This is a genomic window from Rhizobium sp. CF122 (assembly GCF_000282035.1).
Lineage (GTDB): Bacteria > Pseudomonadota > Alphaproteobacteria > Rhizobiales > Rhizobiaceae > Rhizobium.
On sequence record NZ_AKKA01000080.1, the window covers coordinates 56312 to 111955 of the forward strand.

Genomic DNA, 55644 nt, shown 5'->3' on the forward strand with positions numbered 1-55644 from the left:
CCCGGCGATCTCGTCATCCTGACCGCCGATCACGGCTGCGATCCGACGTGGCGTGGCACGGATCACACGCGCGAACGGGTGCCGATCATTGCCTATGGACCGGGGCTTCGTTCTCGCGATATCGGCATACGCGCCACCTATGCTGATATCGGCGAGACGATCGCCCGGCATCTGCGCATTCCGCCGGGCGCGCACGGGAGAAGTTTTCTATGACATCGCATTTGAAGAAGGTCGAGCTGCACTGCCATCTGGAAGGTGCGGCACCGCCAACGCTTACCTTGGCGCAGGCTCGCAAGTACAACATCGACATCAGCAGCTACCTGGCCGATGGCGCCTATGTCTGGCATGACTTCGCAAGCTTTCTGCAATGCTACGATAAGGTCTCCGAAGTCTACAAGACCGAGGAAGACTACGCGCTGCTGACCGAAACCTATCTTGAGGAACTCGCCGCTATAGGCACGATCTACAGCGAGCTAATCGTGTCTCCCGATCATGGCAAGCGGATCGGGCTTGGCGCGGACGCTTACATCGAGGGCGTGTGCGAGGGAATTCGTCGTGCGAAGGCGAGAAGCGGTATCGAGGCACGTCTGATTGTCACGGGGGAGCGTCATTTCGGTCCTGAGAGTGTCATTGGCGCCGCCGAATATGCTGCCAAGGCAAAGAATCCGCTTGTCACTGGTTTCAATCTTGCCGGTGAGGAGCGGATGGGTCGGGTCGCCGATTATGCGCGTGCCTTCGATATTGCGCGTGATGCGGGGCTTGGCCTCACCATTCACGCGGGTGAAGTGTGCGGTGCCTTTAGCGTTGCCGATGCGCTTGACGTTGTCAGGCCCTCGCGCGTTGGGCATGGCGTGCGCGCGGTCGAGGACAAGGATCTCGTGAAGCGGCTCGCCGATCTCGGAACGGTGCTGGAAGTGTGTCCCGGCTCCAATATCGCGCTGAAGGTCTTTCCGGATTTCGCATCGCACCCGCTGCGAAAACTCAAGGACGCCGGTATACGCGTGACGATCAGTTCGGACGACCCGCCGTTCTTCCACACGTCGCTGAAGCGCGAGTACGAGTTGGCCGCCGATGCCTTTGGCTTCAGCGATGCCGCAATCGATGAGATGACGCGAACTGGTATCGAGGCAGCCTTCGTTGATGAGCCGACGCGCCAGGCGCTTTTTGCCCGGATGTGATCGGCTCGCCTTGGGATCAGGTTGCAAAATGGCATCCGCTCTTGCGGTGGAGGCAATTTCCATGGAAGAAACATCCGATAAGAACAACGACAGAAAGGGCCCGGCCATGGACGGCGTAACGGTCATCGATCACCCGCTTGTGCAGCACAAACTCACGATCATGCGGCGCAAGGAGACATCGACCGGAAGTTTCCGTCGGCTCCTGCGCGAAATCTCCACGCTGCTCTGCTACGAAGTGACCCGCGATCTGGAGCTCACGATGGAGACCATCGAGACTCCACTGCAGACGATGGAGTCGCCGATCCTTGAGGGTAAGAAGCTTGTCTTCGCCTCGATCCTGCGGGCCGGCAACGGCCTTCTCGAAGGCATGCTCGACCTTGTGCCGTCGGCGCGCGTGTCGCATATCGGCGTCTACCGCGATCACGAGACGTTGCAGCCGGTCGAATACTACTTCAAGGCTCCCGAGGACATCTCCGAGCGCTTGATCATCGTCGTCGACCCGATGCTGGCGACCGGCAACTCGTCGATCGCCGCGATCGACAAGCTCAAGGAACGGGGAGCCCACAACATTCGCTTCCTCTGCCTTCTGGCCGCGCCGGAGGGCATCAGGAATTTCCGCGATGCGCATCCCGATGTTCCCGTCTTCACCGCCTCCATCGACAGCCATCTGAACGAGAAGGGCTACATCATGCCCGGCCTCGGAGACGCCGGCGATCGCATGTACGGCACGAAATAATTCGCAAACCGTTTACCAGTTGATGGCCCGGACACGCTTGCCGGGTCATTTGCTTGCCGGCATTAGGAACTTGTCAGCAATTATCGCGTAGCAGCTAGAAGCATGGCCACGCATGACGCGGGGTTTATACAGGAAGAGTTTCTGTCCCGATGCTCCTGCGTACCGTAATTTTTGCATGCGTCGCTGCTGCGCTTGCCACACAAATACCGTCCCTGATGGGAAAACCCGGAAGCGAAGCGGTCGTTTCGGCCAACTTCGTAACAGCCAGCGCCGAGCCGGTGCCTGCCACGGCGGTTAATGGTGGCACGATGCGCCTGCAGGCCGATGCCCAGGGACATTACTCCGGAGACTTCAGGATCAACGGTCGACAGGTCCAGGGCCTGATCGACACAGGCGCGACCTATATCGCGCTGAACGAGAGCTTCGCCCGACGCCTTGGCTATACCGGCAACCAGCTCGATTTCCGCTATTCGGTAAACACTGCCAACGGCACCACGAAGGCGGCGCACGTCATATTAGATCGCGTGGAAATCGGTGGCATCCGCGTGCGCGACGTGGAGGCTTTCGTGCTGAAGGATGATGCCCTTTCCTTCACGCTCGTCGGCATGAGCTTCCTGCGCAAACTTGCCTCCTATTCCGTTGCAGACGGATCGCTCAGTTTGAAGCAATAGAAGATCCGGTATCGGGATCCTTCTTGCGCGTGCGGCATCATGACCGATCAACGCTTCTCGCCTCGTCGGCCGTCAGTGCACTCTCCCGGGTGCCGGAGACAATGATCTCCAGGACCTCATGCTCGTCCGTGTTCCTGACATAGCGGTCGCCGACATACTCGCCGCGCTTGAGAACCATGACGCGATCGCCCACCGCAAAAATGTCGACCAGACGATGCGAGATAATGATTTGGGCAACGCCTTGTTTCTTCAGCTCCAGCATGGTTTCGAGCAGCCGCTCGGTGGCCATGACGGAAAGGTTGGCGGTCGGCTCATCGAGGATCACGACGCGCGGTTCGAAGGAGATCGCGCGGGCAATGGCCACGGATTGCTGGCGGCCACCCGATAGGCTCTCGACCTTTTGATAGACGGAATTCACGTCGACTTTGAGCCGTTTCAGAACGCTGTCCGCTTCGGCATACATTTTCCGTCGATCGACGAAGGGGCCTTTGAGGGGCCAGCGGCCAAGGAAGATGTTCTGGCCGACATCCATGTTCCCGCAAAGTGCGAAGTCCTGATAGATCATCTCGATTCCGGCGCCACGGCTCTCGTGCGGGCTCTTGAAATACACCGGTTGCCCGGCAACCAGGATTTCGCCGGAATCGCGCTGATAGGCGCCGGTTAGGATCTTCATGAGCGTCGACTTGCCGGCCGAATTGTCCCCGACCAAGCCAAGAATCTCGCCAGGATAAAGGATGAGATCGACTTTGCGGAGCGCCTGCACCGCTCCGAAGGCTTTTTCGATGCCCCGCATTTCCACAATCGGCTGTAAGGGCTGTATGTCAGCCATGGATGCGCTCTCCCGTTGGCGCGGCTGCCGCGAAACGGGTTCGCAGTCGGCCGAAGAGATTGGCCTGTCGCACCCAGATGTCGATCAGCACTGCCACGATGAGGATGACCCCAATGAAGACATTGATCCAGTGCTGCGGCATGCTGAAGCCCTGGACGTTGAGCTGCAGGAGTGCACGGACGAGCGTGATTACGGCTGCACCGGCAAGTGAGCCGATCATCGTTCCGTAACCGCCGAAGATCGATCCGCCGCCGATGATGACGGAGGCGATGGCGTCAAGCTCTCGGAACTGGCCGGCAACCGGGTTGAAGCTGCGGAAGTAAGCGACGTTGATGATCCCGGCCATGGTCGCGCAGAGAGCGGCCAGCATCAGTGAGATGAAACGCACGCGGTTGGTGTTGATGCCGGCATAAGCGGCCGCGCGGACGTTGCCACCCGCAGCGCAGACCTTCAGTCCAAACGGTGTGTAGGCAAGCACGATGCCGGCGAGGAGGGCGACGAAAAACATAAAGATCGTCTGGATGCTGACGACCTCGGCCACGGTGCGAATGATTCCCGATGATAGCGAAAGGCCGAAATGCAGGAGAACGTCATTCACCTTACGGCCAAGCAGGTTGTAGCCTTCGGGCCAGCCGGTCAATTGCTGGCCGGCGACAAACCAGGCGGCGAGACCTCGAGCAATGTAGAACATACCGAGCGTGGCAACGAAGGCCGGCAGCTTGAAGCCGACTGTGACGACGGCATTGACGAAACCGGCAGCCGTCCCGGCAAGCAGACCCATCGCCACGGCGGTAAATGGATCGGCGCCCAGCACCTTCAGGAAATAGGCGGCGGTGCTCCCGGCAAGCGCAAGCACGGCCCCAACGGAGAGATCGATATCGCCGGCTGCAATGACGTAGGTGAGCCCGACGGTAATGAGCGCCAGTTCTGTGTAGTTGAGCAAGATCGCAAAGGTGTTGGGCAAGTTCCACCAGTAGTCCGGCCTCAGCGCCAGACCGGCCAACCAGAGCACCGCAGTCAGGATGATGGCCAACGCGTCGCGCCGCGCAAAGAACTTGCCGAGCCCCGTGGCCGAGAGTGCAATATCGGTCGCCATCGCCCCTTTAGTCTGGACACCTTCCAGCGCCACGCCGCTGGTCTCATAGGCTGGCGGCGGTGGTCGACTGCGGAGCCAGGCCCAGAACCGGGCAACAATCTGACGTCGAATGAGGAAGGGCTCGATGAGCACGGCCGTGACAAGAAGCAGGCCCAGGAAAACCAATACGGCACCGGCGGGCAGGGTAAACCTGGCGCCGACGGCAATGCTCTCCCCATCGATAACGACGGTGCGCGTGATCGGCCAGCCTTCGCGCAACACCTTGTCGATCAGCACGACGACTGCGGCGCCTAGGCAAGACCCGATGACGCGCCCGCGCCCGCCGAGAATCGATGCGCCGCCAATGACGACAGATGCGATAGCAGTAAGTTCCCAGCTGACGCCGTAGAGAGGGGTGACACCCTTGTCCTGCGCAGCTGACAGGAGCGCGGAAAGCGTCGCGCAAAGCGATGATAGCAGATAAGCGCGAATGCGCACCCACCGCGTGTTGATGCCGGCATAGGCAGCAGCTTGCTCGTTGCCCCCGGTCGCGAAGGTCTCATAGCCCCACCGGGTCTTGGCAAGTACATAGGCACCGACGATGGCGACCAGGAGGAAGATTACGATCTGGTTATTGAAACCGAAAACGTTGATCTCTCCGAGATGGAAGAAGAGCGGATAGTCTTTGGCTTTGCCGGAATAATAGATCGCCTGACCGTGCGTAAGCGCGAGAACGAAGCCGCGACCGATAAAAAGCATCGTCAGCGTTGCAATGAAGGCGGGCACTCTCAGGATCGTCACGAGGACGCCGTTGATGAGGCCAATCACTGTGCCGAGCAGCAAACAGAAGATTGCGGACTCGATGACGCCGAAGTCGAGGATGTTTGACGCAAAAAGCCTGGCGAAAACCACGGCGATCAGGCCGTAGGTGGAGCCGACCGAGAGATCGAGATCCTTGTTGGCGATGACAAAGGTCATGCCGACCGCGATGATTCCGACACGGGATGTATCGCGAAGTAGCGCCAGAAGGGCTTCCGTAGAGCCAAAAAAGGCCGGATTAACGACGGCGCCGCCGAGGTAGAGCAGGGCGAGGAATATCAGCAGCCCAGCCTCCCAGCCGCCGACGAGCTGAGGCGGCGCACGGCCTAGCGATGTCGTCGTGGACGCCATGGTTTCCGCCGATCAATCTTGCCGTCGCGATGCGGGAGGCTTGCGTCATCCCGCATCGATCTCAGGCGTTTCGAACCGTTAGTTCTCGAAGCGCTTGCCAACTTTTGCGACGTTCTCCTTCGTCACCAATTGGGCACGCGTGTCCAGGTTGGCGGCAGAAATACCGCGATCGATCTGGAGGTAAAGCTGCATGACAGGCCAGAAGCCCTGCAGGAACGGTTGCTGCCCCAGGGAGCCGGTCAGGTTTTCAGCGGCGATCCCCTCTTGCTGTGCCGGGCCGAGATCGAACCCAAAGGCGCAGAACTTGCCGGTCTTCCCCATCTGTGCGACCGCCTTCACGAGCGGCGGCGTAAAGACGTTGTTGGCTGTAAACGCGCCGACTGCGTCGCCACGGGACTCGAAGAGCGAAACAAGCGCGTTGACGGGATCATTCGGATTCGTGTCTATGCCGACATTCTCCGGCCCGGCATCAACCTTAAAGGCGTCAAGCTTGCCGGCATCCTTCAACGTTTTGACGATGGCGTTGAAGGCGGCGGTCACGCGATTATTGACCTCGATGTTGCCCATCGCGGTAGACGACGGCAGCAGGATCGAGCCGCTGGTCGCGCCGCTGTCAAGCACGCACTTGGCAAGCGCCTCGCCGCCGATTGCTGCAGCCGATGCATCCTGGCCGGTGTGACTTATGCCGTTGCGGTTCAGGATCGTTGCATCGAACGAGTTGGTTGTGGCGACCGGTATGCCTGCGGCCTCGGCTGCCTTGACGATGTCATTGTAGGCGCCGACCTGCGGCGTTGTCATAATGATGCCGTCGATTGTCGGGTCCTGGACAATCTGGTTCAGAATCTCGATCTCACGCGCCGGATCGTCAACCGGTGATTCCGAGCCGAGCAGCAGGATCTTGGCACCGATCATGTTGCCGGCAACGGTTGCACCGACATAGACGGGGTCAAAAAAGCCATTGCCTGCCGTGTGCGTCACAATCGCGAAGGTCAAATGACCATCAGCCGAATGGAAGTTTTTCGTGTCGGGCGCTTCCTTGGCAGCTTCTGCAAAATCATAGCCGCCAACCGCTTTCTCAACACCGCCCGACTGCGCAAATGCATGCGTAACGCCGAGCGACAGTACCGCAGCCGACGCCGCGTACAGCAAAGTCCGCCTCATGATTAGTCCTCCCTTGAGTCAAAGGGAGGAAAGCCGTTCGGGCGCAATTTATAGAGAGCGAAGGCCCGAAGGCTTCCTCCCATGCGCTAATATTCTGCGCAATTCCAATGCAAGTAAACGGCGAACTCATCGTAGGGGCGAATTTGTTCGCCTCGTAAGCATCTCGTGGTTGCTTTTGCTGGCAAATAGCCGCCGAAGTCGTGTTTGGTGCCTCCAAGAAGGCATGGGCGCGTAACTCTAGCGCTGTGGTCCCGCCTTCTCCTCAAAGGATGATGTCCTTTCATCCTCACAGGCCGATATGAGTTTTCTCAGGAAGCTTACCTTCTATTCCGTTTCTGAGGAGCCCCTCAGCCTCAGGCAATAGCCACGATGCGCTCGCAAACGACATCAGGGATTGCAGGTTGGCGTTCGCCGATCCTGTAGTTGGCAGCCAGGGCAGCGATTGCCGCATCGGCCGAAACCTCGCTGGCGGCATGCACCAATGCAATCGGATCGCCTCGCTCGACACGGGTGCCAACCGGCAGGATGTCGGATATCCCAACGCGGTGATCGATCCTGTCGTCCGGATGCCGTCGTCCCCCCCCGAGATCGACGACGGTCATACCGATCTCCCGTACGTCGCAGCCCGAAAGCCAACCGGACTGAGGAGCGGGAACCGCTTTGGTTACTGGCGCTTTGACGAGGTATTTGTCTGGCTTTTCCAGGAGATCCGAGGGACCGCCAAGCAGGTGGACCATACGGCCGAAGTTTTCGGCTGCTTTGCCTGCGGAAAGGGCGTCCGCGGCCTTCGTTTCACCGTCCTGCAGTGACGAAGCCATACCTGATTTCATCAGCATCTCGGCCGCAAAGGCCAACACGGCCGCCTCGAGGCGCGTATTCTTCTTCCTGCCGGCCAGAAATTCCAGGCAATTACGAATCTCGACGGCGTTTCCTGCAGCATCCGCGAGCGGCTGGTTCATGTCGGTGATCAGCGCCGACGTCCTGACGCCAGCGCTATTGGCGACATCGACAAGCGCGCGTGCCAGTGTCTCGGCGTCCTTCGGCTCGGCCATGAACGCGCCGCTACCGACCTTGACATCGAGCACCAGTGTCTGCAGCCCGGCCGCGAGTTTCTTCGACAGGATGGAGGCGGTGATGAGGGGGATCGAGTCGACGGTCGCGGTGACATCTCGCACGGCGTAGAGCTTGCCATCCGCAGGCGCAAGGGCTCCGGTCTGGCCGATGATGGCGCACCCGACATCCTTCACGACCCTGCGGAAAAGTGCTGCGTCTGGGGTGATGGTGTAGCCGGGAATGGCCTCGAGCTTGTCCAGTGTCCCCCCGGTATGGCCAAGACCGCGCCCGGAAATCATCGGAACCGCCAAGCCGCACGCTGCCGCGATTGGTGCAAGCATCAGGGAGACATTATCGCCGACGCCGCCTGTCGAATGCTTGTCGGCGATCGGCCGGTCTATGTCTGCCCAGCTGAGCGTGTCGCCCGAACGCGCCATTGCGCGCGTCAGCGCAACAACCTCGTCCCGCGACATGCCCTTGAACCAAACTGCCATGGCGAAGGCGCCAATCTGCCCTTCCGAAAGCTGACCGGACGCAAGTGCGGCGATGAACGATTGGATGTCCTCTTCGGAAAGCGTTCCGCCGTTTCGTTTTTGGCGGATGATCTCCTGCGGGATCATTTCAATAGCTCGATGCGGCAGCGGCAGCAGACTGCGTGCCGCTGAGAACGGCAAGGATGTCATCGAGCAATCCTGACGCGCCGAAACGGAAGGTGGATGGCATCGGCCAGTCGGGCGCCATGATCGTTTCCGCAAGGCTCAGATAGAGGGCCGCGTCCGCGACCGAGCCGATACCGCCCGCCGGTTTGAAGCCGACCTTGTGGCCGCTCTGGCGGATGACCCGCAACATGATATCGGCCGCTTCCAACGTCGCATTGACGGAGACCTTGCCGGTCGATGTCTTGATGAAATCGGCACCGGCCTCGATCGCAAGTTCGGAGGCACGACGGATCAGCGCCGCATCCTTGATCTCGCCAGTCTCGAGAATGACCTTCAGGAGGATCGGATCCTTGCATTCGGCGCGGACGGCCGCGACCATATCGGTGACGGCCTTGCCGCTGCCCGTCATGAATTTGCGATAAGGGATGACGAGGTCGATTTCATCGGCGCCATCGGCGATCGCCTCGCGGGTCTCGGCGGCGACGTCGGCAACTTCCATTTCGCCCAAAGGGAAATTGACGACAGTCGCAATGCGTACCGGATGACCTGTACCGAGAATGGCGCGCGCATGGGCGACGAAGCGCGGCCAGATGCAGATCGCTGCGGTGTTGCCGTAGGGTGTCTGAGCCCGCGCGCACAGCGCGTCGATCTGCGCCTCGGTGCAGTCGTCCTTGAGGTTGGTCAGGTCGAGAAGCGAGAGTGCGACGGCGGCCGTCTCCTTGCTGGAATGACTGGTCATTGTTCGCGTTCTCCTGCAATCATTTCTTTCAGTATGGCGGCGAGGCGTGCCCCGCCGATCGGAGCCATGTCCTTGGTTTCGTCATGGCTCAGTTCGCCGCCGGTCATACCGGCTCCATAGTTGGTGATAACGGACGCTGCCGCAACCCTTAAGCCCAGCATTCGCGCGATAATGACCTCCGGCACGGTCGACATGCCAACGGCATCTGCGCCGAGAATGCGGGCCAGCCGGATTTCGGCGGGCGTCTCGAAGCTCGGACCGGAGAACCACATATAGACGCCTTGCGACAAGGCGATGCCGATCTTTTCTGCAGCCTTGCGCATCTCGTCGGCGAGGCCTGCATCGTAGGCGCTGGTCATGCCAACGAAGCGGCGGTCGCTTTCCTCGCCAATCAGCGGATTCATGCCGGAATAATTGATGTGATCGGTGATCTGCATCACAGAGCCAGGCGGCATGTCGTCCCGCAAGGAGCCGGCGGAGTTGGTAAGGATCAGCGTCTCGATGCCAAGACCCTTGAGTACTTCGATCGGCAGCCGCATCGCGCCCGCGTCGCCCTTCTCGTAGAAATGGACCCGACCGGACAGCATGATAACAGGAACGCCGCCAAGCGAACCGGCAACCACCTCGCCGGCATGGCCCGAGACGGCGCTGACCGGGAAGCCCGGCAAATCATGATATGGAATGCGCTGCGCGTCCGTCATTTCACCGACTAGCGAACCAAGGCCGGAGCCAAGCACGATGCCAACACGCGGCGAAAGGCCGCCGAGCCTGCCGGCAAGCACGTCCAGCGCCGCACTCATCCGAGTTCGGTCTCGAAGCTGAACGGCAGGAGCTCGTCCATGGTCATCGTCTTCTTCACGCCGGCTTCGTCGCAGAGATAGATCTTCGTATCCTTGGAAGCGAACTCCGAGATCTTCTGACGGCAACCGCCGCAGGGCGGGCAGAGCGGCAGCTTCTCTGCGATCACCGCCATTTCGACGATCTTCTTGGCACCGCCCATGATCATGGCGCTGATAGCCGTCGGCTCCGCGCACCAACCCTGCGGGAAGGACAGGTTCTCGATATTGGCGCCAGTGTAGACCTTGCCGTCATCGGCGCGGATCGCCGCGCCGACGGGAAACTTCGAGTAGGGGGCGTGAGCGAAGGCCATAGCCCCGCGAGCGGCTTCGAAAAGATCGTGGGACATGTTCTCAACGTTCCTTCGTATAGGGGACACCACCCGCCTTCGGCGGGATTGCCACGCCGATGAAGCCGGCAAGCAGGATGCAGGTGAGGATATAGGGCAGCGCCTGGAAGATCTGCACTGGCACTTCGCCGATCAGTGGTACCTGCTTGCCCTGCATGAAGTTTGCCAGCGCATCGAGAAAGCCGAAGAGCAGGCAGGCGAACATGACGGGCACCGGCTTCCACTTCGCAAAGACCAGCGCTGCAAGCGCAATGTAGCCCTTGCCGGCCGACATGTCCTTGATGAAGGCCGCTGACTGCGCGATCGCCAGGTAGGTTCCGGAGAAGCCGCACAGGATGCCGGCGCACATGACCGCGCGATAGCGTAGCCAGCTCACAGAAATGCCGGCCGTATCGACAGCGCCCGGATTTTCGCCGACGGCGCGCAGCCGGAGGCCGAAGCGGGTGCGATAGAGAATCCACCAGGAAAGCGGAACCGCGAGGAAGGCGAGATAGGTCAGGATGTTGTTGCCCGAGATCACATTGGCGTAGAGCGGGCCGATAACCGGGACGCCGCGCATTGCCTCGGCACCGGGCAGCACGATCGGCGAGAAGCGGGCTTCGGGAAGCAGCTGCGGCGTACGACCACCCTGGCCGAACCACGCACCGCCGAGGACGATCGTGATACCGGCGACGAAGAAGTTGATCGCCACGCCCGAGATGATCTGGTTGCCGCGATTGGTGATCGAAGCAAAGCCGTGGACGAGGCTGAGCGCCACCGAGCAAATAATGCCGGCGCCAAGACCGAGCCAAGCCGAGCCAGTCAGATACGCGACGCAGGCTGCCGCAAACGCCGAACCAAGCATCTTGCCTTCGAGGCCGATATCGAAGATGCCGGCACGTTCGGAAAACAGACCTGCCAGCGCCGTGAAGATCAGCGGGATCGACAAGCGGATCGTGGAACTCAGGACGCTGATGAAGATGTCATAATAATCCATCGTCCGTTCCCCTCATGCGGCCTTGTATTGTTGGTAGACGCGAACCATCGCAGGCCGGAACATGTATTCCAGGGCGCCCGCGAAGAGGATGACGAGACCCTGGATGACCAGGATCATTTCGCGCGTGATAGTCGGCATCTCGAAGGAGATCCAGTCGCCGCCCTGATAGAGGATGCCGAAGAGGATCGCCGAGAAGATGATCCCGACGGGATGATTTCTCCCCATCAACGACACGGCGATGCCAACGAAACCGGCGCCGCCCACGAACTCCACCTGCAGGCGGGCCGACGATCCCATCACCGGGTTCAGCGCCATCATGCCGGCAAGCGCGCCGGACAGCAGCATCGCAATCATGACGATACGAGCATAGGGAATGCCCGCATAGGCCGCCGCACTCTGGCTGACGCCAAGCGTCCGCATCTCGAAGCCGAGCTTGGTGCGCCAGATCAGCAGCCAGACGAAATAGGCGGCAACGAGCGCGATAAGGAAGGAGACGTTGAACGGTGCGGCGCCAAGCTTGGCGCCGAAAAGGTTCATCAGCCAGCCGAGCTTCGGCAATTGACCGCCTTCAAGGAAGGTCCGGGTTTCCGGAGCCATCTTGCCGGGCACGATAAGCACATGCACCAGCAGGTACACCATCAATGCCGCGCCGATGTAGTTGAACATAATGGTGGTGATGACGATATGGCTGCCGCGCTTTGCCTGCAGGAACGCGGGGATGAACGCCCAGGCGGCGCCAAAGAGACCTGCGCCGACGACCGCCACCGGCATGGTCACATACCATGGAACATAGTGGTCGAGCGCCAATGCCACCAGCGCACAACCGAGGCCGCCGAGGTAGGCCTGGCCTTCCGAACCGATGTTGAACAGGCCCGCATGAATGGCCACCGCTACGGAAAGACCGGTAAAGATGAAGCTCGTCGCATAATAGAGCGTAAAGCCGATGCCTTCGCCGCTGCCGAGCGCGCCTTCGATCAGCAACGACAGGGCGGCAAGCGGGCTCTCCCCGATCAGCCAGACGACGAAACCGGAGATCAGGAAGGCGACCAACAGGTTCAACAGCGGGATGAGGCCGTAATTGATCCAATTTGGAAGTGGAACTGAAGCAGTGCTCATCAAGGCCTCACGCGGCAATGCCGGCCATCATCAGGCCGAGGGTCTGTTCACCGGCATCGGGCGTCTTCTCGCCGACGACATGGCCGGCAAACATGACAAGGATACGGTCTGAAAGGGCGCGGATTTCGTCGAGTTCGACGGAGACGAGCAGGATCGCCTTGCCCGCGTCGCGCATCTCGATGATCCGGCGGTGAATGAATTCGATGGCGCCGATATCGACGCCGCGGGTCGGCTGGCCGATGATCAGCGCTGTCGGATCGCGCTCGATCTCGCGCGCCACGACGATCTTCTGCTGGTTGCCGCCGGAGAAGTTCGCGGTCTTCAGCCGCGGGTTCGGCGGGCGGATGTCGTATTTCTCGATCTTCTCTATGGCGTCCTTGCGGATCGCGTCGAGATCGAGCAGCGGGCCCTTGCTGTAGCCGGGATTGCGGTGGTAGCCGAGGACCGAGTTCTCGTATTCCTCGAATTTCAGCACCAGCCCCATGTGATGCCGGTCTTCCGGAATATGGGCGAGACCAAGCTCGCGCAAGCGCGCAGGATCGGCCTTGTCGATCGTTTGCCCGTCGAGGAAAATCTCCCCGGAATGCGGCTTGCGGATTCCCGCGATCGCCTCCAGCAATTCGGACTGCCCATTGCCGGCGACACCGGCAATGCCGACGATCTCGCCGGCGCGGACATCGAAGGACACGTTGTCGACCATGATGACACCGCGATTGTCCTTAACCGTGAGGTTGCGGACCGACAGGATCACCTTGCCCGGATTGGCCTCGCCTTTCTGCACCCGCAGCAGGACCCGGCGGCCAACCATCAGTTCGGCAAGTTCCTCGACCGTCGTTTCGGAGGTCTTGCGCGTCGCGACCATCTCGCCACGGCGCATAACGGACACGGTGTCGGTGATCGCCATGATCTCGCGCAGCTTGTGAGTGATCAGAATGATGGTCTTGCCTTGGTCGCGCAGGACACGAAGGATCTTGAAAAGATGGTCAGCTTCGGCCGGAGTTAGCACGCCGGTCGGCTCGTCGAGAATAAGGATCTCGGCGCCGCGGTACATGGCCTTGAGGATCTCGACGCGCTGCTGCAACCCGACCGGAAGCTCTTCGATCAACGCATCGGGATTGACCTCGAGGCCGTAGTCCTTCTCCAGACGCCGCAGTTCGGCACGTGCGGAAGAGACGCCCCTCGCCAGCAACGCGCCGCCCTCGGCCCCAAGCATGATGTTCTCGAGCACCGTAAAGTTGTCGACCAGCATGAAGTGCTGGTGCACCATGCCGATCCCGGTAGCGATCGCGGCCTGGCTGTCCTTGATGGTCACGGGATTGCCGTTGACGCGGATCTCACCGCTATCGGCATGGTAGAAACCGTAGATGATCGACATCAAGGTCGATTTGCCGGCACCGTTTTCCCCGATGATGCCATGAATCGTGCCCTTGGCGACGGTAAGATTGATGTCCTTGTTGGCGTGAACGGCACCGAATTTCTTGTCGATGCCCACAAGTTCGATAGCGGGCGTGTCTGTCACAGCAGGCTCCAAATACGAAAAGGGCGTATGACGGAGCAACTCCGCCATACGCCCGTCTCAGTCACGGATCACTTCGGGCAAGCGTTGTCCGTCGTGTAGTCGTGAACCTTGATGGTTCCCGCGATGATGCCTTCCTTGGCCTTGTCGAGCGCGGCCTGCATTTCCGGCGTGATCAGGGCCTTGTTGTTGTCGTCGATGGCGGCGCCAACGCCGTCCTCCTTGACGCCGAGCGCCAGCACGCCGGCCGTGAACTTGTCGCCCTTGACGTCGCTGAAGCCGTTGTAGACGGCGAGGTCAACGCGCTTGACCATCGAGGTCAGGACGGAGCCCGGGTGAAGGTGGTTCTGGTTGCTGTCGACGCCGATCGAGAGCTTCTTGTTGTCGGCGGCCGTCTGCAAGACGCCGAGGCCGGTTGCGCCCGCTGCCGCGTAGACGACGTCCGCGCCCTGATCGATCTGGTTCTTGGTGAGTTCGCCACCACGGACCGGGTCATTCCAGGCAGCGCCCGTCGTGCCGGTCATGTTCTGGAACACCTCGATATCGGCCTTGACGGAGCGTGCGCCCTGCTCGTAGCCGCATTCGAACTTGCGGATCAGCGGAATGTCCATGCCACCGACGAAGCCCACCTTGCCGGTCTTGGAAGCGAGGCCTGCGAGAGTGCCAACGAGGAAGGAACCTTCTTCTTCCTTGTAAACGACGGAACGGACGTTCGGCTTGTCGACGACGGCGTCAACGATGACGAACTTTGTGTCGGGAAACTCAGCCGCGACCTTCTCGATGGCCGAGGTCCACGCAAAGGAGACGGCGATAACCGGGTTGAAACCACGGCTTGCGAAGTTGCGGATCGCCTGCTCGCCCTGGGTGTCGCCGGTCGGCTCGAAGTCGCGATAAGCGATCCCGGTTTCTTTCTTGAATTTCTCAGCGCCATTAAAGGCTGCTTCGTTAAAAGACTTATCGAACTTCCCGCCGGTGCCGTAAACGAGCGCCGGCTTGACGTCGGCGGCGAGCGCCGTCGTGGACATGGCAGCCACGGCCAGGAGAGTCAGAAGGGATTTTTTCATGAGTTGCAGCCCTATTGTTTCTATTTGTTTGGGTCCTCCCGCAAGCCCGTTCAGGCATGTCTGCGGAACCACCGACCTCCCCCCGGAGGCCTGGCTGGGCGCATCCTTGCATGGCTCAAAAAAAATTTCACGAGAAATTTTTCGACTGGTAAAAATTTGCCGCAATTGCCAAAAATCAGCTCAGACGGGCTGATTTTTGCTCAAAATCATCGTCGGGTTGCGATTTTTCTAGCCAATCCAGGCGTGACGACCGTTTCGATATCATCGTCTGATGTCGGGCTGGGGATGTCCAGGACAATGCTGCTTCTTATGCGGCAAAGCGGCCGGCGATCGGCGGTTTCTTGTAGCCCGCCATCCACAACAGCAGCGACAGCACCAGAAACACGGCGAAGGCCGGCTGGAGCATCAGCCACTGGAAGGCAAGGGTATAGAACCGCGGGTGGATATAGTAGGCGATCGTTGCTTGCAGGCTTTCCAGCGACGACGGGCTCAGATCCTGCCACGCGTCGCCCATCGGCGTTATGACCACGGAGGAGGCGGCAACGGACTGAATTGAATCGATCGTTCCGGCAATCACGGCAACAGCCAGCGCAACAAGACTCGCCAAACGCAAAAGGAAACGCATCGAACTCTCCGGCCATCAACGCACCGGGCTCTTGCCCGGCCAGCCGCGCCATTTTCCACCTGCAATAAAAGATAGCTACGGGCTGATGGAACTGCAATGGAGGGCTTAGCCACACTTTTACCGGAAGAAGTCAAAAAACTGTTAGATTTGGGTTGATCGGCGAAAATTCATCGGTATATATCGCGGCCGTTCCGACGATTTGCATCTTCGCCGATGCAGACCGCCAAAGGACAGGTGGCCGAGTGGTTGAAGGCGCACGCCTGGAACGCGTGTGTACGTGAAAGCGTACCGAGGGTTCGAATCCCTCTCTGTCCGCCATTTCTTTCAAAGAAGTGATTTGTTTACAACTGCTTGGGAGATCACGTGGCAACGGTTGCGCGTCTCGACCGACCGTCTGCATGGGCATGATGGCCGTTTGAATAGCGATCGAGGGCAAAAGTTTGCTTCTTGATGTGCGTTACCTCCCGACATCCATCCCGAAATGCAAAAGGCCCTGCCTTACGGCAGGGCCTCCTTCGTTTCGCACACGTTCCGGTCATCCAACGGCGGCGGTGTCTTGCTGCCGTTTCGGCAACTTCCACCCGGGTCGGACAAAGTGGCATGTGTATCCGTTCGGAATGCGTTCCAGATAATCCTGGTGCTCAGGTTCCGCTTCCCAGAAATCGCTTGCGGGAACGACTTCGGTAACGACTTTCCCGGGCCATAGACCCGATGCGTCCACGTCAGCAATGGTGTTTTCGGCGGTCAACTGCTGTTTGTCGCTCGTGTAGAATATCGCCGACCTGTAACTGGCGCCGAGATCATTGCCTTGCCGGTTGAGTGTCGTCGGATCATGGATCTGAAAAAAGAACTCGAGGATGTCACGGTAGCTGATCTTCGCGGGATCGAACATGATCTCGATCGCCTCGGCGTGATTGCCGTGATTCCGGTAGGTCGCGTTCGCCACCTCGCCACCGGTGTAGCCCACGCGCGTGGACACGACGCCCGGATAGCGTCTGATGAGATCCTGCATACCCCAAAAGCAACCGCCCGCCAGTACCGCACGCTCTACAGTCATTGGATCGTCCTTTCAGGTCAAAGATGGGCGTCAAACTTCGGCAGCCCGCGCCCGCACTTGCCTAAATGGGGACCGCGTCCGGGTTTTGCCAGGTTCGGCGCGGTTATCGCGGCTCCGTCCGGCGTCACGGAAATCTCTCAGACAAGCACCGCCTGGTCGACGCGGTCTTCCGTCCCGAAGAATTTCAGATAGCGCTGAACCTCGGCCGGATCGCCAGTCGCCTTCTGCGGATTGTCCGATAGTTTAACGGCAGGGCGGCCGTTGGCGTCGATGACCTTGCAGACGATGGAGATCGGGTTGAGCCCGGAGATCTCGGTCGGTGCACAGCCGGCGAAATCGTTGGTGAGGTTGGTGCCCCAGCCGAAGCTCATGCGCACCTTCCCCTCGAAGTGCTTGTAGGTGTCGATGATGGCATCGACATCGAGCCCGTCCGAGAAGATGAGCAGCTTCTGGCGCGGATCGCGGCCCATCTTTTTCCACCACTCGATGATCTTCTCGCCGCCCTCGATCGGTGGTGCGCTGTCCGGACGGAAACCAGTCCAATCAGCGACCCATTCGGGCGCGTCGCGCAGGAAGGCGGCGGTGCCGAAGGCATCCGGAAGGACGATCAGCAGGTTGCCGCCGTAGAGCTTGTTCCAATCGCGCAGAACTTTGTAGGGCGCGTTGTGCAACTCGGCGTCGTTCTTCGCCAGTGCTGCGGCCACCATCGGCAGTTCGTGGGCGTTCGTGCCCACCGCTTCGAGATCGGAATCCATGGCGAGCAGGACGTTGCTGGTACCGGTGAAGGCGGGACCAATGCCTTCCTTCAGCGCCTCGACGCACCAGCGCTGCCACAGGAAGCTGTGGCGGCGGCGCGTGCCGAAATCGGAGATGCGCAGACCGGGCAATTCGCGCAGTCGCTCCACCTTTTCCCACATCCGTGCCTTGGCGCGGGCATAGAGTACATCGAGCGTAAACGGCCCGAGCGCCTTCATGGCCGAGCGCGACCGAAGCTCGTTGATGATGGCGAGCGCCGGAATTTCCCACATGGTCGTGTCCTTCCACGATCCGTGGAAGTCCAGCACATATTGGCCATCGCGCTTCGACAGCTCGTATTCGGGCAGCTGGAAATGCGAGAGCCAGGCTAGGAACTCAGGCTCGAAAATCTGCGCGCGCCCATAAAAACTGTTACCTGCGAGCCAGATCATCTCCTTCTTGGAGAGGCGGAGCGAACGGGCATGATCGAGCTGCTCGCGCAATTCGCCCTCGTCGATCTCTTCGGCCAGCAGCACGCGTTTGGTGCGGTTGATGAGCGTGAATGTGGCGTTTACATCAGGATAGAGCTTCCAGATCATCTGCAGCATCAACAGCTTGTAGAAGTCTGTGTCGATCAGGCTGCGAACAATCGGATCGAGCTTCCAGGTGTGATTGTAAACGCGCCTTGCGATATCGGTCTTGGCCATGAACTCCGCCCATTCCCAAACCGGACAAATCGCGTCATAAGCCGACGCACGAAGACCGGCTCGTGCGCCTTCTTATCGAAAAATCAGCCGGTAAAGTCCAGCGCAAACAGAAAAGCACCCTGCCGGCTGTGCGACAGGATGCTTCCTTGTGACCGCCTGACCCGCGCCTTTCTTATTGCGCCGGGGCCTTCGGGGTTGCCGATGCCGGATTCGATGCCGGCGGCTGAGACGGCGTCTCGGTCGGCACCGCGTTGCCGTTCTGCAGTGACGGTGGTGCTGCCGGTGCCGGCTGTTGCGATTGAATTTGCTGTCCAGGTTGCTGCGGAGCGATGTCCGCCGCCTCCTTCTTGCCCCAGATTTCAACGGGGATCCATACGATGAAGGCAAGCGCCAACGCGACGATCAGGACCATAAGAATACGAGTGCCCATTCGGCCCTGCTTCGCCTTGACTGACGAGATCGTTTCTTCGGCGTGGAGCTTGCCGTCGGACTTTTCCCAGCGCGTTTCCGTCTGGTGAGCCATGTCTTTCTCCTTCCGGAGTCGCGCGAGCCATTGTCGGCCCAGCACTTCATCTGGGAGAAAAACGAATGGCGCGCAGCATGGTTCCTGCGCTCAATAGCCCACCTGTCTGTCGACAACGAATTGCAGCGGCTCGCCGCTCTCATAGCGGGCGATCTGGCGCTCGACGTGCCGGAAGAGCGCGGTTTCATCGGATACGGCCGCATCGTGCGGCGTGATGAAAACGTTCTCCAGCTCCCAGAGCGGATCGTCGGACGGCAGCGGCTCGACCGCGAATACGTCGATCGAGGCGCCCCCGAGCACACCGCCCTGAATTGCGGCGACGATGTCGGCCTGCACCTGGCTCTTTCCCCGCCCAGCATTGATGAACACCGGCTTGCCGAGCGCGCCGCCCTGGCGCAGCTTTGAAAACAGCGCCGCATTGTAGAAGCCGGTCGTCTCGGGCGTCAGCGGCAGCAGACCGACGAGAAAATCCGTTCTGGAGAGGAATTCATCGAGCTGACCGGAATCGAACGTCTCGATACCCTCGATATCCTTGCGGCTGCGCGACCAGCCGATGACGTTGAACCCCATGACCTTCAGCTTGTACGCCGCGTCCTGTCCGAGCACGCCAAGGCCCATGATGCCGACGGTGATCTCGGACGCTTCAGGCGGAACCAGCTTGCCCCAGATGCGCGCCCGCTGGTCCTTGTCGTGCTGATGCTGCTGTCGGAGGTGCATGAGGCACTGCATCACCACCCATTCGCTCATCCGGGTCGTCAGGCTGCGGTCGGAGAAGCGAACGATCGGCACATCAGGCAAGCCCGGCAGGTTCATGAAGCTGTCGACGCCGGCGCCACCCGAGAAGATGACCTTGAGATTGGGAGCGCGAGTGAAAAGATCCGCGTCCGGCTTCCAGAGCAGCGCATGGTCGATGCCGGTCAGATCGCGATCCTTGTTTGCGGGGTCGGCGAGATTGATGCTGCCGCGATCCGGAAAAGCGCTCTTGAGGATGCGGGCAACGGTGTCGGGGTCGAACTTGAGATCGACGAGAATGGGCGGTCTTGTGGGCATGATCGTCTTTACTGTTGGATGGCGGGCGTCGGCACCGCCTCGATGTTGAAGGCGGCAGCCATCAGCGCTTTGGTGTAGTCGTCCTTCGGCGCACCGAAGATCGCAGCGGACGGGCCTTGCTCGACGACCTTGCCGAAGCGCATGACGATGACGTCGTTTGCCAGCGCCTTCACCACCTTCAGGTCGTGGCTGATGAAGAGGTAGGCGAGATCATGCTTCTTCTGCAGGTCGCGCAGGAGGTCGACGACCTGCGCCTGGACGCTCATGTCGAGCGCCGATGTCGGCTCATCCAGCATCACGAAGCGCGGTTTAAGGACCATGGCGCGGGCAATAGCGATGCGTTGGCGTTGTCCGCCGGAGAATTCATGCGGATAGCGCCAGCGGGTCAGCGGGTCGAGGCCGACTTCCTCCAGCGCCCAGCAGACGCGTTGATCGCGCTCCTCGTAGGAGAGCGACCGCTCGTGCACCTTGAGGCCTTCCGCGATGATGTCGCCAACCGACATGCGGGGGCTGAGCGAGCCGTAGGGATCCTGAAACACGACCTGCAGCTGATTGCGAAGCGGCCGCATTTCCGTAAATGAATAGCTGGCTATATCCTTGCCGACGAAGCTGATCCGGCCCTGCGACGAAATCAGCCGCGTCAGCGCGAGACCGAGCGTCGTCTTGCCCGATCCGGATTCGCCGACGACGCCGAGCGTCTGTCCCGCGCGCAGCTGAAGATCGATTCCGTCCACGGCCTTCACATGATCGACGACCTTGCGCATGAGGCCGGCCTTGATCGGAAACCAGACGCGAATGTCCGCTCCCTGCATCACGACGGGTTTTGAGGGATCGGCAAGCGGCGGCTCGCCGCGCGGCTCGGAGGCCAGCAGATGCCGGGTATAATCGTGCTTCGGATTGCGAAAGACCTCTTCCACCGTACCGGTCTCGACGATCTTGCCCTTGGTCATCACGCAGACACGGTCGGCGAACTTGCGAACAATGCCGAGGTCGTGGGTGATGAAGAGCATCGACATGCCATGCTGGCCCTTCAGTTGCCGCAGCAGTTCGAGGATCTGCGCCTGCACGGTCACGTCGAGGGCGGTCGTTGGCTCGTCAGCGATCAGCAGTTCCGGTCGGTTGGCGAGCGCCATGGCGATCATCACGCGTTGCCGCTGGCCGCCGGAAAGTTCGTGCGGATAGGCTTTCAGCCGCTTTTCCGGCTCGCGGATGCCGACCTGGTTCAGCAGTTCGAGAATCCGCTTGCGCGCGGCCTGCCCGGTCACGCCCTGGTGCAGTGCGAGGATCTCGGCGATCTGCTTCTCGATCGTGTGCAGCGGGTTGAGCGAGGTCATCGGCTCCTGGAAGATCATCGTGATGTCATTGCCGCGCACCTCGCGCAACGCCTTGTCGGATGCCTTCAAGAGGTCCTTGCCCTTGAACAGGATTTCGCCGGAGGGATGGCTGGCTGAGGGGTAGGGGAGCAGACGCAGGATCGAATTGGCGGAGACCGATTTGCCCGAGCCGGACTCGCCGACGAGCGCCACGACCTCGCCCTTGCGAATATCGAAGGAGATGTGATCGACGGCCAGCGATGTATCGCCGCCCTGGTGGAACGCCACCGAAAGCTCGCGAACGGACAGCAGTGTTTCGGCAGCGTCACTCATTGAAACGTCTTCCTGGGATCGAATGCATCACGAACCGCTTCGCCGATGAAGATCAACAGCGACAGCATGATCGACATGGTGAAGAACGCCGTCAGCCCGAGCCATGGCGCCTGCAGGTTGGCCTTGCCCTGCGCGATCATCTCGCCGAGCGAAGGAGAGCCCGGCGGCATGCCAAAACCGAGGAAGTCGAGCGAGGTCAGCGTCGTGATCGAGCCCGACAAGATGAATGGCAGGAAGGTGAGCGTCGCCACCATCGCGTTCGGCAGCAGGTGGCGCCACATGATTGTCCGGTTGTTCACCCCGAGCGCACGGGCGGCACGCACATATTCGAAATTGCGGGCCCGCAGGAATTCCGCGCGCACGACGCCGACGAAGCCGACCCATGAGAAGAGCAGCATGATCCCAAGCAGCACGAAGAAGCCGGGCGGCAGGATGGCCGCGATGATCAGCAGGATATAGAGCACCGGCATCGACGACCAGATCTCGATGAAACGCTGCAGCAGTAGGTCTGTCCAGCCGCCGAAATAGCCCTGGATCGCGCCGGCGCTGACGCCGATGATGGCCGAGCAGATCGTCAACACCAGCCCGAACAGCACGGAGATGCGGAAGCCGTAGATGACGCGGGCAAGCACGTCACGCGCCTGATCGTCAGTGCCGAGCCAGTTGAGATTGCCGAAGTTGCAGCCGGGGTCGGCCGCTCCCTGCGGATATCCGGAGCAGCGCTCCTCCTTGCTCATCAGCCAGAAGGGTGGGGTCGGCGCCGAATGCGGGATGTTCGAATTGACAGAGCGATAGGAGTAGTGGATCGGCGGCCAGATCATCCAGCCGTTGGCGTTGATCTCGTCCGATATGACGTCGGAGCGGTAGTCGGTTTCAGCCAGGAATCCGCCGAACTTCTCTTCGGGATAGTTGACCAGAACTGGGAAGAGGATCTCACCCTTGTAGGAGGCGATGATCGGCCGGTCGTTGGCGATGAACTCGGCAAACAGGCTGAGCACGAACAGGACAAGGAACAGCCACAAGGACCAGTGGCCGCGCCTGTTGGCCTTGAAATTCTTCCAGCGGCGGACGTTGGTCGGGGACAGCAGGCCTTTGCGCGGCGGCTTGACCGGCGTTGCGGTCGTCGGATTGGCGGCGGTGTCCATCAGACGTCCCTCCGCTCGAAGTCGATACGCGGATCGATCCACGTGTAGATCAGGTCGGAAACCAGGCTGACGAACAGGCCGAGCAGCGAGAAGATGTAGAGCGTCGCAAACACGATCGGATAGTCGCGGTTGACCACCGAGAGATAGCCAAGCCGCCCCAGCCCATCGAGCGAGAAGATGTTCTCGATCAGCAGCGAGCCGGTGAAGAAGGCGGAAATGAAAGCGCCGGGGAAGCCGGCGATGATGATCAGCATGGCGTTGCGGAAGACGTGGCCGTAGAGCACTTGGCGCTGGTTCAATCCCTTCGCGCGAGCGGTCACGACATATTGCTTCTTGATCTCCTCGATGAACGAGTTCTTGGTCAAGAGCGTCGTCGTCGCGAAGGCCGCCAGCGACAGCGAGATCAGCGGCAGCGTCAGATGCCAGAAGTAGTCGAGCGGCTTCTGCCACCAGGCAAGCTGGTCGAAATTGTCGGAGACAAGGCCGCGCAACGGAAACCAGTCATAGAAGGATCCGCCGGCAAAGAGCACGATAAGCAAAATACCGAACAGGAAGCTCGGAACCGCATAGCCGATGATGATGACACCCGACGTCCAGACGTCGAAGGTGGAACCGTCCTTGACGGCCTTGCGGATTCCGAGCGGGATCGAGATGCCGTAGGAGAAGATCATGATCCAGACGCCGAGCGAGGCCGAGACCGGCAGCTTTTCTTTGATCAGGTTAAGCACAGTAGTGTTGCGAAAGAAGCTCTCGCCGAAGTCGAAGCGGATGTAGTTCCACATCATTTCGCCGAAGCGCGTCAGCGGCGGCTTGTCGAAACCGAACTGCTTTTCGAGCTTGGCGATCAGTTCCGGATCAAGCCCCTGGGCACTGCGGTATTTCGAGCCGCCTTCGTCAAGGCCTCCGCCGCCGAGAAGATCACCGCCGCCGCCGGAAAGCCGCGAGTCCGCGCCTTGCGCATCGCCGGTCAGCTGCGCAATCACCTGCTCGACTGGGCCGCCGGGCGCGAACTGGATGACGGTAAAGGAGATGGCCATGACGCCGATGATCGTCGGGATCATCAAAAGCAGGCGGCGAAGGATATAGGCGCCCATCAGTGAAGGCCCTTCCGGGAAAGCTTGCGTCGAGCGCTGTCCAGTCTATCGCCGTTCAATCCGTGCGGTCTCCTTGTGGTGTGGCCAAGCGCGCTACGCCTTGTCCTGATTCGCATCGTTCATTTGGAGCCCAGCCGTCAGGCCAATGCAAGCCTGCTCATTTTGACGCGGCGGATGACCACCAGGCATCGGGGAAGCCGGTCGCGTAGGTCGGATATTCGGCCGGCCGGGTGATAGTGTTCCAATAGGCGATCGATTGCGTACCGCGATAAAACAGTGGCACGACATAGTGCCCCGCCAAAAGCACGCGGTCGAGCGCCTTAATCGCCGCCACCTGCTCGTCGCGGTTGGGGGCGAAGATCACCATGCGGATCAGCGCATCGATCGCCGGATCAGCGATGCCCGCATAGTTGCGTGAGCCCTGCTGGTTGGCCGATCCCGAGCTCCAGTAGTCTGCCTGCTCGTTGCCGGGGTTCATCGTCTCTGCCCACACGTTCCAGATCATGTCGTAGTCGAAGCTGCGCACCCGGTTGGTGTATTGCGAGGCATCCACGGTCCGGACGCGCGCATCGATGCCGATCTTCTTCAGATTGTTGGTATAGGGCACCGCCCAGCGTTCCAGCATCGGGCTCGACAGCAGGATCTCGAAGCTCATCGGCTTGCCGGTCCTGGTGTTGACCATGCGGTTGCCCTTGATCTCCCAGCCCGCTTCCTTGAATAGCCCGATCGCCTTGCGCAGGTTGTCGCGGCTCTTCTGCGGATCGCCGCCGACCGGATTGATGTAGGGCGTGGTGAAGACCGCGGGCGACAGCTTATCCTTGAGGCCGTTCAGGATCTCCAGTTCGCGGCCCTGCGGTAGGCCCGAGGAGGCGAGCTCGGTGTTCCAGAAATAGCTGTCGATGCGCTTGTAGGTGTTGAAGGCAACGGTGCGGTTCAGTTCCTCGAAGTCGAAGCCGTAATTCAGCGCCTCGCGAACCTTTTCGTCCTTGAAGATCTCGCGGCGCGTGTTCGGTACCAGGGCCTGCATGATGCCGGTGGCGCGCAGTGCGTTGGCGACGTCCTCTTTCTTCACGCGCCCGTCCTTGACGGCGGGGAAATCATAGCCGGTGGCCCAGCGCGCCGCCTGCGTCTCCTGCCAATAGTCGCTGTTGCCGGCTCGGAAGGCCTCGAACTCCACGTCCCGGTCGCCGAAATAGGTGTAGGTGATCGAGCCGAAATTGTTCTGGCCGACATTCACGTTGAGGTCCTTGCCCCAATAGTCGTCGCGCAACTCGTAGCGGATCGTTGCGCCCGGCGCGAAGGCAGCGATCTTGTAGGGGCCGGATCCCATCACCGGCTCGAGCGTCGTCTTGGAAATGTCACGCGGTTTGCCGTCGGGCCCCGTGCCCTCCCACCAGTGCTTCGGCACCACAGTCAACTGACCGAGGATATTGGGAAGCTCCTTGTTGTTCTTCTCGTCGAACGTGAAGGTCACGTCGCGTTCGCCGGTCTTTTCGGCCTTGACCACGTGCTTGTAGTAGTTGGAGGCGAGGGGATTGAGCTCCTTTGTCTTGTCGAAGCTGAAGATCACGTCCTCGGGCGTCACCGACTTCCCATCCGCCCACTTTGCCTCGGCCCTGAGTCGGAACGTCGCGTTCGAGACGTCGTCGGGATAGGAAAGTCCTTCCGCCAGCAAGCCGTAGGAGGCGAGCAGCTCGTCGTCGGCCGATTTCATCAGCGTTTCGAAAGGCAGCGTCAGGCCGACCGCCGTTTCGCCCTTCGAAAGCAGCGGATTGAAGGTGTCGTAGGTGCCGGAAGCGGAAAGCCGCAGATTGCCGCCCTTCGGCGCATCCGGATTGACGTAGTCGAAATGCTTGAATCCCGGCTTGTATTTCAGCTCGCTGATGACGGAACTGCCGATCTGGAAATTTGGCTCCTGGGCGACGGCCTGCAAGGGCAACGCCAATGTGCCGAGAAGAGAAAAGACCACACCAAGTTTCGACCACGTAAGCGCCATTCGCCAACCCCGATTATTGTCTGCTTTCGCCGACAATAGGCGAAAAGCAGGCGAAAAACAGGTGAGGCGACCGTTTTTGTCCGGTTCGCAGGATCGTGAGCATTTGTTGCCCGGGTAAGCTCGGCTCATTCCTTGCTTATGCAAAACATCGATTCACCAAAATTGCTTTTCACGGTAGATTCGATTGCAAATCACTCGGCCGCGGGCCACAGACGCTCAGGACATGGCATGGCTCTCCATACCACCAGGACTTTCCAGACATTTTTGAAATTGGCATTCGCCGGCGTGCTCGGAGCAAGCCTTGTCGCCGGCGATGCCAACGCCGAGCAGAAGCAGCCAAGTCCCGGGAGTGCCAAGGCCCTCTTCGGCGCCGTCGCACTGCCAAATCAAGGGGCGGCGCAGGCCTTCGGTTTCTACGCGAAAGGTTGCATGTCCGGCGCCGTGGCGCTGCCGACTGACGGTCCGACCTGGCAGACCATGCGGCTTTCGCGCAATCGTCGCTGGGGCAATCCCGCGATGATTTCACTGTTGGAACAGTTGTCCCGTGACGCCGCAAAATACGACGGATGGCCGGGCTTGCTGGTCGGCGATATTTCACAGCCGCGCGGCGGACCAATGTTCAACGGCCATGCCTCGCACCAGATAGGGCTTGATGCCGACATATGGCTGACGCCGATGCCTGCTCACCCGATGAGCGTCGAGGAACGCGAAATCCTGCCTTTCACGACAATGCTGCAGAAGGGTGCATTCCTGACAATCAATCCGAATGTCTGGACCAAGTCGCACGCCCGGCTGCTGATGCGCGCGGCGAGCTATCCTCAGGTCGAACGGATTTTCGTCAATCCGGCCATCAAGAAGAAGATGTGCGACACCTGGACGGGTGATCGTACCAATCTCGGCAAGCTTCGCCCGATTTACGGTCACGATTCCCACTTCCACATCCGCATGAAGTGCCCACCGGGCGCAGCCTCTTGCAAGCCGCAGGCGCCGGTGCCTGCTGACGATGGATGCGGCAAGTCGCTGGCATGGTGGTTCACGAAGGAACCATGGGCGCCGCCGAAGCCACCGAAGCCCGATGCGAAGCCGGTCAAGCCGCGCGAAGTGATGGTCTCCGATCTTCCGAACGCCTGCTCGTCGGTTCTCACTGCGCCGTCTGTCGACTCGGTGCAGACGGCCACCTTTGGCGGCGCTGCTGCTGCCCCGGCTGTCGCGCCGATGGCGGTGATGCCTGCCGCGGCGTCCGACGAGGCGCTGCCTGCAATCGGACCGGTACCGGACGACAAGCCGTCCATCGAGTGAAGCGCTGGCAGCGCGGTGGTCTTTCAAAAGACGGGCGCTTCGTATAGAAGCAGCCAAATCGATTGAATTTCAGGTGGAGGTCCTTTTCATGGCCGGCGGCAAGTGCCTTGCATTGATTGCGCATGACCAGAAGAAGGATGACATGGCGGAGTTTGCACGCCGCAATCGCGAGACATTCGCGAACTGGAGAATCGTCGCCACGGGCACCACCGGCGGCCGGGTGTTGGAGGCCGCTCCTGATCTCGACGTGACCCGCTTGAAAAGCGGCCCGCTCGGCGGGGACCAGCAGATCGGCGCTCTTATTGCCACCGGCGAAGTCGATGCGTTGATCTTTTTTGTCGATCCTCTGACGCCAATGCCGCATGACGTCGATGTCAAGGCTTTGATGCGGCTTGCAATCGTCTACGATATCCCGATGGCGCTCAACGAAGCGACCGCCGACAAGCTTATTGCCACCCTTCACGCGTAAACCGGCGCTTGAATAGCGCGCACGCACGGAACCTGCCATGCCACAGCTCGATACCAGCGAAACCGCCATGCCCTTTCCGATCCTGATCGGCGACATCGGCGGCACAAATGCGCGTTTTGCGATCATCCCGGACGCTGCGGCAGAGCAGATCCATTTTCCCAATGTCCGCACCGCCGACTTCGAGACGATCGATGACGCGATCCGTAGCTGCATTCTCGAAAAGAGCAGCTTGCGGCCGCGCTCGGCGATCCTGGCGGTGGCCGGCCCGATCAGCCGGGACGAAATACCGCTGACCAATTGCGACTGGGTCGTCCGCCCGCGAACCATGATCGATGGCCTCGGCATCGAAGACGTTCTCGTCGTCAACGACTTCGAAGCGCAAGCACTGGCAATCGCCAATCTTTCTGATGACAACCGCGAGCGCCTTGGCGATGCAGCGGGTGACATGATCGCATCCCGCGTCGTTCTCGGCCCAGGCACCGGTCTCGGCGTCGGCGGGCTCGTTTACGCGCGAGGCTCCTGGATTCCCGTGCCGGGCGAGGGTGGTCACGTCGATCTCGGGCCGCGTACTGCACGCGATCTGCAGATCTTCGCGCATGTGGAGACGATCGAAGGCCGGATTTCGGCAGAGCAGATTCTTTGTGGCCGCGGCATCGTCAATCTCTACCGGGCAATCTGCACTGCGGATGGCATTGCCCCCGTCTACTCCGACCCGGCAGACATCACCTCGAACGCGCTCGCTGGTTCCGACAAGGTTGCCGTCGAGACGATCAGCCTGTTCTCGACCTATCTCGGCCGCGTCGCCGGCGACATGGCGATGATTTTCATGGCGCGCGGCGGTGTCTTTCTGTCCGGCGGTATCTCGCAGAAGATACTACCCGCGCTGAAGAACCCAGAATTCCGGGCTGCGTTCGAGGACAAGGCGCCGCACTCGGCGCTGCTTGCGACGATCCCGACCTATGTCGTCACGCACCCGCTTGCGGCTCTTGCAGGGCTTTCGTCCTATGCCCGCAAGCCAGAGAGCTTCGGCGTCTCGACCGACGGCCGCCGCTGGCGGGCGTAACGGCTCTGGTCAAAAGGCTGCCAACTCTTTATAGAGCCGCGCGAGCGCACGCAGTCATGAGGACATGCGTGTCCTGACACACAGGAAGACTGATTTTTGCAAGCACCGGACACCAAGCAGACGCCTGTAAACAGCGATAGCATCACCGGCATCTTGAAGCGCATCATCGCAGAAAACGGCCGTGATCATCTTTGGGGCTATGTTTTTGCCATCAGCTGCCTCGTCATCGTTGCCTTGTCGACGGCATATACCGCCTGGATCATGAAGTCGGTCATCAACGAGGCATTCGAACACCGGCGCGCGGACATTGTCTGGGTGATCTGCTTTACCATCTTCATTGCCTTCGTGTTGCGCGGTTTTGCGAGCTACGGCCAGGCGGTGGTCCTTTCCAAAATCGGCAACAACATTGTGGCGCGGTACCAGCAGCGTGCCTATGCGCATCTGATGAAGCTGTCGCTCGGCTACTTCAACCAGACGCGCTCGGCCCACGTCGTTGCACAGCTCAATCAAAACATCAGCGGCATCCGCGATGTGATGAACCTGACGATCACGTCGACAGTGCGCGATCTCCTGACGTTTATCTCTCTGCTCGCCGTGATGATCATCCAGGATCCGCTGCTCAGCCTTGCGGTTTTCATTCTGGCACCACCGCTTCTTTATGCGTTGCGATACGTGTCGAAGCGGCTTCGTGTGGCAACCAAGGATGCAATCCACGTCAACAGCCATGTCGCCGGTGCGATGCAGGAAACCATCCAGGGCATCGCTATCGTCAAGGCCTTCACCATGGAGCGCCAGCTGGGGCAGAAGGTTGACAGGCTGGTGGAAAGCGCCGAACGGCGCGCAAACCGTATCGCCCGCCTGTCTGAGCGGACAGCGCCGCTGACGGAAAGCTTCGCCGGCCTGGCGGTGGCCAGCGTCCTTGCCTATGCCGCCTACGGCACGATCTATAACAATATTCCGCCAGGCGCTTTCTTCTCCTTCGTAACGGCGTTGCTGCTGGCCTATGATCCCGCGCGCCGCCTCGCACGTCTTCAGGTGCAGATGGAGCGTGCCGTCGTCAACGCCCGCATGATCTATGAATTCCTCGATACGGTGCCGCATCAGCGCGATGTGCCCGGTGCAAAGGCGCTCGTCGTTACGGAAGCCAAGATTGAGTTCCGCAACGTCTCTTTCGCTTATGGTGAGGATGAAGTCCTTCGGGATGTCAGCCTTGTCGCCGACGGCGGAAAGACAACGGCGCTTGTCGGGCCATCTGGCGCCGGAAAATCGACGATCATCACGCTCATTCCGCGCTTCTACGATCCGAAGGCTGGGCAGATCCTCATCGACGGCCAGGATATTGCGCATGTGACGAAACAATCGCTGCGCGAGCAGCTGGCCTATGTTTCCCAGCAGCCGTATCTCTTCGAAGGTACGATCCGCGACAACATCCGCTATGGCCGCCAAGAGGCTACCGACGAGGAAGTGGAACGCGCCGCCCGCCTTGCCTATGCGCACGACTTCATCCAGGCGCAGTCCCAAGGCTACGACACGCCGGTTGGCGAGAATGGCGTGACGCTCTCGGGCGGTCAGCGTCAACGCCTTTCGATCGCCCGTGCTCTGGTGCGCAACGCCCCGATCCTGCTCCTCGACGAAGCGACCTCGGCGCTCGACACGGAGTCGGAAGCGGCCGTTCAGAAGGCGCTCGACGAGGCCATGGTCGGCCGCACGGTGGTCGTCATTGCCCACCGCCTTTCGACCGTCGTCCGCGCCGACAAAATCGTCGTCATGCAGCAGGGCCGGATCATGGAGGAAGGCAATCACGAGAGCCTTGCGCGGCGCAGCGACGGTCTCTACGCTCGCCTCAACAATCTGCAGAGGCCAGCAGCCTCCGATGCCCGCTGACAAATAGGATGATCGACTGACATGAGCGATGCTGCGATGAAACTGGTAGTGGTTGGCGCGGCAGGGCGCATGGGGCAGACGCTCATCCGTCTCATTCACGCGCTCGATGGCGTGATACTGCATGCCGCGGTCGAACGCGCCGGCTCTCCCTTCGTCGGCAAGGACGCCGGCGAAATTGCCGGCCTTGGCACGAATGGCGTCATCATCAGTGATGATCCGCTGGCGGCCTTTCTCCACGCCGAAGGCGTTCTCGATTTCACATCCCCTGCCGGCACCGTCGAGTTCGCCGCTCTGGCCGCTCAGGCACGCATTGTCCATGTGATCGGGACAACCGGCTGCTCGGTGGAGGACAACGCGAAGATTGCGGCCGCCGCCCGTCACGCCCGGGTGGTGAAGTCGGGCAACATGGGCCTCGGCGTCAACCTGCTCAGCGTCCTTGTCGAGCAGGCCGCTCGTGCGCTCGATCCGGCCGACTGGGATATCGAAGTCCTCGAAATGCATCACAAGCGCAAGGTCGACGCGCCCTCGGGCACGGCGCTGCTTCTTGGCGAAGCGGCGGCCAAGGGCAGGGGCATCGATCTCGCGTCGAAGTCGGTGCGCGTGCGCGACGGCCACACCGGACCACGCGAGCAAGGCACGATCGGCTTTGCAACCCTGCGCGGCGGCTCGGTTGTCGGCGAGCATTCGGTAATCTTTGCCGGCGAGGGCGAAACCGTGACCATGTCGCACAGCGCCACCGATCGCTCGATCTTCGGCCGCGGCGCCGTCAAGGCAGCGCTCTGGGCGCGCGACAAGAAGCCCGGTCTCTATTCCATGCTCGACGTGCTCGGGCTTTCTTCAAAGTAATCTTTTTCGGAGGCATTTTTCATGAGCGGCACTCTCGTCCTCGTTCGCCACGGCCAGAGCGACTGGAACCTCAAGAACCTTTTCACCGGCTGGAAGGACCCTGATCTGACCGAGCTCGGCATTCAGGAAGCCAACACCGGCGGCAAGGCGCTGGTCGATTACGGCATCAAGTTCGATGTCGCCTTCACGTCCGACCTGAAGCGCGCTCAGGACACGCTGAAGATCATCCTCGACAATGTCGGCCAGCCGGACCTCAAGACGTTCAAGGATCAGGCGCTCAACGAACGCGATTACGGCGATCTCTCGGGCCTCAACAAGGATGACGCCCGTGCCAAGTGGGGCGAAGAGCAGGTCCACATCTGGCGCCGCTCTTACGACGTTCCGCCTCCGGGCGGCGAAAGCCTGCGCGACACCGGCGCCCGCGTCTGGCCTTACTACCTGACGGAAATCCTGCCCCGCGTGCTGCGCGGCGAGAAGGTGCTCGTTGCCGCCCACGGCAATTCGCTGCGCTCGCTGGTGATGGTGCTCGATCGCCTGACCAAGGAACAGATCCTGGCGCTCAACCTCGCGACCGGCGTTCCCATGGTCTACAAGCTCAACGCCGATTCCACCGTCGCTTCCAAGGAAGTGCTCGGCGACATGTCCGGCGCGCATTGATATCAAAGCGCCGCGCTTCATTTGAGAGGCGCGGCGCGTTCTTCTAGCGCTCTGCCGTGTCCGTTGCCCGTGACGCCTTCGCGCGGGCGGCCTCGAAATCCGGCAGGCGATTGGCGATCCACTGCCAGAGCGTCACGACCTCCACCAGAAGCTCGCCGCCAAGCGGCGTCAGTTCGTATTCCACGCGTGGCGGCACCTGCGGGTAGAGTGTGCGCGTCACCAGCCCGTCGCTCTCGAGCGTCCGCAGTGTCTGCGTCAGCACCTTCTGGCTGATCCCCTCCACCCGTTCCAGAACGCGCGAGAAGCGTAAGGGCCCGTTGGCCTCCGCCAATATGTGCATGACCCGCAGCGGCCATTTGGCGCTGGCGCGTTCCAGCATCTCGCGAGCAAGCGTGTCCTGCGCGTCCGTCAGCGTTTCGCAGAAATCGAATGTACCATCGTTGATCTTAGTTACCATTAGGTATGTATAGCTCCTGTGGGTACCTTCTTTCAAGATGAAACCGACTTGCCTATATGGCCTTCCGACGGATCAAGGAGATTTCGGATGTCGCAGATTTGGTTGATTACCGGCAGTTCCCGTGGGCTCGGCAGGGCGCTCGCTGAAGCGGTGCTGGCGGCAGGGCACAGATTGGTCGCAACGGCGCGCGATCCGTCGCAGCTTGACGATCTCAAGCAACGCTTCGGCGCCAGCATCCTGACAACCGCCCTCGATGTAACCGATGAGCGGGCTGCCGCAGCGGCCGTGAAGGCGGCGGTCGATCGGTTTGGCCGGCTGGACGTACTCGTCAACAATGCGGGTTACGGCGATGTCGGCTCGATTGAAGATACAAGCCTAGCCGACTTCCGCGCCCAGATCGAAACCAACCTCTTCGGAACGATCATCGTCACCAAGGCGGCGCTGCCGCTGATGCGCGAGCAGGGCTCCGGTCACATCATCCAGTTTTCCTCCGTGGGCGGCCGCATCGGCCCGGCCGGTCGCGCGCCCTATGCCGCGGCCAAATGGGGCGTCGAGGGTTTCTCGGAAGTGCTCGCCCGGGAGGTCGGCCCGCTTGGCGTCAAGGTGACGATCATCGAGCCCGGCGGCTTCAGGACCGATTTCGCCGGCTCGTCGACCACACTTCGGGAAGGCCGGCCGGAATACGACGACACTGTCGGCAAGATGGCGCGCTATCAGCGCGACTATACCGGCAACCAGCCGGGCGATCCGGTAAAGGCAGCCGCCGCCGTCGTCCATCTCGCCAGCCTTGCCGAACCGCCGCTGCGCTTGCTGCTTGGCAGCGATGCTGTGCGTGGCGTCGAGCAGAACGACGCCGTACGAGCCAAGGAGCAAGCGGCTTGGCGGGACCTCAGTGTCTCCACCGATTTCGAGCCCGGCGGCTGACGAACAGTCAGCGGGGAGGGCGCGTTTCTTCTAGCGCTCTGCCGCGTCCGTTACGCGAGAGGTTTTTGCGCGGGTGGCCTCGATATCCGGCAGACGATTGGCGATTCGCTGCCGGAGCGTCACGACTTCCGCCGGAAGCTCGTCGCCAGGTAGCGTCGTAAGATGCGATCGGTAAGGCAGTTGCCCCAATCGGCCGATCGCGGCAAATGCCAGGACGGCGATAGCACCGACGACGGCGGCAATCGCGAGCGACCACGATGCGCCGATGGCCTCCATCATGAACGCGAGGATACATGGGGCAGTCGACGAGATCATTAGGCGGATGGACAACACCTGCCCCTGTCGTCGCCCGTAGCCTTCGCTGCCAAAGAGTGCGAGCGGCAAGGTTCCCTGCACGATGCTGCTCAGCCCCGAGCCAAGGCCGAAGACGACGGCAAAGACCAATGCGCCTGGTACCGACGGGGCGGTGACGATCAGAATGATCAGGGCCGCCGGCAGCAACACGGCGGAGATGAACGCGAGCGTCAGCTGCGATAGTCCGCTCCCGAAGACCATGTTGATGAAGCGGCTCAGCACCTGCGACGGCCCAAACAGTGTCCCGACTATCACCGCCATCGCTCCAAGCCCAAGTCCGGATAATACCGGAACCATGTGCACGAGGAGTGCCGCGTTGACGAAGCTCTGCAGCGCAAACCCCATGACCATCAGGATGAAGGCCGGCGTTCGCACGGATGGCGGAAGGCTCGGTTCGACGTGCTTTGCCGCTTCGTTCTTTTCCCGTTTGCGCGTTTCGCTGACGCTGCGCGACAACCATGCATGAATGGGTAGGCAAACCAGAAGATTGATAGCCGCGAAGATCAGATAGACGTCCTGCCAGGGCATGTGCGCGTTGAGCGCCGTGGTGATCGGCCAGAAAATCGTTGAAGCAAAGCCGGCGATCAGCGTCAGATAGGTGATGCTGCGCTGGGCAACCTTCGGCCTGATCTGGACGAGCAAAGCAAAGGCGGCCCCATATTGCACCAGATTGGACGCCGTCTCGATCGCGATCAGTGCGGCGACGAAGGCAGCCTTGCCGGGAGCGAACGCGCAGGCGGCAAGCGCTGCGGCGGCGATCGCCGAGCCCGCGGTCATGACTCGGCCGGCGCCAAAGCGGTCAATCCACCTGCCCATCGTCGGCGCCGCTAGGCCGCCGATCAGGAGAGCTACGGACAGCGCACCAAAAATCCATTCCGACGACCAATCGAGATCCCGCGCCATGTCAGGCGCAAGGATGCTGAAGCTGTAATAGAGCGTTCCGTAGCCGATGATCTGCGTCAGACCGAGGGCGAGGATTGCCGCGACAGGGGAGCGTTCGGTGCCGGTCGTCGTCATTGGGATTTGAGGCTCACGCGCTGTTTGAGTGTTTCGGCCTCCTCCTTCCGCTCGCTGTAGCGATCGGTGAGGTAGGCCGAAGCATCGCGCGTCAGCCAGGTGAACTTCACGAGCTCCTCGCACACATCGACCACGCGGTCGTAATAGGACGACGGTTTCATGCGGCCGTCGGCGTCGAACTCCTGGAAGGCTTTGGGCACCAAGGACTGGTTGGGGATGGTGATCATCCGCATCCAGCGGCCGAGGATGCGCATCTGCCCGACCGCGTTGAAGGATTGCGAGCCGCCGGAGACCTGCATGACGGCGAGCGTCTTGCCCTGCGTCGGCCGGACCGATCCGACCGACAGCGGGATCCAGTCGATCTGCGCCTTCATGATTCCGGTCATCGCGCCATGGCGTTCGGGGCTGACCCACTCCTGGCCTTCAGCCCATTCAGACAGCGCGCGCAGCTCCTGCACCTTGGGATGCGTCACCGGAGTGCCGTCGGGAAGCGGCAGGCCTTCCGGATTGAAGATCCTAACATCGCAGCCAAAGTCCTCGAGCAACTGTGCTGTCTCCTGCGCAAGCAGGCGACTGTGGGATACAGTCCTCAGCGAGCCATAGAGGATCAGGATGCGCGGCTTGTGGGTCGAGAAGGGCGGTCGCAGCGCTGCCAGATCCACTTGGCGCAGATATGTCGGGGATGCGGCAGGCAGATCAGACAATGCGCTTGCCCTCGGCGTCGAGCACCTGTTCTCCATCCTCTTTGGTGAAGGCGCCTTTGTGGGTGTCGGGCAGAATATCCAGAACGACTTCGGACGGGCGCGCAAGCCTGCTGCCGAGCGACGTGACGACAAACGGCCGGTTGATCAGGATCGGGTCTTTCAACATCGCGTCGAGCAGTTGATCGTCGGTCAGGGTAGGGTTGTCGAGACCGAGCTTCGCATAGGGCGTGCCCTTGTCCCGGATCGCCTGGCGCACGGTCAATCCCGCGTCGGCGATCATTTTCACGAGCAGCGCACGCGACGGCGGGTCCTTCAGGTATTCGATGATATCAGGTTCGATGCCAGCGCTGCGGATCATCGCCAGCGTGTTGCGCGACGTGCCACATTGCGGGTTGTGATAGATGGTGACGTTCATAGCGTTGCCTTTGACGATACGGTTGACGAAGCACCTGGCTGCAGGAGCCAGGTAAACAGGAGAAGAGCTACGACCGCGCCGGCGATCTCAGCAACCCAGAAGCCCGGTAAATCGACCGGGCGGATCCCGGAGAAGGTGTCGGTCAACGACCGTGCCAAAGCGACGGCGGGATTGGCGAACGAGGTCGAGGCGGTGAACCAGTAGGCAGCCGTGATGTAGAGCCCGACCAGCCAAGGCACCGCCCTCTGTTCGAACTTGATGCCGGCGAGGATCACCGCCACCAGCCCGAATGTCGCGACGCCTTCGGAGAACCACTGCGCGCCGCCGGTACGAGCCTTGCTCGACATTTCGACCAGCGGCAGGCCGAACATAAGGTGAGCGGCGATTGTGCCGGCCACGCCGCCGGCGATCTGAGCCAGGATGTATCCCCCAAAGTCACGCTTCGGCAACTTGCGAGAGATCGCAAAAATCAGCGAGACCGCAGGATTGAATTGGGCTCCGGAGATCGGGCCAAGGATGGTGATCAGCACCACAAGGATCGCGCCCGTCGCCAGCGTGTTGCCTAACAATGCAAGCCCGACATCCCGGGTCAGCGATGCCGCCATGACGCCGGATCCGACCACCGTTGCGACAAGCATGGCTGTCCCAAGTCCCTCGGCAACAAGCCGTCGCGGCAGATCGAACCCAGTCATCGGCTTGCCTTGGATGGTTGTAAGGTCGCGCCTTCCATGGCACCGATCTGATGCAGGTGCGTTTCCAGCGCAAGCTTGTCGATCGAGGATAGCGGCAGGCTCCGAAAGGCGGTGATGCGATTCTTCAGGAAGCGGGCGGCTTGCGCGAAGGCGCGGCCCTTGTCGACTTCGCTGCCTTCGACGGCAGCGGGATCCTCGACGCCCCAATGGGCGGTCATCGGATGGCCGATCCAGACCGGGCAGGCCTCGCCGGCGGCGCTGTCGCAGACCGTGAAGATGAAGTCCATCTCCGGCGCGCCCGGCTCGGCGAACTCGTCCCAGCCCTTCGAGCGGAAGCCGGTCGACGGATAGCCCTGCGCTTGCAGCTCCTTCAATGCGTACGGGTTGACCTCTCCCTTCGGCTGGCTGCCGGCCGAATAAGCCTTAAACCGGCCTTTGCCTTCCGCGTTGAGGATGGATTCTGCCAAGATCGAGCGAGCGGAATTGCCCGTGCAGAGAAAGAGCACGTTGTAGACGCGGTCAGCGGTCATTGTAATTTTTCCTCCATTTTAGGGGCGCAACAGGCCGCGACCTCTGCGGCGGGCGCGCAAATCTCCGGGTGTCCGGAGCAGCAGTCTTCCATCAGGAAGCGAACCAGGCCGCCGAGCGCCTCATAGTTCGCGGTGTAGATGATCGATCGGGATTCGCGTTGTTGCGCGATCAGTCCTGAGCGTTCCAGTTCCTTCAGATGGAAGGAGACGTTGGACGGCGATACCTCTGCCTCTTCCGCGATCGCGCCTGCCGCCATGCCGTTTGGGCCAGCGACCACAAGCATGCGGATGATGCGCAGCCGGGTTTCCTGAGACAGCGCGCCAAACGCGACGAGGGCTTGACGTTGATTCATATTTCAACAATCCTTGAATGATTGAAATGAGGAATAACGCAGATGAACGCGATCGACAATAGCAAAGTTCAGGAAGACGATATCAGCCTCGGCCTGTTGCTCGGCACACTTGCCGGTGCCAAGGATTCTCCGCTGATATTCTATTACGACGGGCGACCGGTGAAGCCTGGGTACCACGTTACCGAGGTCAAGGCCGGTCAGTTTTCGGCGCTGGACTGCGGCGCCAACCCGGAAGCATGGACGGAGATTTTCATTCAGCTCTGGGATATCGAGGAGGGCGACCGCACCCATATGCCTGCCGGCAAATTCTACGCGATCATCGGCAAGGTCACGGAGCACGTGAAGCTTGATGATTCAGCCAAACTGACCTTCGAAGTCAGCGACGGCCTTCAACCGATGCGGCTCTACCGCGCCGCGATGCCAACGCTGCGCGCCGGCACTGTGCACGTCGAGCTATCGCCGCGGCCCGCAAGCTGCAAGCCGCGTGATCGCTGGCTTGCGGAACAACAGGCGCAATCCTGTTGCGCTCCTACAGCGGGAAGGAACGCCTGTTGCGGCTGACGCCGCAGAGCAATTTCGCATGACTGTCAGACAAGGCGCATAAATCCAATGCTGGTTTTGGAAGGCCGGGTCCTCCGGCGCGCCCGGCCTTTCTCAGTTCTCGATCGTGAATTGCACTCGATCCGCCGAAAACCGACTGATCGCATATTGCACTGGCACACCCTCTAGATCCGTGTTCATCGCCTTGGTGATCAAGACGATCGCCCCCGGCGTCAGCTCGAGTGCGGCAAGATCGGCGGCGTCGGCATGGGCGGCGGTGACCTCCGTCGTCGCGCGCACGTAGTCGGACAGGCCGAGTTCGGCAAAGGCCCGGGTGATCGATTCCGTCTTCTCGTAGGCCGCCGGCATGCCGGCAAAGCGGTCTGCAGGAAACCAGGTCGTTGCGCAGGAGACCGGCCGATCGTCGGCCTTGCGCACCGTCTCCATGCGGATCACCGGCGCGCCCGGCCGCAGTTTCAACCACCGGGCCACCTCTTCGTCCGCTCTCTCTTCGCTATGCCCAAGCAGCAGCCCGCGCATTTCGCGCGCCTGCCCGCCGATCCCGGCCGTGAACCGGGTACGCTTGGTGATCGGAAAGTTCAGCCGTTCCTTGCGCTCGATCAGCGTGCCGCGTCCCTGCACGGCGCGCACAATGCCTTCCTGGGCAAGAGCGGCAATCGCGCTTCGCACCGTATGTCTGTTGACGCCGAACTGCAGGGCCAGCACCGTCTCCGGCGGCACCATGCCGGTCTCGTCATAGGCGCCGGCGCTGATCGCCTGGCGAATGCGATCGGCGATCTGGCGCCAGAGCGCCACGCCCGTCTGTCTTTGTACCTGCCCAGCCATTTTGCCCCTTGATGTCACACGCTTGTCACGTCGGCGAGCTAAGCGTAACCATATCTTGTATAGTTGTCTATATCAATAGACATTTAAAGGATGTGGCGATGACCTTAGCGGAAAAGAATGAGCCGGCGGCAGGTGGGCGCAAGCGCGTCGTCGACCTGCTTGCGCGTGCGGAACGGCAGGAACTGCTCGAGGCGTGGGACAAGCTGGCGGAAAAGCCTGCGGTCCAGCCGGTGCGCGGACCGGAAACGGGCCTCGTCATGGTCCGCGGCCGCATGGGCGGCGGCGGTGCACCTTTCAATCTCGGTGAAGTGACGGTGACGCGTGCCACCGTGCGCCTTGCATCCGGCACTGTTGGCCACGCACAGGCACTCGGCACAGATCGCGAGAAGGCACGGCTTTCCGCCATTTTCGACGCGCTCTGGCAGCAGCCAGCCACCCAGCATTTCGTCGAGCAGACACTTCTCGCGCCGATCGCAGCGCGCGTGGCCGCGGCCGAGGGCCGCAGGGCCGACGAGACGGCCGCGACCCGCGTCGATTTCTTCACCATGGTTCGCGGAGACGACTGATGAGCCTCAAGACGGAAGCCCCAAAGAATGATGCGTTGGCCGGCGGCTTTGCTGAGCCGGTCTTCCACGCACAGAGCGTCTTCAAGCTGATGATGGATGCGATGGCGCGTCCGGGCCTGATCCAGACGGTCGCTCCCCGCGCCGCGCCTCCGGCGCCGCTCGGCGTTGCGGCTGGCGCAATCGCGCTGACCCTCTGCGATCACGACACCCCGGTCTGGCTGTCTGCCGGGCTCGCAAGGTCCGCCGTGCCGCAATGGCTCGGCTTCCACACCGGCGCGCCGGTCACATCAGAGAAGGCCGAAGCGCGCTTTGCCTTCGTCGAAGCCGGTGTGACGCTGTCCTCCTTCGGGCTCTTTGCCGCCGGCACGCAGGAATATCCCGACCGCTCCACGACCCTTGTCATCGAACTGGCGGATCTCGAAAGCGGCAGAAGGCTGGCGTTGATGGGACCGGGCATCAAGACGGTGACTGATATCGCGCCCATCGGTCTGCCCGATACCTTCCTGCGGCTCTGGACGGAGAACCGCGCACTCTTCCCGCGCGGCATCGATATCGTGCTGACCTCCGGCAGCCGGTTCCTCTGCCTGCCGCGCACCACCAAGATCACCGCAACGGAGATGTGACTCATGTATGTTGCTGTCAAAGGGGGCGAGGCCGCCATTGCCAATGCCCATCGCCTGCTGGCGGATCGCCGTCGCGGCGACCGTTCGTTGCCGGCTATCGGTATCGATCAGATCGTCGCGCAGCTGGCGCTGGCCGTCGACCGCGTTATGGCCGAAGCCTCGCTCTACGATCGCACGCTCGCGGCTCTCGCCGTTCGCCAGTCGCGGGGTGATATGATCGAAGCGATCTTCCTTCTCCGCGCCTACCGCACGACGCTGCCGCGCTTCGGCTATAGCAAGCCGATCGACACCGCCCGCATGAAGATCGAGCGCCGTGTCTCCGCCACCTACAAGGATCTTCCGGGCGGCCAGCTGCTCGGCCCGACCTTCGACTATACGCATCGCCTTCTCGACCCGTCGCTGTTGACCGACGAAGCCGTCGGGGAGCCGACACTCCGCGATGCCGAAACCGGCCGTGTCATGCGCGTTTCGGAAATCCTCGGTGAGGAAGGCCTGATCGAGGGCGACGGCGAGATGCCCGAGGATCACGAGATCGGCGACCTGACGCGCGAGCCGATGGAATTCCCAATGACCCGCGATCTGCGCCTGCAGGCGCTGGCTCGCGGCGATGAAGGTTTCCTCCTGGCGCTCGGCTATTCGACCCAGCGCGGCTACGGCCGCAACCATCCCTTCACCGGCGAAATCCGCATCGGTGAAGTCGAAGTGGAGTTCGATGTTCCTGAACTCGGCTTCGCGGTCTCGTTCGGCACGATCCAGGTTACGGAGTGCCAGATGGTCAACCAGTTCAAGGGTTCGTCCAAGGCACCGCCGCAGTTCACCCGCGGCTATGGCCTGGTGTTCGGCCAGAGCGAGCGTAAGGCAATGTCCATGTCGCTTGTTGATCGCGCACTACGCGCCGAAGAGCTCGGCGAGGACATCACCGCTCCGGCGCAGGACGAGGAATTCGTTATCTCGCATTCAGACAACGTTCAGTCGACTGGCTTCGTCGAGCATCTGAAGCTGCCGCACTATGTCGACTTCCAGGCGGAACTCGATCTGGTCCGCCGCATGCGCAGCGAATTCGAAGCCGGCCGCATCGGCGGCGACGGCACCATCAAGGAGGCCGAATGACCGATCTAGCTACCTACAACTTCGCCTATCTGGATGAACAGACGAAGCGCATGATCCGCCGCGCGATCCTGAAGGCGATCGCCATACCCGGCTATCAGGTGCCCTTTGCCTCGCGCGAAATGCCGATGCCCTACGGTTGGGGAACCGGCGGCGTGCAGGTGACGGCCTCGATCATAGGTCCGGACGACGTACTGAAGGTCATCGACCAGGGCGCCGACGACACCACCAATGCCGTCTCGATCCGCGCCTTCTTCCAGAAGGTCGCAAACGTCGCGGTGACGACCCACACGAAGGATGCGACGATCATTCAGACGCGCCATCGCATCCCGGAAGAAAAGCTCGGCCCCAATCAGGTGCTGGTCTACCAGGTGCCGATCCCCGAGCCGCTGCGCTTCCTCGAGCCGCGCGAGACCGAAACACGCAAGATGCACGCGCTTGAGGAATACGGCCTCATGCATGTGAAGCTTTACGAGGACATCGCGCACAACGGTCGCATCTCCAAAACCTACGCCTATCCGGTCAAGGTCGCCGGCCGCTACGTCATGGATCCGTCCCCGACGCCGAAGTTCGACAATCCGAAAATGCACATGTCGGACGCGCTGCAGCTTTTCGGGGCAGGGCGCGAGAAGCGCATCTACGCCGTCCCGCCTTACACCGAAGTCGTCAGCCTCGATTTCGAGGACTACCCCTTCGAGATCCAGCGCTTCGGCAAGCCTTGTGCACTCTGCGGCGCTGAAGAGGTTTATCTCGACGAAGTGATCCTCGACGACAAGGGCGGGCGCATGTTCGTCTGCTCCGACACCGACCATTGCGAAGACCGGCGCGCCCACGGGCATGTCGGCGAGATGTTGGCACCCAATCAGGAGGCTGCCCAATGAGCGACACCCCGCTTCTCAAAGTCAATGACGTCTCGAAGTTCTACGGCAACCGCATCGGCTGCCGGAACGTCTCCTTCGAGCTCTGGCCCGGCGAAGTGCTCGCCATTGTCGGTGAATCTGGCTCGGGCAAGACCACGTTGCTCAACTGCATCTCGACCCGTCTGATGCCGACGACCGGCAGCGTCGAGTACCATATGCGTGACGGCGCCTATCGCGATCTCTACCGCATGAGCGAGGCCGAGCGCCGCTTCCTGATGCGCACCGACTGGGGTTTCGTGCATCAGAATCCGGTTGACGGCCTGCGCATGACGGTCTCTGCCGGTGCCAATGTCGGTGAGCGCCTGATGGCGATCGGCGACCGCCACTACGGCAACATCCGCTCCACCGCCGTCGACTGGCTGCAGCGCGTCGAGATCGACGAAGGCCGTATCGACGATCAGCCGCGTGCTTTTTCGGGCGGCATGCGCCAGCGTCTGCAGATCGCCCGCAATCTGGTCACCGGCCCGCGTCTGGTCTTCATGGATGAGCCGACGGGCGGCCTCGACGTGTCGGTGCAGGCCCGCCTACTCGATCTCGTCCGCGGACTCGTCAACGATCTCGGCCTTGCGGCGATCATCGTCACCCACGATCTCGCCGTCGCACGCCTGCTGTCGCACCGCATGATGGTGATGAAGGATGGCCATGTCATCGAGCACGGGCTGACCGATCGCGTCCTGGACGATCCGCGCGAGCCGTACACACAGCTCCTTGTTTCCTCCATCCTGCAGGTCTGATCGCGAAAGCCGTTCGGACTCCGGCTACAGGGGTCCTTGGCATGCGAAACTAAGGAAAGAAATCATGGCAACGCCACTCGTTATTTCTGAAGTCGCCAAGAGCTTTACCATGCACCTGCGCGACGGCATCAAGCTGCCGGTCGTTTCGGACGTGTCCTTCTCCGTTGCGTCAGGCGAATGCGTCGTCCTTGGCGGCCCGTCGGGCATCGGCAAGAGCTCGCTGCTCAAGATGATCTACGGCAACTATGTCGTCGACAGCGGCCAGATCCTCATCAAGCATCACGACAAGATCGTCGATCTGGCAACGGCCGACCCGCGCACGATCATCGATGTGCGCCGCCACACGCTCGGCTATGTCAGCCAGTTCCTGCGCACCGTCCCGCGTGTCGCGGCAATCGACGTGGTCGCCGAGCCGCTGGTCGCCCGCGGCGAGAAGGCGGAAACGGCGCGGGAGAAGGCCGCAACCCTTCTCTCGAAGCTGAACCTGCCCGAAGCGCTCTGGCAGCTGCCGCCCGCCACCTTCTCCGGCGGCGAGCAGCAGCGCGTCAACATCGCCCGTGGCTTCATCACCGAGCATACGGTGCTGCTGCTCGACGAGCCGACGGCCTCCCTCGATGCCAAAAACCGCGCCGTGGTTGTCGGCATGATCGAGGAAAAGAAGAAGGCGGGTGTCGCGCTCCTCGGCATCTTCCACGATGAGGAAGTGCGCGAGGCCGTCGCCGACCGCATTCTCGACGTCCAGAAATTCTCGCCGCGAAAGACAATCGCCGCATGAGCCGCAAGATTGGCCTAGAGCCCTATTTTCATGAAACCGCTTCCGTGAAGAATGCCACCTTTGGCCGCTTCACGGAAGTCTCGGAGCGCTGCCGCATCGAAGAGGTCGAGTTCGGCGACTACTCCTATGTCATGCAGGATGGCGCGATCTGGTGCGCGACGATCGGCAAGTTCGTCAACATCGCCGCTTCGGTGCGCATCAATGCCACCAACCACCCGACCTGGCGCGCGACGCTGCATCACTTCACCTATCGCGCCGCCGACTATTGGTCGGATGCCGATATGGAGACCGATTTCTTCGAATGGCGCCGCTCCAACCGCGTCGTTATCGGCCATGACGTCTGGATCGGTCACGGCGCCACCATTCTACCCGGCGTCAAGGTCGGTAACGGCGCCGTCATCGGCGCCGGCGCGGTCGTCTCCAAGGATGTCGCCCCCTACACAATCGTCGGCGGCGTCCCCACCAAGCTGATCCGCGAACGCTTTCCCAAAGAGGTCGGCGAACGCATGGACAAGCTAGCCTGGTGGGATTGGGAGCATGACCGCCTGCGGATCGCCCTGCAGGACTTCCGGAACCTGAGCGCGGAAGATTTTCTCGCGCGCTACGAATAGCGACAAAAGCCCCTGAGTTTGCTCAGGGGCCATTCCTCGACGTTTTGGTCAGCGAAGGCCGGCCTCCTACGGCAGGCCACGCCTTACCCTATGGATTTGGGTTCTTCGCCAATTGCCATTCGCCGGTCTCGTCCGGCTCTACACGCTTGTTGCCGCGGTAGAAGATCGGCAATCCGGTCTTTTTATCCATGGAGAAGCGGCTGGGCGTGAACTTTTCGTCCTCGTGTCCTCGGATGGCGAGGCCGAGTGCCTCCTTAAACTTCCCGGCGTTGCACAGGCTTTTGAAGAGAGTCCGATCCATCGCTTTACTCCAGCATCCTCGATGTCCCTTGAGTTGCCTGCCATCGACCGGTGATCGGGTCAACTGTCAACGACCGACTTCGAGTGCAATCGCCAGCCGGCTGCGATTGGCAGGACCTCTCTGCATGTTGTTTACGCGGCACACAACCTGGCCGGATTTCGGCGGGCCGCCAAAGCCTCGATTATGACAGTCCTTACACAAAACTGACATTGGAGCTTCATCAACCGGGACTAATGCACTCCCTCATATCGCGTTTGGACTATGAGGAAGAGCATGATGTTCGAGCTGAAGAATGTCACCCGCCGTTTCGGAAACAAGACCGCCGTCGATTCCGTGACGCTCGACATTCCTCAGGGCCAGATGGTCGGCATCATCGGCCGTTCCGGCGCCGGCAAGTCCACGCTTCTGCGCATGATCAACCGCCTGCAGGAACCGACGTCAGGCTCGATCCATTTTGCCGGCGTTGAGGTCTCGAGCCTCCGTGGTCAGGCCCTGCGCAACTGGCAGCGTGATTGCGCCATGATCTTCCAGCAGTTCAATCTCGTTCCGCGTCTCGACGTGTTGACCAACGTCATGCTCGGCCGTCTGAACCATCGCTCGACCGCAATGAGCCTGCTCGGCATCTTCACCCGCCAAGAGCGCATTCATGCGATCGCAGCTCTTGAGCGCCTCGGTATCGAGCAGACGGCACTGCAAATGGCTGGCACCCTTTCCGGCGGCCAGCAGCAGCGCGTCGCGATTGCCCGCGCCCTGATGCAGAACCCGAAGATGGTGCTTGCCGACGAGCCGATCGCCTCGCTCGATCCGCTGAATGCCAAGATCGTCATGGACGCGCTACGCGACATCAACGAGCGCGAAGGCATCACCGTCGTCACCAACCTTCATACGCTGGATACCGCCCGCAACTACTGCGAACGTATCGTCGGCATGGCCGCTGGCCGCGTCGTATTCGACGGCAAGCCGTCCGAGCTGACGGCCGATGCCGTCAAGCAGATCTACGGCACCGACAAGGATGGTGCCGGCATCGACGAGACGATGACCTCGACGTCGATCAACATTCCCGCGGCTGCAGCCGCCCAACAATCCGCCGGTTTGCAATCGCTGGCGCTGGCCGGTCTCTGAGAGGGGCGGCCTCGATCGTAAGCCCGCGTTATGGGCACATTTCTTCTTAACCAGAGATCGCCGGGGACGCCGGTCAATCAGGAGAGTACCATGTTGAAGAAAGCACTCTTTGCCGCGACGGCGCTGTTTGCGCTTGCCGGCATCTCGCATGCTGCAGACCTCAAGGAATTCCGCGTGGGCATTCTCGGTGGCGAGAACGAAACCGACCGCCTGCGCAACTACGCTTGCCTGGCCGACCACCTGAAGACCGAGTTCGGCTTCGAGAAGGTTTCGCTCTTCCCGGCTGCTGATTATGACGGCGTTATCCAGGGTCTGCTCGGCGGCACGCTCGACTTTGCAGAACTCGGCGCTTCGGGTTACGCTGCAATTGCCATCAAGAACGACAAGGCTGTTACCCCGATCCTCACGACGGTCCAGAAGGACGGCTCGACCGGCTACCACTCGATCGGCCTGGCTCTGAAGTCCGCGGGCATCAAGGACATCAAGGACGCCAAGGGCAAGAAGCTCGGCTACGCCGATCCGGACTCCACCTCGGGCTACCTCATTCCGCTGACACAGATCCCGAAGGACACTGGCATGCCGAATGACCAGTACTTCGCTTCCACGCAGTTCAACGGCGGTCACGAGAACAACCTTCTCGCTGCCTACGACGGCAAGGTCGACATCGCTGTTGACGACTCTTCGGGCATCGGCGATTTCAAGGACGGCTACACCTCCGGCACCTTCCGCAAGGCTGTCGACAAGGGCACGGTAGACCCGAACAAGCTCGTCGAAGTCTGGCGTTCGCCGCTGATCCCGAACGGTCCGCTCGTTGTTCGCAACGAACTCGGTGCTGACTGGCAGGCAAAGCTCACCGACTTCTTCATGAAGCTCCCGGCAAAGGATGCCAAGTGCTTCGCAGCCATCGAAGGCGGCGACTACCAGGGCTACACCAAGGTTCAGCCTGACTTCTACAACGCCATTATCGACGCTCGTAAGGCTGCCATCGGCGGTTGAACGATCCTGATAGCTGGAGGGCGGCCGTTGCAGGCCGCCCTTTTTCCTGCGAAGAAAGCGGACACCTTCATGACACTTGCCGATCCCACCGCCCACGCGCCGACCACGCCGCAAAGCGCCCGTGAAATCGGTGACGCCTGGAGCAAGATGGTGGCCCGCCGCCGCTTCTATACCGGCCTCGGCCTGGTGATCCTGTTTGCCGCCTTCGTTGCCTCGCTGCGTTTTGCCGATGAAAGTAATGCCGGCCATTTCTTCGAGCGCCTGCCGCATCTCTTCGATTTTTTGAGCTGGCTCATTCCAAAGGATTGGAATGACGTCTGGCGCGCCCTGTTCGACATCGCAAGCCCGACCCAGAGGACCGGTGAGGAGTATAATTTCGCCGAGGGTCGCGTCTATGTCTGGGGCGGCTTCTATATCCCCGAATATTTCGAGCTGATGATCATCACGATCAACGTCGCGCTCGTTTCGACGATCATCGGCTTCATCTTCGCCGTGCCGCTGAGCTTTCTCGTGGCCCGCAATCTGGCGCCGTCCAATCCGCCGCGCATCATCGCCAAGCGTCTGACCGAACTCCTCCGCGCCTTCCCCGAGATCGTCATCGCCGGCCTGTTTTCAGCCATCCTGTCGATCGGTCCAGTTGCCGCCATCATCGCTGTCAGCCTGCACACCATCGGTGCGCTCGGCAAACTCTTCTACGAAGTCGTCGAAAACATCGACATGAAGCCCGACGAGGGCATTAAGGCCGTGGGCGCCAGCTGGTCGGAGCGCGTGCGCTTCGCCGCCATGCCGCAGGTCATGCCGAACTTCGTCTCCTACGCACTGCTGCGCCTTGAGATCAACGTTCGTGCCTCCACCATCATCGGTGCGGTCGGCGGCGGCGGCATCGGCGAGGAGCTGAAGCTCTCCATCTCGCGCGGTTTCGGCGCCAAGACGATGGCGCTCGTTCTCCTGCTTTTCATCACCATCGTTGCGGTCGACCAGTTCTCCGCATGGCTGCGCCGCCGCCTCGTCGGCGAGCACGCCTTCCTTCTGCAGCATTGAGGTCCGCCATGACGGTGATCGACGCCAACCGGATGCACGAGATCGAGCAGCGCTACCCGGAATATTTCAAACGTTCCTTCCAGCAGCGCTTCGGCGGCCTGATGATCGTGATCGCGACGCTTGTCTATGCGCTTTACGCAACCTGGTTCTTCGACTTGCCGAAGCTGCTTGCCGATGCCCATTGGGAGCGCGTCGGCCTCTATCTCAGCCAGTGGGTAAGCTATGATGTACAGCCCGAATTGCGCATCGGCGATGACGGCATCACGATCAAATATCCGCGCTTCTCGCCGCTTGGCGACAACCCGCATCCAGATTGGGTCATCAACAATCCGGATGGCAGCGTCACCGTGTCGGTCAGTGACAGGGGCCGCACGGTCACGGTCTCCAAGACGGAGACGGTCGTCACCGCCCGCGGCATCAGCGTCCCGGTGGAAGTCTCCGGCGGCGCGCCGAAGGTCATCGGCCCTGTGCCGAGCTGGATGACGGTCTATGACGACAACGTCCTGGCCGATCTCGGCTTTGCCGGTGACGTCAGTATCTCGGTCGATCGCGTGAAGGTCCGCAAGCGATTCCTCGGCTGGGCGAATTTCGTCTTCGACACCCAGTCCCCCTTCTTTGACAAGCCGGTGGGCGAGGTGCTGAGCCTGATCGTTTCGGGACCGGAACTGAAGCCCGGCCAGTCCAACCTGTCGCTTGCCTTCGACAATATCTGGCATAACAGCGCCTGGCAGCACGGCGACGTCTGGACCAAGCTGTTCCAGACCATCGTGATGGCCTTCCTGGGAACGCTGCTCGGCGCGTTGCTCGCTTTCCCGCTGGCGTTTCTGGCTGCGCGCAATATCACCCCGAACAAGGTACTGAACCAGGTCCTGAAGCGCTTCTTCGACTTCCTGCGGTCGGTCGACATGCTGATCTGGGCGCTCTTCCTGACCCGCGCCTTCGGCCCCGGTCCCCTGGCCGGCTCCGGCGCGATTTTCCTCACGGAAACCGGCACGCTCGGCAAGCTCTATTCCGAAGGCCTGGAGAACGTCGACAATAAGCCGCGCGAAGGCATCAAATCGACCGGTGCCTCCACCGTGCTCACGCATCGCTACGGCATCATCCCGCAGATCGTTCCGGTTTTCGTCAGCCAGACGCTCTACCAGTGGGAATCGAACGTCCGTGGCGCCACCATCATCGGCGCGGTCGGCGCCGGCGGTATCGGCCTCAAGCTTTGGGAGGCGATGCGTACCAACGCCAACTGGGAAAATGTCGCCTATATGGTGCTGTTGATCCTCATCGTCGTTTTCCTGTTCGACATGGCCTCGAACGCGCTGCGCCATCGATTGATGGGCACCAAGGCACACTGAAAAAAGCGCAGGATCGTTCGGGATCATCATCATTCTGTCACGGAAATCTTTTAGCCGGAAGCCAGCTTGCGGCGGCGGTCAAATCACTGAAGACTGCAATCCGCATTCCGAACGATTCCCAGGATACGAGCCTTGCGCTACGCACTCTATTTTACGCCGCCGAAGGATGATCCTTTGAACGGCACGGCCGCGCTCTGGCTCGGCCGCGATGCCTTCACCGGCGAAACCTATCTGGCTCCCGATCATCCGAACCTGCCGGCCGCCGAGCAGTTTGAGCTGACCGCCGAGCCTCGCCGCTATGCCTTCCACGCGACGATCAAGGCACCGTTCCATCTGGCCGCCTCCGTCACTGAGAAGGACCTCCTCCAGGTTGTCGAGGATTTCGCCGCCCGTACGCCCGCCTTCGAGATTCCCGAGCTGGTGCTTGGACAATTGGGCAAATTCTTTGCGCTGGTACCCGCCTTTCTGCATCCGCCGCTTCAGGATTTCGCAGCCACGGTGGTAAAATCCTTCGAACCGTTTCGCGCCGCGTTGTCGGATGCCGATATCGCACGCCGCAATCCGGAGAAACTGAGCGAGAGCCAGAGGGCCAATCTGTTGCGCTGGGGTTATCCCTATGTGATGGATGACTTCGGGTTCCACATGACGCTGACCGGCCAGGTGCCGCAGGAGCGTGCTGGCATAATGAAGGCCATTCTGGCGGAGCGTTTCGCCGCTTTTACCGGCCGGCCGCTCCCAATTGGCGGCCTTGCCGTTTTCGTTGAGGAGGCGCGTGGCGCGCCGTTTACAGCCCATTCCTGGTGGCCGCTTGCCGGCGCGAAAAACTGAGAGACCATAGTCGATGACCACAGAAACCGTCTTCTCCAACGCCCGCATTGTCCTCGAGGATGAAATCATCGAAGGATCGGTCCTCGTCCGCGACGGCAAGATCGCCGATATCTCGACAGGCAGCTCCCGTGTCGGCGAGGATTTCGAAGGCGACTATTTGATCCCGGGTCTCGTCGAGCTCCACACCGACCATCTCGAAGGCCACTATTCGCCGCGCCCGGGCCTGCGCTGGCACAAGACGGCGGCGATCCAGGCGCATGACGCACAGATCGTCACATCAGGCATCACCACGGTCTTCGATTGCCTCCGTATGGGCGCCGACGAAGACGGCGGCTTCGAGCATGGCGAGATGCGCGAGATGGCCGACGCCATCCAGAAGGCCGAGCAGGAAGGCCGCCTGCGTGCCGAACACCTGCTACACCTGCGCTGCGAGGTCTCTGCTGACAACGTTCTGCAGCATTTCGCCGATTTCGAGAACGATCCCTATGTCCGTCTCGTCTCGCTGATGGATCACGCTCCCGGCCAGCGCCAGTTCCAGACGATGGATCAGTACATCTTCTATTACCAGAAGAAGCGCGGCCTGACCGATGCCGAGTTTGCCGAGTTCATCGATCGCCGCGTGTCGGAATCCGAGCGCAACTCGACGCCGCACCGCGTGGCCATTTCCAAGGTCTGCGCTGAGCGCGGCATTACCGTCGCCAGTCATGACGACGCAACGCTCGCCCATGTCGACGAAGCCATCGAAAATGGCGTTCGCCTGGCCGAATTCCCGACCAGCTTCGACGCAGCCAAGGCGTCGCACGAGCATGGCATGAGCGTGCTGATGGGCGCCCCGAACATCGTGCGCGGCAAGTCGCATTCCGGTAACATTGCTGCCCGCGATCTCGCCGAACGCGGCGTTCTCGATGTACTGTCCTCCGACTACGTCCCGCTCAGCCTCCTCTATGCTCCCTTCCTGATTGCCGACGAAGTCGAGAGTATCTCGCTGCCGAAAGCGATCGCCATGGTCACCGCGACGCCTGCCCGCACCGTCAGCCTCGATGACCGCGGTCGCATCGCTCCCGGCCTGCGCGCCGATCTCGTCCGCGTGTTCCGCGACCACGGCGTGCCGGTTAGCCGCTCTGTTTGGCGCGAAGGGCGCCGTGTCGCATGAACCCGTCGCACGAACCGCACATCGTTCCGGGCACCGAACGCGGCATCATGGTCGTGGTCGTCGGCCCGAGCGGCGCCGGCAAGGACACGCTGATGGCGCTGGCCGCCAAGCACTTCCAGGGCCGTCCTGAGGTGCATTTCGTCCGCCGCGTCATCACCCGCCACACCCATGCTGGCGGCGAGCAGCATCTCGCCGTGTCGGACCAGGGCTTTGCGTCGATGGAACAGGCCGGAAGCTTTGCCGTTTGGTGGGAAGCACACGGCCTGAAATATGGCATTCCAGCCGAGGTGTCGGTCTCGCTCGCACAGGGGAATCTGGTCATCGCCAATGGCTCCCGTTCGGCGCTTCACCATTTCAAGGCGGTCTTCCCGCGGCTCAAGGTCATCAATGTAACGGCGACTGCCGAGGTGCTGGCCAGCCGTCTGGAAGCGCGCGGCCGCGAGACGCACGAAGACATCATGGCGCGTCTTGCTCGCGGTCCACTCACCGTGCGCGGCGACTACGACGTGACCGACCTCGACAACAGCGGCTCGCTGGAAGAAGGCGAGCGCAGGATCGTGGATGCGCTGAACGGCTTCCTCACGGAAGTGGCCTAGGATCGGCTGACACGGAGGGGGCATGCGGCCGATCAGGGTTCTCGACTACGATCCGGCATGGCCCGCTCTCTTCGACGCCGCAAGGTGTGAGCTGCTGGCGCTGGCGGCGGATCGCATTCTTGCAATCGAGCATATCGGCAGCACGGCGGTCGCCGGACTAGCGGCTAAACCCAAGATCGATCTTGATGCCGTGCTCGTGGACGAAGCTGCGTTGGCTGCGGTCGGCGCCTTGCTTCGCTCCGCCGGTTTTCAGGATCATGGCGATCCCTACGGCGAAGGCCGCTGGCCCTTCACGCGCGATCATGACGGCTATGGCTTGCGCCTCTATCTCTGCACACCTGATCCGGCCCACCGCGACCGCATCCTGTTCCGCGACTATCTGCGCGCTCACCCGCAAAGAGCAAACGAGTATCAGGCGCTGAAGCGTCACCTTGCCGCCGAGGCCAACGGCGATTGGGATATCTACACCGGCGGCAAGAGCGATTTCGTCGCCGAGACGCTACGGCTCGCGGCCATTGAGGCCGAACGGTCTCCGCGCGGATAGTTTTCGTGCGCGGAGAAATAATTCCTGAGGACTTTCAACGAATTGAACGAGCCGTTCTTCTTCGCCGATCCCCGCATCAACGGCCCGCCGTATACTGATGGCGTCATTGGACAGGGAGCCTGGTCGCGAAGCGGATCTGACAAAACTGGTCGAAAGTCCGGCGTTCGGCAATGGTTGCAAAAGGTGGATCAGAGGCCGTCAGGGCCTCCGCTCCTCCGGAACGGAAGGGTCAAGAGACGCTCCTGTTGGCCTGGAAGATCTCCAAACCCTTTGATGCGATCGGGCAGGCTGTGGCGCCTGACAATCCACATATACCAAGACCACCGCCCGCCCATTTCCCAGCTAGGCTATTCCGTCGCGGAGCCCCCTCCGCGTGGAGGGGCGTTGTCTACGGCAGCCGTCTACGGGCCGCCGCAGATATAGCGATCATTCGGTCTCGCCGCGTCCAGCCACGATCTCGCGCTTGCCGACATGGTTTGCCGGGCCGACGAGACCTTCCTTCTCCATGCGCTCGACGAGCGAAGCCGCACGGTTGTAGCCGATGCCGAGACGGCGCTGGATGTAGGAGGTCGAACACTTCTTGTCGCGCAGCACCACCTTGACGGCCTTGTCGTAGAGGTCGTTCCCGTCCTCGGCGGCCATGTCGCCCTTGTCGAAGACGGCGCTATCCTCTTCCTCGGCATCTTCCTCTTCGTCGGCCGTCACGGTGTCGAGATATTCCGGCCGTCCCTGCGTCTTCAGGTGCGCGACGACCTTCTCCACTTCGGCATCCGAAACGAACGGCCCGTGTACGCGCGAGATCCGCCCGCCGCCCTGCATGTGCAGCATGTCGCCCTGGCCGAGCAGTTGTTCGGCGCCTTGCTCTCCAAGGATGGTGCGGCTGTCGATCTTCGACGTCACCTGGAAGGAGATACGGGTCGGGAAGTTTGCCTTGATGGTCCCGGTGATGACGTCGACCGAAGGGCGCTGCGTCGCCATGATCAGGTGGATGCCAGCCGCACGCGCCATTTGCGCGAGGCGCTGGATCGCCCCTTCGATTTCCTTGCCGGCGACCATCATAAGGTCGGCCATCTCGTCGACGATGACGACGATGTATGGCATCGGCGTCAGGTCCATTTCCTGTTGTTCTTCGATCGGCGCGCCGGTGCTTCTGTCGAAGCCGGTCTGGACCATGACATGGATGGTCTCGCCCTTGTCGCGCGCCTGCGCCACGCGGTTGTTGTAGCCGTCGATATTGCGCACGCCGAGGCGCGACATCTTGCGATAGCGATCCTCCATCTCGCGCACCGCCCACTTCAGCGCCATCACGGCCTTCTTGGGGTCGGTGACAACGGGCGTCAAAAGATGCGGAATGCCGTCATAGACGGAAAGTTCCAGCATCTTGGGATCAACCATGATCAGGCGGCACTGTTCCGGCGACATCCGGTAGAGCAGCGACAGGATCATCGTGTTGATGGCAACCGACTTGCCCGAACCGGTGGTGCCGGCGACGAGCAAATGCGGCATCTTCGCGAGCTCCGCGATGACCGGCTCGCCGCCGATCGTCTTGCCGAGGCCGAGCGCCAGCTTGTAGCCGCTCTTCTCGAAGTCTTGGCTTTCGATCATCTCGCGGAAGTAGACGGTTTCGCGCAGCGCGTTCGGCAGTTCGATGCCGATGACGTTGCGGCCGGGAACCACGGCAACACGCGCCGACAGCGCTGACATCGAGCGGGCGATATCGTCGGCCAGGCCGATGACGCGCGAGGACTTGACGCCCGGTGCCGGTTCGAACTCGTAAAGTGTGACGACGGGGCCGGGGCGGACATGGATGATCTCGCCCTTGATGCCAAAATCCTCGAGCACGCTTTCGAGGAGGCCGGCATTCTGCTCCAGCGTCTCCTGCGACATGATCTCGCCAACACGTTCCGGCGGCTCCTGCAGCAGCGAATGCGACGGGAATTCGTAGCCCGAGGCATCGACCCTCGAGGGCACGATCTTCGGCGCGGCAAAGCGCGGTGCCGGCGCGAGCGGTTGCGGTGCCTGCGTGCGGACCGGCAACGGAGCGATCGGCGGCGTTTTCGGCTGGACGACCGCTTCTTCCATACGACTCTGCTCGGCCTCTGCCGGGCTTTGAGTTGCGCGGGTGAGCGTCAAACCAGGAGCTGGTGCGACGGGAGGCGGAGCGACAGGCTCAGGCATGGGAGCAACGGCAATTGCCAGCTGTTGCCGAGCTGGCCGCCACTCCATGACACGGAACCGGCTGATGATCGATTCTGGGCTGACCTCGGCCTTTGGCAGCGAAACAACCGGGGGCAGCAGGATCGGTTCGGCGGCCGCTTCCTCGAAGGCCATGACTTCCCAGAACGCGAAGTCCGAGATGGACGCCAGTTCAGTGGATGCGCGGACAATGGTGTGGGTTTCAGGTTCGACCGAACTCACCGGCGATACGGCCGCGGTCGGCTGCACTTCGATCACAGGCGGGATCTCGGCTTCATAGCCCTCGAGCGGACCGTTGGCGACAACAGACGCCGGCGGCTCCACGCTCGCGCCGATTTCTGCCGCAACGCGTTCCTGCAGCGCAAGAGGCGCCGTGCGAACGGGTGGCGCCGGCACGCGTTTCGGATTGATCAGATTCTCGGGCGTGCGGGTAAACCGCACATTCGGAGCCAGTGAAAAATTGCTCTGCCAGATCGGTGCCGTAGGCTTCTCGCCTGCGTGTTCCTGCAGCTGTTCACCTTCGACTTCCGCGGAAATCTCCTCGGCCCCTGTCAGATTGGTTCTAGGAAAGCGCATACGACCGCTACTCACTCATGATTAGCAACTAATACCCGCTCTCGAATTAGGAAATGAAGGTTAATAAGTTCCTTCCATCCGCACCGTCACTCGACGAAAAATTTAAAGAAAAATATTTAATATCAATAACTTGAAAGGTGATGAAAATTTTAATGGATTTTCGACGAAGCGCTTAGTGCGCTTCGTCCCAGTTGGTCGCCGAACGTGCATCGACCTTCAGCGGCACGCGCATTTCAAGCGCCGGCATGGTGGCATTTTCCATGACTGAAACGATGATCGGTGTGGCCTTTTCGACATCAGCGTCCTCGACCTCGAAGATCAGTTCGTCATGCACCTGCAGGAGCATGCGAACGCGATCTCCAAGCCCCGCCTCGGCAAGGGCCGGTTCCATCTTGATCATTGCCCGGCGAATGATGTCCGCCGCCGATCCCTGGATCGGGGCGTTGATCGCCGCACGCTCGTTGAACGCACGAACCGACGGGTTGGAGGAGCGAATCTCCGGGTAGTTGATTCGCCGCCCGAAGATCGTCTCAACGTAGCCCTTGTCGCGCGCCATCTGCTTGCGGCTGTCCATGTAGTCGCGGATGCCGGGGAAACGCTCGAAATACTTCTTGATGTAGTCGCCCGCTTCCGAGCGCTCGATCGAGAGCTGATTGGCAAGACCGAAGGCGGAAATGCCGTAGATGATCCCGAAGTTGATCGCCTTCGCGCGACGCCGCACCTCGGACGGCATGCCCTCGACGGGCACGCTGAACATCTCCGACGCGGTCATCGCATGAATGTCGACGCCATCGGCAAACGCCTGCGTCAACTGCGGGATCTCGGCGACATGCGCCAGCACGCGCAGCT

The 55644-nt window shown here is 61.3% G+C and carries 58 protein-coding genes and 1 tRNA gene (2 of these 59 only partly in view); 28 read left to right on the forward strand and 31 right to left on the reverse strand.

Translation table 11 applies throughout. The annotated features are described in order from the left end of the window. From PMI09_RS19670 to PMI09_RS19685, 4 genes are all read left to right on the forward strand, one after another. Positions 1–213, forward strand: partial view of a phosphopentomutase gene (locus PMI09_RS19670; protein ID WP_007798401.1) — the 3' portion only. It extends 1008 nt beyond the left edge of the window; only the last 213 of its 1221 coding nucleotides appear in the window; its start codon lies off the left edge, out of view; it ends in the stop codon at positions 211–213. Beyond that, entirely contained in the window at positions 210–1178 is a 969-nt protein-coding gene (locus tag PMI09_RS19675) for an adenosine deaminase (RefSeq protein WP_007798404.1), read from the forward strand. The genes PMI09_RS19670 and PMI09_RS19675 overlap by 4 nt, the downstream gene beginning before the upstream one ends. A 106-nt stretch (positions 1179–1284) precedes the next feature. Continuing rightward, a complete protein-coding gene (gene upp, locus PMI09_RS19680) occupies positions 1285–1914 on the forward strand; it encodes a uracil phosphoribosyltransferase (RefSeq protein ID WP_024313419.1) in 630 nt (209 codons plus the stop codon). Positions 1915–2063: 149 nt separating this feature from the next. Then, entirely contained in the window at positions 2064–2585 is a 522-nt protein-coding gene (locus tag PMI09_RS19685) for a TIGR02281 family clan AA aspartic protease (protein WP_007798410.1), read from the forward strand. 37 nt (positions 2586–2622) lie between these two features. Here the strand turns inward: PMI09_RS19685 and PMI09_RS19690 are convergent, their stop codons facing one another. From PMI09_RS19690 to PMI09_RS19745, 12 genes are all read right to left on the reverse strand, one after another. Then, positions 2623–3414: an ATP-binding cassette domain-containing protein gene (locus PMI09_RS19690; protein WP_007798413.1), complete on the reverse strand. Its 792-nt coding sequence runs from the start codon at positions 3412–3414 to the stop codon at positions 2623–2625. Next, positions 3407–5659 (reverse strand): ABC transporter permease, encoded by a 2253-nt coding sequence (locus tag PMI09_RS19695; protein ID WP_007798416.1) that lies wholly within the window; start codon positions 5657–5659, stop codon positions 3407–3409. The genes PMI09_RS19690 and PMI09_RS19695 overlap by 8 nt, the downstream gene beginning before the upstream one ends. A gap of 78 nt (positions 5660–5737) precedes the next feature. Next, the gene (locus PMI09_RS19700; RefSeq protein ID WP_007798419.1) at positions 5738–6820 is read right to left on the reverse strand and encodes a substrate-binding domain-containing protein; all 1083 of its coding nucleotides are present in this window, start codon (positions 6818–6820) and stop codon (positions 5738–5740) included. Between the two features lie 353 nt (positions 6821–7173). Then, on the reverse strand, positions 7174–8493 hold the full coding sequence (deoA, locus tag PMI09_RS19705) for a thymidine phosphorylase (RefSeq protein ID WP_037083583.1): 1320 nt from the start codon (positions 8491–8493) through the stop codon (positions 7174–7176). A 1-nt stretch (position 8494) separates the two neighbouring features. Further along, positions 8495–9271 (reverse strand): deoxyribose-phosphate aldolase, encoded by a 777-nt coding sequence (gene deoC, locus PMI09_RS19710; protein ID WP_007798426.1) that lies wholly within the window; start codon positions 9269–9271, stop codon positions 8495–8497. Beyond that, on the reverse strand, positions 9268–10071 hold the full coding sequence (locus PMI09_RS19715) for a purine-nucleoside phosphorylase (RefSeq protein WP_007798429.1): 804 nt from the start codon (positions 10069–10071) through the stop codon (positions 9268–9270). Before PMI09_RS19715 ends, deoC begins: the two co-directional genes overlap by 4 nt. Next, the gene (locus tag PMI09_RS19720; RefSeq protein WP_007798431.1) at positions 10068–10457 is read right to left on the reverse strand and encodes a cytidine deaminase; all 390 of its coding nucleotides are present in this window, start codon (positions 10455–10457) and stop codon (positions 10068–10070) included. The genes PMI09_RS19715 and PMI09_RS19720 overlap by 4 nt, the downstream gene beginning before the upstream one ends. A 4-nt stretch (positions 10458–10461) precedes the next feature. Next, positions 10462–11433: an ABC transporter permease gene (locus PMI09_RS19725; protein ID WP_007798434.1), complete on the reverse strand. Its 972-nt coding sequence runs from the start codon at positions 11431–11433 to the stop codon at positions 10462–10464. A gap of 12 nt (positions 11434–11445) precedes the next feature. Continuing rightward, positions 11446–12549, reverse strand: coding sequence for an ABC transporter permease (locus tag PMI09_RS19730; RefSeq protein ID WP_007798437.1), 1104 nt, complete (start codon positions 12547–12549; stop codon positions 11446–11448). Between the two features lie 7 nt (positions 12550–12556). Further along, positions 12557–14068 carry an ABC transporter ATP-binding protein gene (locus tag PMI09_RS19735; RefSeq protein WP_037083609.1) on the reverse strand — a complete coding sequence of 504 codons (1512 nt, stop codon included), beginning with the start codon at positions 14066–14068 and terminating at the stop codon, positions 12557–12559. Positions 14069–14136: 68 nt separating this feature from the next. After that, a complete protein-coding gene (locus PMI09_RS19740; protein WP_007798443.1) occupies positions 14137–15129 on the reverse strand; it encodes a BMP family lipoprotein in 993 nt (330 codons plus the stop codon). Between the two features lie 307 nt (positions 15130–15436). Further along, positions 15437–15754 (reverse strand): hypothetical protein, encoded by a 318-nt coding sequence (locus PMI09_RS19745; protein ID WP_007798446.1) that lies wholly within the window; start codon positions 15752–15754, stop codon positions 15437–15439. A gap of 228 nt (positions 15755–15982) precedes the next feature. Between PMI09_RS19745 and PMI09_RS19750 the strand changes: the two genes are divergently transcribed. Then, positions 15983–16072, forward strand: a tRNA-Ser gene (locus PMI09_RS19750). A gap of 217 nt (positions 16073–16289) precedes the next feature. On the opposite strand, the gene msrA is transcribed toward PMI09_RS19750, so the two are convergent. The 8 genes from msrA to PMI09_RS19790 form a co-directional block, all read right to left on the reverse strand. Next, entirely contained in the window at positions 16290–16811 is a 522-nt protein-coding gene (gene msrA / locus PMI09_RS19755; protein WP_007798448.1) for a peptide-methionine (S)-S-oxide reductase MsrA, read from the reverse strand. 137 nt (positions 16812–16948) lie between these two features. Continuing rightward, positions 16949–18253 (reverse strand): nicotinate phosphoribosyltransferase, encoded by a 1305-nt coding sequence (gene pncB / locus PMI09_RS19760; RefSeq protein ID WP_007798451.1) that lies wholly within the window; start codon positions 18251–18253, stop codon positions 16949–16951. Between the two features lie 172 nt (positions 18254–18425). Further along, on the reverse strand, positions 18426–18776 hold the full coding sequence (locus PMI09_RS19765) for a hypothetical protein (protein WP_007798454.1): 351 nt from the start codon (positions 18774–18776) through the stop codon (positions 18426–18428). 90 nt (positions 18777–18866) lie between these two features. Next, the gene (locus tag PMI09_RS19770) at positions 18867–19826 is read right to left on the reverse strand and encodes a 2-hydroxyacid dehydrogenase (protein ID WP_007798456.1); all 960 of its coding nucleotides are present in this window, start codon (positions 19824–19826) and stop codon (positions 18867–18869) included. Positions 19827–19834: 8 nt separating this feature from the next. Continuing rightward, positions 19835–21472: an ABC transporter ATP-binding protein gene (locus tag PMI09_RS19775; protein WP_007798460.1), complete on the reverse strand. Its 1638-nt coding sequence runs from the start codon at positions 21470–21472 to the stop codon at positions 19835–19837. After that, positions 21469–22617: an ABC transporter permease gene (locus PMI09_RS19780; protein ID WP_007798463.1), complete on the reverse strand. Its 1149-nt coding sequence runs from the start codon at positions 22615–22617 to the stop codon at positions 21469–21471. The genes PMI09_RS19775 and PMI09_RS19780 overlap by 4 nt, the downstream gene beginning before the upstream one ends. Beyond that, entirely contained in the window at positions 22617–23711 is a 1095-nt protein-coding gene (locus PMI09_RS19785) for a microcin C ABC transporter permease YejB (protein ID WP_007798466.1), read from the reverse strand. Before PMI09_RS19785 ends, PMI09_RS19780 begins: the two co-directional genes overlap by 1 nt. Positions 23712–23868: 157 nt before the next feature. Continuing rightward, positions 23869–25707, reverse strand: coding sequence for an extracellular solute-binding protein (locus PMI09_RS19790; RefSeq protein ID WP_007798470.1), 1839 nt, complete (start codon positions 25705–25707; stop codon positions 23869–23871). A gap of 228 nt (positions 25708–25935) precedes the next feature. Here PMI09_RS19790 and mepA point away from each other — a divergent pair, with 228 nt between their 5' ends. From mepA to PMI09_RS19820, 6 genes are all read left to right on the forward strand, one after another. After that, the gene (mepA, locus tag PMI09_RS19795; RefSeq protein WP_007798472.1) at positions 25936–27006 is read left to right on the forward strand and encodes a penicillin-insensitive murein endopeptidase; all 1071 of its coding nucleotides are present in this window, start codon (positions 25936–25938) and stop codon (positions 27004–27006) included. Positions 27007–27094: 88 nt separating this feature from the next. After that, entirely contained in the window at positions 27095–27475 is a 381-nt protein-coding gene (locus PMI09_RS19800) for a methylglyoxal synthase (protein ID WP_007798474.1), read from the forward strand. Positions 27476–27512: 37 nt separating this feature from the next. Further along, positions 27513–28538, forward strand: a complete 1026-nt coding sequence (locus tag PMI09_RS19805; protein WP_007798478.1) for a glucokinase — start codon at positions 27513–27515, stop codon at positions 28536–28538. Between the two features lie 96 nt (positions 28539–28634). Beyond that, positions 28635–30422 carry an ABC transporter ATP-binding protein gene (locus PMI09_RS19810; RefSeq protein ID WP_007798480.1) on the forward strand — a complete coding sequence of 596 codons (1788 nt, stop codon included), beginning with the start codon at positions 28635–28637 and terminating at the stop codon, positions 30420–30422. Positions 30423–30443: 21 nt separating this feature from the next. Continuing rightward, the gene (gene dapB / locus PMI09_RS19815) at positions 30444–31268 is read left to right on the forward strand and encodes a 4-hydroxy-tetrahydrodipicolinate reductase (protein WP_037083585.1); all 825 of its coding nucleotides are present in this window, start codon (positions 30444–30446) and stop codon (positions 31266–31268) included. A gap of 21 nt (positions 31269–31289) precedes the next feature. Then, on the forward strand, positions 31290–31925 hold the full coding sequence (locus PMI09_RS19820; protein ID WP_007798485.1) for a 2,3-bisphosphoglycerate-dependent phosphoglycerate mutase: 636 nt from the start codon (positions 31290–31292) through the stop codon (positions 31923–31925). A 43-nt stretch (positions 31926–31968) separates the two neighbouring features. On the opposite strand, the gene PMI09_RS19825 is transcribed toward PMI09_RS19820, so the two are convergent. After that, positions 31969–32382, reverse strand: coding sequence for a winged helix-turn-helix transcriptional regulator (locus PMI09_RS19825; protein ID WP_007798488.1), 414 nt, complete (start codon positions 32380–32382; stop codon positions 31969–31971). Between the two features lie 87 nt (positions 32383–32469). Here PMI09_RS19825 and PMI09_RS19830 point away from each other — a divergent pair, with 87 nt between their 5' ends. Beyond that, the gene (locus PMI09_RS19830) at positions 32470–33306 is read left to right on the forward strand and encodes an oxidoreductase (protein WP_007798492.1); all 837 of its coding nucleotides are present in this window, start codon (positions 32470–32472) and stop codon (positions 33304–33306) included. A gap of 30 nt (positions 33307–33336) precedes the next feature. On the opposite strand, the gene arsK is transcribed toward PMI09_RS19830, so the two are convergent. From arsK to PMI09_RS19860, 6 genes are read right to left on the reverse strand one after another with little or no spacing between them, the layout of a single operon-like run. Beyond that, positions 33337–34677 (reverse strand): arsenite efflux MFS transporter ArsK, encoded by a 1341-nt coding sequence (gene arsK, locus PMI09_RS19835; RefSeq protein WP_007798494.1) that lies wholly within the window; start codon positions 34675–34677, stop codon positions 33337–33339. Beyond that, positions 34674–35417, reverse strand: coding sequence for an arsenical resistance protein ArsH (gene arsH / locus PMI09_RS19840; protein ID WP_037083587.1), 744 nt, complete (start codon positions 35415–35417; stop codon positions 34674–34676). The genes arsK and arsH overlap by 4 nt, the downstream gene beginning before the upstream one ends. Continuing rightward, positions 35374–35796 carry an arsenate reductase (glutaredoxin) gene (arsC, locus tag PMI09_RS19845; protein WP_007798501.1) on the reverse strand — a complete coding sequence of 141 codons (423 nt, stop codon included), beginning with the start codon at positions 35794–35796 and terminating at the stop codon, positions 35374–35376. Before arsC ends, arsH begins: the two co-directional genes overlap by 44 nt. After that, positions 35793–36488, reverse strand: a complete 696-nt coding sequence (locus tag PMI09_RS19850; protein ID WP_007798503.1) for an MIP/aquaporin family protein — start codon at positions 36486–36488, stop codon at positions 35793–35795. Before PMI09_RS19850 ends, arsC begins: the two co-directional genes overlap by 4 nt. After that, the gene (locus PMI09_RS19855) at positions 36485–37018 is read right to left on the reverse strand and encodes an arsenate reductase ArsC (RefSeq protein WP_007798508.1); all 534 of its coding nucleotides are present in this window, start codon (positions 37016–37018) and stop codon (positions 36485–36487) included. Before PMI09_RS19855 ends, PMI09_RS19850 begins: the two co-directional genes overlap by 4 nt. Beyond that, positions 37015–37371, reverse strand: a complete 357-nt coding sequence (locus PMI09_RS19860; protein ID WP_007798511.1) for an ArsR/SmtB family transcription factor — start codon at positions 37369–37371, stop codon at positions 37015–37017. The genes PMI09_RS19855 and PMI09_RS19860 overlap by 4 nt, the downstream gene beginning before the upstream one ends. 42 nt (positions 37372–37413) lie before the next feature. Between PMI09_RS19860 and PMI09_RS19865 the strand changes: the two genes are divergently transcribed. Further along, on the forward strand, positions 37414–37932 hold the full coding sequence (locus PMI09_RS19865; RefSeq protein WP_007798515.1) for a DUF6428 family protein: 519 nt from the start codon (positions 37414–37416) through the stop codon (positions 37930–37932). A gap of 93 nt (positions 37933–38025) precedes the next feature. On the opposite strand, the gene phnF is transcribed toward PMI09_RS19865, so the two are convergent. Then, the gene (phnF, locus tag PMI09_RS19870; RefSeq protein WP_007798519.1) at positions 38026–38757 is read right to left on the reverse strand and encodes a phosphonate metabolism transcriptional regulator PhnF; all 732 of its coding nucleotides are present in this window, start codon (positions 38755–38757) and stop codon (positions 38026–38028) included. A 98-nt stretch (positions 38758–38855) separates the two neighbouring features. On the opposite strand from phnF, the gene phnG reads away from it, so the two are divergent. From phnG to PMI09_RS19905, 7 genes are all read left to right on the forward strand, one after another. Further along, on the forward strand, positions 38856–39323 hold the full coding sequence (phnG, locus tag PMI09_RS19875) for a phosphonate C-P lyase system protein PhnG (RefSeq protein WP_007798522.1): 468 nt from the start codon (positions 38856–38858) through the stop codon (positions 39321–39323). Then, complete coding sequence (gene phnH / locus PMI09_RS19880) at positions 39323–39946, forward strand: phosphonate C-P lyase system protein PhnH (protein WP_007798525.1); 624 nt, start codon at positions 39323–39325, stop codon at positions 39944–39946. The genes phnG and phnH overlap by 1 nt, the downstream gene beginning before the upstream one ends. 3 nt (positions 39947–39949) lie before the next feature. After that, complete coding sequence (locus PMI09_RS19885) at positions 39950–41056, forward strand: carbon-phosphorus lyase complex subunit PhnI (protein ID WP_007798528.1); 1107 nt, start codon at positions 39950–39952, stop codon at positions 41054–41056. Beyond that, positions 41053–41934, forward strand: a complete 882-nt coding sequence (locus tag PMI09_RS19890) for an alpha-D-ribose 1-methylphosphonate 5-phosphate C-P-lyase PhnJ (RefSeq protein ID WP_007798530.1) — start codon at positions 41053–41055, stop codon at positions 41932–41934. Before PMI09_RS19885 ends, PMI09_RS19890 begins: the two co-directional genes overlap by 4 nt. Next, positions 41931–42707 (forward strand): phosphonate C-P lyase system protein PhnK, encoded by a 777-nt coding sequence (phnK, locus tag PMI09_RS19895; protein WP_007798533.1) that lies wholly within the window; start codon positions 41931–41933, stop codon positions 42705–42707. Before PMI09_RS19890 ends, phnK begins: the two co-directional genes overlap by 4 nt. A 64-nt stretch (positions 42708–42771) precedes the next feature. Then, a complete protein-coding gene (phnL, locus tag PMI09_RS19900) occupies positions 42772–43482 on the forward strand; it encodes a phosphonate C-P lyase system protein PhnL (RefSeq protein WP_007798535.1) in 711 nt (236 codons plus the stop codon). Beyond that, positions 43479–44093, forward strand: a complete 615-nt coding sequence (locus PMI09_RS19905; RefSeq protein WP_007798538.1) for a DapH/DapD/GlmU-related protein — start codon at positions 43479–43481, stop codon at positions 44091–44093. The genes phnL and PMI09_RS19905 overlap by 4 nt, the downstream gene beginning before the upstream one ends. Positions 44094–44181: 88 nt before the next feature. Here PMI09_RS19905 and PMI09_RS19910 read toward each other — a convergent pair whose 3' ends face one another. Further along, the gene (locus PMI09_RS19910; RefSeq protein WP_007798541.1) at positions 44182–44394 is read right to left on the reverse strand and encodes a hypothetical protein; all 213 of its coding nucleotides are present in this window, start codon (positions 44392–44394) and stop codon (positions 44182–44184) included. A 276-nt stretch (positions 44395–44670) separates the two neighbouring features. Between PMI09_RS19910 and phnC the strand changes: the two genes are divergently transcribed. From phnC to PMI09_RS19950, 8 genes are all read left to right on the forward strand, one after another. Beyond that, entirely contained in the window at positions 44671–45516 is an 846-nt protein-coding gene (gene phnC / locus PMI09_RS19915; protein ID WP_037083594.1) for a phosphonate ABC transporter ATP-binding protein, read from the forward strand. A 90-nt stretch (positions 45517–45606) separates the two neighbouring features. Further along, positions 45607–46512, forward strand: a complete 906-nt coding sequence (phnD, locus tag PMI09_RS19920) for a phosphonate ABC transporter substrate-binding protein (protein ID WP_007798548.1) — start codon at positions 45607–45609, stop codon at positions 46510–46512. A 69-nt stretch (positions 46513–46581) separates the two neighbouring features. Beyond that, on the forward strand, positions 46582–47553 hold the full coding sequence (gene phnE, locus PMI09_RS19925; RefSeq protein WP_037083612.1) for a phosphonate ABC transporter, permease protein PhnE: 972 nt from the start codon (positions 46582–46584) through the stop codon (positions 47551–47553). A gap of 8 nt (positions 47554–47561) precedes the next feature. Then, positions 47562–48902, forward strand: a complete 1341-nt coding sequence (gene phnE, locus PMI09_RS19930) for a phosphonate ABC transporter, permease protein PhnE (RefSeq protein WP_007798553.1) — start codon at positions 47562–47564, stop codon at positions 48900–48902. Positions 48903–49034: 132 nt separating this feature from the next. Beyond that, positions 49035–49730, forward strand: a complete 696-nt coding sequence (locus tag PMI09_RS19935) for a DUF1045 domain-containing protein (protein ID WP_007798556.1) — start codon at positions 49035–49037, stop codon at positions 49728–49730. Between the two features lie 13 nt (positions 49731–49743). Continuing rightward, positions 49744–50883 carry an alpha-D-ribose 1-methylphosphonate 5-triphosphate diphosphatase gene (locus PMI09_RS19940; RefSeq protein ID WP_007798558.1) on the forward strand — a complete coding sequence of 380 codons (1140 nt, stop codon included), beginning with the start codon at positions 49744–49746 and terminating at the stop codon, positions 50881–50883. After that, a complete protein-coding gene (gene phnN / locus PMI09_RS19945) occupies positions 50880–51479 on the forward strand; it encodes a phosphonate metabolism protein/1,5-bisphosphokinase (PRPP-forming) PhnN (RefSeq protein WP_007798561.1) in 600 nt (199 codons plus the stop codon). The genes PMI09_RS19940 and phnN overlap by 4 nt, the downstream gene beginning before the upstream one ends. 22 nt (positions 51480–51501) lie before the next feature. Further along, entirely contained in the window at positions 51502–52023 is a 522-nt protein-coding gene (locus tag PMI09_RS19950) for a GrpB family protein (RefSeq protein ID WP_007798566.1), read from the forward strand. A gap of 426 nt (positions 52024–52449) precedes the next feature. On the opposite strand, the gene PMI09_RS19955 is transcribed toward PMI09_RS19950, so the two are convergent. Both PMI09_RS19955 and polA read right to left on the reverse strand, forming a co-directional pair. Continuing rightward, entirely contained in the window at positions 52450–54795 is a 2346-nt protein-coding gene (locus PMI09_RS19955; RefSeq protein WP_007798569.1) for a DNA translocase FtsK, read from the reverse strand. Between the two features lie 172 nt (positions 54796–54967). Continuing rightward, positions 54968–55644, reverse strand: the final stretch of a protein-coding gene (gene polA, locus PMI09_RS19960; protein ID WP_007798572.1) for a DNA polymerase I. 2323 nt of this gene lie beyond the right edge of the window; 677 of the gene's 3000 nt are visible here — the last part of the coding sequence; the start codon falls outside the window, past its right edge; its stop codon occupies positions 54968–54970.

Coding starts and splice junctions, on each gene's coding strand:
- PMI09_RS19675 (WP_007798404.1), top strand. CDS start 210: ATGACATCGCATTTGAAGAAGGTCGAGCTGCACTGCCATCTGGAAGGT.
- upp (WP_024313419.1), top strand. CDS start 1,285: ATGGACGGCGTAACGGTCATCGATCACCCGCTTGTGCAGCACAAACTC.
- PMI09_RS19685 (WP_007798410.1), top strand. CDS start 2,064: ATGCTCCTGCGTACCGTAATTTTTGCATGCGTCGCTGCTGCGCTTGCC.
- PMI09_RS19690 (WP_007798413.1), bottom strand. CDS start 3,414: ATGGCTGACATACAGCCCTTACAGCCGATTGTGGAAATGCGGGGCATC.
- PMI09_RS19695 (WP_007798416.1), bottom strand. CDS start 5,659: ATGGCGTCCACGACGACATCGCTAGGCCGTGCGCCGCCTCAGCTCGTC.
- PMI09_RS19700 (WP_007798419.1), bottom strand. CDS start 6,820: ATGAGGCGGACTTTGCTGTACGCGGCGTCGGCTGCGGTACTGTCGCTC.
- deoA (WP_037083583.1), bottom strand. CDS start 8,493: ATGATCCCGCAGGAGATCATCCGCCAAAAACGAAACGGCGGAACGCTT.
- deoC (WP_007798426.1), bottom strand. CDS start 9,271: ATGACCAGTCATTCCAGCAAGGAGACGGCCGCCGTCGCACTCTCGCTT.
- PMI09_RS19715 (WP_007798429.1), bottom strand. CDS start 10,071: ATGAGTGCGGCGCTGGACGTGCTTGCCGGCAGGCTCGGCGGCCTTTCG.
- PMI09_RS19720 (WP_007798431.1), bottom strand. CDS start 10,457: ATGTCCCACGATCTTTTCGAAGCCGCTCGCGGGGCTATGGCCTTCGCT.
- PMI09_RS19725 (WP_007798434.1), bottom strand. CDS start 11,433: ATGGATTATTATGACATCTTCATCAGCGTCCTGAGTTCCACGATCCGC.
- PMI09_RS19730 (WP_007798437.1), bottom strand. CDS start 12,549: ATGAGCACTGCTTCAGTTCCACTTCCAAATTGGATCAATTACGGCCTC.
- PMI09_RS19740 (WP_007798443.1), bottom strand. CDS start 15,129: ATGAAAAAATCCCTTCTGACTCTCCTGGCCGTGGCTGCCATGTCCACG.
- PMI09_RS19745 (WP_007798446.1), bottom strand. CDS start 15,754: ATGCGTTTCCTTTTGCGTTTGGCGAGTCTTGTTGCGCTGGCTGTTGCC.
- msrA (WP_007798448.1), bottom strand. CDS start 16,811: ATGACTGTAGAGCGTGCGGTACTGGCGGGCGGTTGCTTTTGGGGTATG.
- pncB (WP_007798451.1), bottom strand. CDS start 18,253: ATGGCCAAGACCGATATCGCAAGGCGCGTTTACAATCACACCTGGAAG.
- PMI09_RS19765 (WP_007798454.1), bottom strand. CDS start 18,776: ATGGCTCACCAGACGGAAACGCGCTGGGAAAAGTCCGACGGCAAGCTC.
- PMI09_RS19770 (WP_007798456.1), bottom strand. CDS start 19,826: ATGCCCACAAGACCGCCCATTCTCGTCGATCTCAAGTTCGACCCCGAC.
- PMI09_RS19775 (WP_007798460.1), bottom strand. CDS start 21,472: ATGAGTGACGCTGCCGAAACACTGCTGTCCGTTCGCGAGCTTTCGGTG.
- PMI09_RS19780 (WP_007798463.1), bottom strand. CDS start 22,617: ATGGACACCGCCGCCAATCCGACGACCGCAACGCCGGTCAAGCCGCCG.
- PMI09_RS19785 (WP_007798466.1), bottom strand. CDS start 23,711: ATGGGCGCCTATATCCTTCGCCGCCTGCTTTTGATGATCCCGACGATC.
- PMI09_RS19790 (WP_007798470.1), bottom strand. CDS start 25,707: ATGGCGCTTACGTGGTCGAAACTTGGTGTGGTCTTTTCTCTTCTCGGC.
- mepA (WP_007798472.1), top strand. CDS start 25,936: ATGGCTCTCCATACCACCAGGACTTTCCAGACATTTTTGAAATTGGCA.
- PMI09_RS19800 (WP_007798474.1), top strand. CDS start 27,095: ATGGCCGGCGGCAAGTGCCTTGCATTGATTGCGCATGACCAGAAGAAG.
- PMI09_RS19805 (WP_007798478.1), top strand. CDS start 27,513: ATGCCACAGCTCGATACCAGCGAAACCGCCATGCCCTTTCCGATCCTG.
- dapB (WP_037083585.1), top strand. CDS start 30,444: ATGAGCGATGCTGCGATGAAACTGGTAGTGGTTGGCGCGGCAGGGCGC.
- PMI09_RS19820 (WP_007798485.1), top strand. CDS start 31,290: ATGAGCGGCACTCTCGTCCTCGTTCGCCACGGCCAGAGCGACTGGAAC.
- PMI09_RS19825 (WP_007798488.1), bottom strand. CDS start 32,382: ATGGTAACTAAGATCAACGATGGTACATTCGATTTCTGCGAAACGCTG.
- PMI09_RS19830 (WP_007798492.1), top strand. CDS start 32,470: ATGTCGCAGATTTGGTTGATTACCGGCAGTTCCCGTGGGCTCGGCAGG.
- arsK (WP_007798494.1), bottom strand. CDS start 34,677: ATGACGACGACCGGCACCGAACGCTCCCCTGTCGCGGCAATCCTCGCC.
- arsH (WP_037083587.1), bottom strand. CDS start 35,417: ATGGAGAACAGGTGCTCGACGCCGAGGGCAAGCGCATTGTCTGATCTG.
- arsC (WP_007798501.1), bottom strand. CDS start 35,796: ATGAACGTCACCATCTATCACAACCCGCAATGTGGCACGTCGCGCAAC.
- PMI09_RS19850 (WP_007798503.1), bottom strand. CDS start 36,488: ATGACTGGGTTCGATCTGCCGCGACGGCTTGTTGCCGAGGGACTTGGG.
- PMI09_RS19855 (WP_007798508.1), bottom strand. CDS start 37,018: ATGACCGCTGACCGCGTCTACAACGTGCTCTTTCTCTGCACGGGCAAT.
- PMI09_RS19860 (WP_007798511.1), bottom strand. CDS start 37,371: ATGAATCAACGTCAAGCCCTCGTCGCGTTTGGCGCGCTGTCTCAGGAA.
- PMI09_RS19865 (WP_007798515.1), top strand. CDS start 37,414: ATGAACGCGATCGACAATAGCAAAGTTCAGGAAGACGATATCAGCCTC.
- phnF (WP_007798519.1), bottom strand. CDS start 38,757: ATGGCTGGGCAGGTACAAAGACAGACGGGCGTGGCGCTCTGGCGCCAG.
- phnG (WP_007798522.1), top strand. CDS start 38,856: ATGACCTTAGCGGAAAAGAATGAGCCGGCGGCAGGTGGGCGCAAGCGC.
- phnH (WP_007798525.1), top strand. CDS start 39,323: ATGAGCCTCAAGACGGAAGCCCCAAAGAATGATGCGTTGGCCGGCGGC.
- PMI09_RS19885 (WP_007798528.1), top strand. CDS start 39,950: ATGTATGTTGCTGTCAAAGGGGGCGAGGCCGCCATTGCCAATGCCCAT.
- PMI09_RS19890 (WP_007798530.1), top strand. CDS start 41,053: ATGACCGATCTAGCTACCTACAACTTCGCCTATCTGGATGAACAGACG.
- phnK (WP_007798533.1), top strand. CDS start 41,931: ATGAGCGACACCCCGCTTCTCAAAGTCAATGACGTCTCGAAGTTCTAC.
- phnL (WP_007798535.1), top strand. CDS start 42,772: ATGGCAACGCCACTCGTTATTTCTGAAGTCGCCAAGAGCTTTACCATG.
- PMI09_RS19905 (WP_007798538.1), top strand. CDS start 43,479: ATGAGCCGCAAGATTGGCCTAGAGCCCTATTTTCATGAAACCGCTTCC.
- PMI09_RS19910 (WP_007798541.1), bottom strand. CDS start 44,394: ATGGATCGGACTCTCTTCAAAAGCCTGTGCAACGCCGGGAAGTTTAAG.
- phnC (WP_037083594.1), top strand. CDS start 44,671: ATGTTCGAGCTGAAGAATGTCACCCGCCGTTTCGGAAACAAGACCGCC.
- phnD (WP_007798548.1), top strand. CDS start 45,607: ATGTTGAAGAAAGCACTCTTTGCCGCGACGGCGCTGTTTGCGCTTGCC.
- phnE (WP_037083612.1), top strand. CDS start 46,582: ATGACACTTGCCGATCCCACCGCCCACGCGCCGACCACGCCGCAAAGC.
- phnE (WP_007798553.1), top strand. CDS start 47,562: ATGACGGTGATCGACGCCAACCGGATGCACGAGATCGAGCAGCGCTAC.
- PMI09_RS19940 (WP_007798558.1), top strand. CDS start 49,744: ATGACCACAGAAACCGTCTTCTCCAACGCCCGCATTGTCCTCGAGGAT.
- phnN (WP_007798561.1), top strand. CDS start 50,880: ATGAACCCGTCGCACGAACCGCACATCGTTCCGGGCACCGAACGCGGC.
- PMI09_RS19950 (WP_007798566.1), top strand. CDS start 51,502: ATGCGGCCGATCAGGGTTCTCGACTACGATCCGGCATGGCCCGCTCTC.
- PMI09_RS19955 (WP_007798569.1), bottom strand. CDS start 54,795: ATGCGCTTTCCTAGAACCAATCTGACAGGGGCCGAGGAGATTTCCGCG.